Below are 54,223 nucleotides of genomic sequence, written 5' to 3'. Positions count from 1 at the left end.
GAAAACCAAAATAGACCTTGGTGAAGGACAGATCAAAAAAGTAAAAACAATTGGTGACAGATGGAGTTTATTCCAACAGGTTAACTTTAACAATAACTCTCAACCTCACTATGTTTTAATAACTCCGGACGGAAAAGTCATCAATACTCCTGTTTCAGGATATATGCCAAAAGAGGATTTCAAAAAATTCCTTGAATGTGGTGTTAATTTCTACAAGAAGAATAAATAATTTATTGACATATCATTGAAAACTCACGCTTTACTGTGTGAGTTTTTTTATTTAAATCTTTAGACAAAAATTATTCTGAAATTCAAAAATCACGAATCCAAGAAGGTCATGGTGTTTCATTTTTAAAGAGAGGTTAAGAAAGAGTGGAATTTTTAAATATTTTTCACAAAAACAATCAATAAATTCATGAATCTATTGATTATTCAACAAACAAGGCATGTGTTTTGTAAGAATTTTTCAACAAACACCGTTTAACATTTAAAAATTTTTAATCATGGCAGAAGTAATCGCACAAGAGAAACAAGGTGGCAGACAAAAGAAAAAAATGATCAGAGTAGACATGACTCCAATGGTAGATCTGGGATTCTTACTCATCACATTCTTTATGTTCACCACTAATTTTACCAAACCAAATGTAATGGATCTGGGACTACCGGCAAAAGACCATAATCCCAACCCTCTCCCAACTGATAATGTAATTGGAGATCAAAACCAGATTACCTTTATCTTAGGAAAAGAAAACCGTGTATTTTATCATCAGAGCAATGCAAAAGATTTGAATACAGGAAATCTTAAAGAAACAGATTTCAGTGGAATAAAAATTTCAAAAATCATTGCTGATGCTTATCAAAAAGCTCCGGATCAGGAAAAATTCACAGTTATTGTAAAACCAACGGACGATGCCAATTACAAGAATTTTGTAGACATGCTGGACAACCTTGCTATTTCTAAAAAGGAAAGATATGGAGTAACTGATATCAAGCCTTGGGAAACAAAGATTTACAAGGAATTAACTCAATAAAAGGCAAAGAGCATTTTAAAAATGCTCTTTTTTGTTTACATTTGAAAGGAGAAACAGATTTGCAGCGCGTAGCTGCCTGCATTATTTTTAACCTTCTATAATTTTGGAATCATGCTGAACTTTGAAAGAAAAGGAAACGGAAAAGAAACTTTGGTACTCCTTCACGGGTTTATGGAAAATCTATCCATCTGGAGCGATATGGAACATCACCTTTCTAAAGATTTTTCATTGCTCAAAATTGATCTTCCCGGTCATGGGCAGTCTGAAATTCTTGCAGAGGTACACACCATGGAACTTATGGCTGAGGAAGTAAAGAAAGTTTTAGATCATCAGCATTTAGAAAAAATTCACCTTCTGGGACATTCAATGGGAGGATATACTTCGCTTGCTTTTGCTGAAAAATATCCAGATTCTTTAAAAAGTCTGACTTTATTTTTCTCCACTTACTTTCCGGATGACGAAGAAAAAAAACAGCAGCGTATCAAAAGTTACAGAATTATAAAAGACGCTTTTGCCCATTATGCAAGAGCCGGAGTTCCCAATTTATTCAATCCGAATGAAAGGGATATTCTGGAAGGCAAAATAGAGATGGCTCTCGAGACCGCTCTTTCTACCAACAATCTGGGGGCACTAGCCTGCGTAAAAGGAATGGTAGAAAGAACCGATAAAAAACATGTTCTCGAAAATCTGGAGGCAAAAATCCTGGTATTGGCAGGTAAACATGATAATGCTGTAAAAACGGATATAATGATTAAACATCTTCCGGACAGAACAAATATCAAATCTTATATTCTGGACTGTGGACACAATGGCCATTGGGAAAAACCTGGCATCTGTGCTGAAATCATCAATACGGAACTTCTTCACAACCTTCCTAAAAACTTGGTTCTATAGCTGGACTTGAAAAGCCAACAATGAAAACCTTGTTGAACGGAAGTTCGGTAGCTTTTTCTACTGTTATGGGTTTATCATAAATTTTTTAGAGAATATCTTAAGACAACAGGCCATTCTCTTTTTTGTTAGTAGTTTTACAAAGAAATTAAAATATACGCTCGGGAGCTACCGGAGGTTTAGTTCAACAGCCGGTAATCAGAATTACCGAGTTTTTCGTAGCCAAAAGTTGTCGTTTTACGAAGAAACATTATCTTCGGCAGAGAGAACTCATCTCACTTGGGTCGGTAACTTCGCTTACTGGCGAAACGATAAGTATAAGTAAAAATAATATGAAACAGAGAGTACATTTTTGGGCTTTAATATTAATTATCTGTCTAAATAGTTGCGGAGAACTAAGAACTATTAAAAAATATGGACTTAAACCTCCTACAATAGAAGTTAAAGGTAAAAAGGCATTCATTAATGGCACAATAGGTGAAACATTTTATCATTTATTTGTAAAAACCCTTAATAAAAATCCCCAGTTGGAAACCATTGTAATGTTGGAAATCCCAGGTTCTGTAAATGATGAATGGAATATTAAATCCTGTTTATTGCTATCTGAAAAAGGACTAAACACAGAGCTATTAAATAATTCTATTGTAGAATCAGGTGGAACTGACCTGTTTGTTTCTGGTAAGAAGCTAATTATTGCTGATGGGGCAAAAATAGGTGTTCATTCTTGGGGTGGAGACAAAATAGTTGCAGCAGAATTACCTAAAAACCATCCTGAACACAAAATGTTTCTAGATTTTTATGATAAAGTTAAGGTAGACTCTTCTTTCTATTGGTATACGTTGAATGCTGCACCTGCCGAAGGAATGCATTTTATGACCAAAAGTGAAATAGAAAAATACTTGGGAAATAAGATTAAATAAACCTATGCCTAATATTGTTTTCATAATAGATGAGAGTCTTATCTAACAAAAAATCCTGTATATTAGTAGAGGATAATTTTCGTAATGGCTTTATTTTCATTCAAAAAAAAGAAACCACCGGCACCCAGGGTTATCGGACTTACACTTTCAGGCGGAGGAATGCGTGGGATTGCTCATATTGCTGTACTGAAAGCTTTAGAAGAATACAACCTGAAACCACAAATTATCTCCGGAACAAGTGCCGGCTCTATCATTGGCGCTTTTTATTCTTTTGGCAAAACACCGGACGAGATGATGGAAATTGTAAGACAGACCTCATTTTTCTCAAGATCATCTTTAAAATTATCAAAAAACGGAATTTTCAGCTCCAATTTTATTTTAAAACTGTTCAAAGATTATTTCCCTGAAGACAATTTCAGTATTTTGGAGATCCCTGTGTATGTTGCTGCCACAGAAATGACCCATGGTATTGTGGATTTTTTTTCTGAAGGAGAACTTTTCGGGCCATTGCTGGCTTCATCAAGCGTTCCTTTTATTCTTCCTCCGGTAAGGATTGGCGAGAAAATCTATGTGGATGGTGGTGTTCTGGACAACCTTCCCATTGAACCTATTATGGACAAATGCAACTTCCTTATTGCTTCCCATGTCAACTCAATCAGTTTTGATGAATTAAAGAAAATGAGCCTGATGAAAGAATTCGACAGAATCCTCCATCTAGCCATCGCAAAATCCGTGTATTCAAAAGCGAAATACTGTAATATATTCTTAGATCCTCCAAAAATGACGAAATACAGTCTTTTCAACAAAAGATATATAGACGAAATGTTTCAGCAGGTCTACGAATACACCTGCCAGGAACTTGAAGAAAAAGGATTTCGTAAAAGTGTTTAGAAATTTGAGATATGGAAAATTTATAGTTCTTTCATCTCCTCAGCTCCTACAAACCTTCCTCTTTTACTTTCTCTTTAAAATTGGTAATAGTTCCGGCTAAAGTATCTAAAGATTTTCCTCCAGCTGCATTGATGTGCCCTCCACCATTGAAATATTTTCGGGAGAACTGATTCACATCAACATCATCTTTACTTCTGAAAGAAATTTTAACGAAGTCTTCATACAGATCCTCCATGAAAAATGCAGACATTTTCACTCCGGCAATACTTAAACCATAATTAACAAAACCTTCCGTATCTCCTTTCTGGAAGCCAAACTCTTTCAATTCGTTTCTTGTAAGGCTTAAAACTGCTACTGTTCCATCATTTACAACTTCTATTCTTCCCAGAACCAAAGCGAGCAAATGCAGACGGGAAACAGTATTGGTATCCCATGTATTGGATGTGATCATGGCAGGATCTGCACCATGCTCAATAAGATTAGCAATAATTCTGTGCGTAGTAGCACTGGTGGAACGAAAACGGAAACCACCTGTATCAGTCATTATTCCGGTATAAAGGCATTCTGCCATATCCTGATTCACCAATTGTTCATCATTCATTGCTTCAATAAAATGATAGATCATCTGTGAAGTGGCAGGGATTACGGTATCTGAATAAACGAAATCAAATTTTTCTGGCTGTTGGTGGTGGTCAATCAGAATTTTTTTTCCTGGAGCTTTTACCAACCAGTCTCCCAATAATCCGATTCTTGACGGAGAATTAAAATCCAGACAAAAAATCACATCTGCACCAGCAATCATATCAGAAGCAAACTTTCTTTTATATTCGGCAATAATAACTTTTTTAGCCTCCGGCATCCATTTCAGAAATTTTGGAAAATCATTGGGCACGATCACCTCTGTATGAATTCCTTTTGCTTTCAGATAATGTTTCAACCCCAAGCTTGAACCAATAGCATCTCCATCCGGATTATAATGGGTAAGGATAACTATTTTGCTATCTTGGGTAAGTAGTGTATTGATATCTAAAAGTTCTTCTGGTGTAAACATCCGGTGTTTTTTTTCGTTAAAATTAAAGTTTTCAAAGATAGAGCTTTTATATAAATCATTTAAATATTATTTTTGCTCCGGAAAATGGTTTTGTCATGAGGGTTTATAAAAGCCCGGGTTAAAAACATTACATTTAATTTTAAAAAAAGATATATAAAGTTTGTAACTTATAAAAATTTATATATCTTTGCAACCTGAAAATTAATAGATTAATTACGATTTAAACATATAGTAATGAGTAAAAGAACATTCCAGCCATCAGAAAGAAAAAAGAGAAACAAACACGGTTTCAGAGAAAGAATGTCTACGCCAAATGGAAGAAGAGTTTTGGCTGCGAGAAGAGCTAAAGGCAGAAAGAGTTTAACTGTAAGTGCATCACGCGCTAAGAGATAATCTTTTTATTATCATATACAAATCATGCTTGAGAAGTTATTTTTCAAGCATTTTTTGTTGTTAAAATTTACTAAAATTTAGGCTGGATCAACATCTTTTTTCTATTTTTAAAAGTTGAAATATTTTTGTTCAAAACAGTCTTTAAAATTAAATTATGCCACATACCAATATCGCCGGAGACAATATTATAAGTTTACAAAACGCAAAGATTGCGCAAAAAAACTTTACTGTACTTTCTGATGTAAATCTTAACATTAAAAAAGGTAGATTCTGCTATCTTATCGGAAAAACAGGTTCCGGAAAAAGCTCACTTCTGAAAACACTTTACGGACACATTCCATTAGCATCAGGACACGGAGCTGTAGTAGGATTTGATCTGGCAAAATTAAAGCCTTCTGACATCCCTAACCTAAGAAGAAAACTAGGTATTGTATTTCAGGATTTCCAGTTACTTTCAGACAGAACCGTTGAGAAAAACTTAAAATTCGTTCTTGAAGCAACAGGATGGAATGATAAAGTAAAAATGGAAGACCGTATCAACGAGGTTTTGGGAAGTGTGAACATGAAGAGCAAAAAGCACAAAATGCCTCACGAGCTTTCCGGAGGAGAACAGCAGCGTATTGCCATTGCAAGAGCCCTTCTTAACCACCCGGATCTTATCTTAGCGGATGAGCCTACAGGAAACCTTGACCCTGAAACTTCCAACGAAATTATGACGCTATTAAAGCAGGTTGCCCTTGAAAATGGCGCTGCCGTAGTAATGGCAACACACGATTACCATATGATCCAAAACTTCCCTGGTGAAGCCATCAGATGTGAAGACGGAAAAGTTTCTGTTTTGGATACGTCTGAGTTATTCGAATAAGAATAAAAAAATAAGAAGGTCAGAAATAACTAACTTCTAAAATCTAATTTCTAACTTCTTTACTTAAAAACATGAAACTCTTTGGTGAGTTCAAGATATTGGTCCGAGTATTGTCTCGGACTTTTTTCTATAATAAAATCAGATTCTTCGATTTCTTTTTCTTTTGAGGAAAATTCCAGAACTAATCTTTTAGTTTTTGAATTTTCAATTCCTTTGATATTCACTCTGCGTTTCAGGAACAATCCATTTTCTTTTCCAATTGAAACAAAAACATCTCCTGCCTCTACAGGAATAATGACTGAAAAAATACCACCTTCGGATAAAAGTCGTGATGCTTTGGATATCAACTGTATAAAGTTTAATTCTACAGTCTGACGGGCAATCTTATCCTTCTCAGAGCCAGATTCTTCAAAGTAAGGAGGATTGGAAACGATAAGATCAAACCGTTCTTCCGTCCCAAAAGTTTTAAAATCCTGTAGCTTATTTTTCAGTCTTGCATGAAAAGGAGAGTTTTCAAAATTAAGCTGAGTAATTGCAGCAGCCTCCTCATTAATATCCAGTCCTAAAAAATGAGCATTTGCATTTCTTTGTGCCAGCATTAAAGAAATCAGTCCAGTGCCCGTTCCTACCTCTAAAACAATAGTAGCATGCTCAACATCAGCTAAAGCACCAAGCAAAACACCGTCTGTTCCTACACGAAAGACGTTTTTAGACTGTTGAATTTGAAATTGTTTAAATGTAAAAGGCTTCACTATAAATTGGTAGGCAGTGTAATAATGAATGTAGATCCCTTCCCTACTTCTGATTTCACAGAGATCTCTCCTTTATAATCCTCAATCATCTTTCTTACCATGGACAGGCCAAGTCCCATTCCACTGCTTTTAGAAGTAAAATTCGGTTCAAAGATTCTTTCGTACATATTTTCAGGAATTCCGACTCCGTTGTCCTGAACAGAAATGATTACTCTTCTCTGATGCTGTTCTACATCTACGTTGATGATCAGTTTTCTTTCATCACTCTCCGCCTGTTTTGCATTGGTAACAAGGTTGGTTATAATCCTGGAAAGATAAATCCTGTCCATATTGATCATAATATTATTCTTATTGGCATGCATAAAGATACTGTCGTCATTGAATACGCGAAGGATATCTTCAACCTCTGTATTCAGATTGATTACTTCATTATTTTTTTCAGGAAGTTTTGCAAATTCCGAGAAAGCTGAAGCTACCGTTGCAATCAGGTCAATTTGATCAACGATAGTTTTACTCATCTGTTTTACTCTCTCTTTGATATTCGGATCTTCCGGATCAAATTTTCTTTCAAAATTCTGAATCGTCAGCTTCATAGGAGTCAGCGGATTCTTTACCTCATGCGCAACCTGTTTCGCCATTTCCCTCCAGGCTTCTTCAGATGCTTTAAACCTAAGTCTCTCTTTCTGATCCTGAATCTGTAGAATCATTCTGTTATAAGCTCTTGCCAGAGCATTAAGCTCATCATTTTTATAATATCTGATAGGACGCATTTCATTTTCAAACAATGTAATACGGGTAATCATATCAGAGAATTTCGTAATAGTCTTCGCAAGGCTGTTAGAAGTCACCCAGCTGATCCATACACTAAACAGAATAAGGAAAATATCAACTAAAAGAATATATTTTACGTACTGATGAAGGACATCCAGATAAGCAGATTCATTATGGTATAAAGGAATATAAACAATCCCGACAGGTTCCAGCTCATTGTTTTTCAACAAAAGATAGGAAGAGGTAAGTTTAGCGTCTTTAGCAGCATCATACCTTACCATATCTACCCTTGCATCGGTCGCCAGAATTCTGTTCACTATTTCTATAGGAATAGTTTTCTGATCGATCAAAGCTTCATCTTTATTGGAAAGCAGATAACCTCCTTTCAGATCATAAATAACAATATCATGCTGATTGATATCAGCAATCTCAAAGATTTTGTTTCCTAAAACTTTCGGAAGATCATGGGTTTCTACAAGAGTCTGACTTACTGCATAATCCAAATACCGCATGACCGCATTGGTTTTCTCCTGCATGTCAATATTACTTTGCTGCATGGAGTTGTTCCTCAACACAAAGTACGGCACAAGTGAAGTAGCTACCACACTTAAAAAACATACCAGGAGGAAACCAAAAAACCCGGTTCCTTAAGCTATATCCTTTATACTTATTAATTGACATTCTACTTTTTAATTAACCTAGCAATATACTTACCAATGATATCAAATTCCAGGTTTACTTTGTCTCCAATTTTCAAATGTTTCATATTGGTAAATTCCCATGTATAAGGAATAATGGCTACAGAAAACTGAGCATCCTCACTTTTAGCAACAGTAAGACTGATTCCGTTTACCGTGATTGAACCCTGTGGCACGGTCACAAAACTTCCGTCATTATCATATTTCATCGTAATAAAATAACTTCCGTCTTTATTTTCAATTCCCACCACTTCACCGGTTTTATCAACATGCCCCTGAACGATGTGACCATCCAGTCTACCATCCATCTTCATGCATCGCTCAAGATTCACAACGGTACCCAATTCCCATTTTCCAAGGTTGGTTTTTTCAAGAGTTTCGTTGATCGCAGTTACTACATATTGATTGTCTTTTATTTCAACAACTGTAAGGCAGCATCCGTTATGAGCAAGGCTCTGATCAATTTTCAGCTCGTTTGTAAAAGGACAAGTCAGGGTAAAATCTATATTACTTCCTTTTTCTTCAATCTTCTCAATAACACCAACTGCTTCAATAATTCCTGTGAACATATTATTTTTTGCTAAATTTGTAAATTATAATCTTCAAAGATAATCAAAATGAGCCCAAAAAACCATAAAGTACGAGTAGGAATTTCAATCGGTGATTTCAACGGCATCGGCCCGGAGATCATTATGAAGTCTCTGAAAGACAAAACCATTACGGATTTTTTCACTCCTGTAATTTTTGGTTCGGGAAAATTATTCACTTATCAGAAAAATATTTTCAAGCTGAATCTTAATTTCAACTATGTTAACGAAGCTTCACAGGCTCAGGCAGGAAAACTGAATATGGTGAATCTTACTAAAGAAAACGTCAATGTAGAATTGGGAGTTCCTACAGAAGAATCCACTAAAATGGCGATAGATTCTCTGGAGGCCGCAACTGAAGCTTTGATGAAAGGAGATATTGATGTTCTGGTAACTGCTCCCATCAACAAAGATGAAATGGTAAAAATGGGCTTTAAACATGCCGGACATACGGGATATTTTGAAGAGAAATTCAACAAAAAGGGGTTAATGTTCCTTGTTACTGAAGACCTTAAAGTAGCCGTTTCTACGCATCATATCCCTATTGCACAGATCGCTGAAAATATCTCCAAGGAAAAAATAAAGAAACAGATCAGAGTATTAAACCAAACATTAATAGAAGATTTCTGTATTCAAAAACCTAAAATTGCGGTGTTAGGGTTAAATCCTCATGCAGGAGATGGCGGTGTCATCGGCAATGAAGAAATTGAAATCATCAGCCCGGCCATCAAAGAACTTTCTGATAATGGAATACTGGCATTCGGTCCTTTCCCTGCAGACAGCTTCTTTCAGCCGAGTAAATACAAAAATTTCGATGCTGTTTTAGCGATGTATCATGACCAGGGGCTGGCACCATTCAAAACGCTTGCGTATGAAGAGGGCGTAAACTATACTGCAGGACTTCCTTTTATCAGAACATCTCCGGACCATGGAGTTGCATATGATATTGCGGGGAAAAATGTAGCGGATGAGCAGAGTTTTACAGAAGCTATCTTCACAGCGATTAAGGTTTTCAAGAACAGAAGTGAATACAGCGAACTGATGAACGACCGCCTTCAACCAAGAAAAATGGTTGTAGACAACGGAATAGATGAAGATCTACCGGAGGAAACTGAAGCATAAATCTTTAAAACAAATTTTAAATTAATTTGTTTCAGATTTTATTTGTTATTATAAAAAAATGCATATTTTTGCACACTCATTTTATGGACAAGTTAAGAAACTATGACGTAAGCTTTTCTGGACTAAAAACCGGAAAACACGAGTTCAGGTTTGAGATAGATAATACGTTCTTTCAATTATTTGACACTGAACAGGAATTTACAAATCCTAGAATAGAAGTACATGTATCCCTTGATAAGCATACTACTTTTTTAGAATTTGAGATTAAAATTAAAGGATTGGTAGAGTTGGTTTGTGACATCACAAATGAAGATTTCGACTATCCTATTGAGAATGAGATCAAGATTTTGGTGAATTTCGGGGAAGAATATGATGACAGTAATGAAGATGTCATTACCATTCCGACCACAGAGCATGCTTTCAACGTAGCACATTTGATTTATGAAAATGTAATGCTTTCTATCCCGATGAAAAAGATATCACCGAACGTCAATGATGAAGATCTTAAAATTCTTGATCAGTTCAGTCCGAAAGATATTGAGGAAAATGAGGAGGAAGAACATGAAAGTGATCCCCGATGGGATGCTTTAAGAAAGTTAAAAGACAATAATTAAATAGAATAATTTAAATATGATGAGATGATGAATCTCATCGCTCATCAATTAAAAAAGTTATTAGAAAATGGCACATCCAAAGAGAAGACAATCGTCCACAAGAAGAGATAAAAGAAGAACTCACTACAAAGCTGTAGTTCCTCAATTAGCTAAAGATGCAACAACAGGAGAGCTTCACCTATACCACAGAGCTCACTGGCATGAAGGAAAACTTTACTACAGAGGTAAAGTAGTATTGGAAAAAGAAGTAGCAGCTACTGAAGAAAACTAAGAGACGCTTTTCACTGAAAAAGCCTCATTTTAATACAAAAACCGCCCAATTTTGATAAAATTTGGCGGTTTTTTGTTGTTTTTTACGTTTTTTTGGTATCTTTGAACCAAAATCAAATATCAAATTTATGGACATTAAAGACATACAAAATCTTATCAAGTTTGTATCTAAAGCTGAGGTTTCAGAAGTGAAATACAAAACTAAAGATTTCGAAATCACTATTAAAACTCCATTAGCTGGAAGCGATGCTGTTTATGCACAACCTGCAGTATACCACACTGCACCTCAAGCAGTAGCTGCTCCGGCACCTGTTGCAACTCCTGCTGCTCCTGCTGCCGAGAAAGCTGAAGCTGCATCTGATGACAGTAAATATGTAACGATCAAGTCTCCAATGATCGGTACTTTCTATAGAAAGCCATCTCCTGATAAAGACGTATTTGTAAATGTAGGTGACGAAGTTTCTGTTGGTAAAGTAGTTTGCGTTATTGAAGCGATGAAATTATTCAACCAGATTGAATCTGAAATCAGCGGAAAAATCGTTAAAATTCTAGTGGACGATGCTACTCCTGTAGAGTATGACCAACCTTTATTCTTAGTAGATCCATCTTAATTTAGAAGTTAGATGTTAGACATTAGATGTTAGATTAAATTCTACATTAAAATAACATTATCTAATTTTCAAATTATCTAATTTTCAAATTGAAGAAGATGTTCAAAAAAATATTAATAGCCAATCGTGGCGAAATTGCAATGCGTATTTTACGTACTTGTAAAGAAATGGGGATCAAAACCGTTGCAGTATACTCTACTGCTGATAAAGACAGTCTTCACGTAAGATTTGCTGATGAAGCGGTATGTATTGGCCCTGCAATGAGTAAAGACTCATATCTTAAAATTCCTAACATTATTGCTGCAGCGGAAATTACCAACGCAGATGCCATTCACCCTGGTTACGGATTCTTATCTGAAAATGCTAACTTCTCAAGAATCTGCGAAAAGAATGGTATCAAATTTATTGGTGCTTCTCCTGAACAGATTGAAAAAATGGGAGATAAAGCTAACGCTAAGGCTACCATGAAAGCTGCAGGTGTACCATGTGTACCTGGTTCTGACGGTTTGATTGAATCTTACGAACACGCTGTAAAAGTAGCTGAAGAAACAGGATATCCTGTAATGATCAAAGCTACTGCCGGTGGTGGTGGAAAAGGAATGAGAGCTGTTTGGAAAGCTGAAGACCTTAAAGATCACTGGGAATCTGCCATTCAGGAAGCTGTAGCGGCCTTTGGAAACGGAGGAATGTATATGGAAAAACTGATTGAAGAGCCTAGACACATTGAAATTCAGGTTGCTGGTGACCAATTCGGTAAAGCTTGCCACCTTTCTGAAAGAGACTGTTCTGTACAGAGAAGAAATCAGAAATTGACTGAAGAAACTCCTTCTCCTTTCATGACAGATGAACTTCGTGAGAAAATGGGTGAGGCTGCGGTTAAAGCTGCTGAATTTATTGGATATGAGGGAGTAGGAACTATCGAATTCCTTGTAGACAAGCACAGAAATTTCTATTTCATGGAGATGAATACAAGAATCCAGGTAGAGCACCCTATTACTGAGCAGGTAATTGATTATGACCTGATCAGAGAGCAAATTCTTCTTGCTGCAGGAACTCCTATCTCAGGAATCAACTATTATCCTAAATTACACTCCATCGAGTGTAGAATCAACGCAGAAGATCCTTATACAGACTTCAGACCTTCTCCAGGGAAAATCACAGGATTAAACATCCCTGGCGGACACGGAATCAGAGTAGACACTCACGTTTATTCCGGATATTCTATTCCTTCTAACTACGACTCTATGATTGCGAAGCTTATCACTACGGCTCAGACCCGTGAAGAAGCTATTGCTAAAATGAGACGTGCCCTTGAAGAGTTCTATATTGAGGGAGTAAAAACAACTATTCCTTTCCACAGACAACTGATGGATAATGAAGATTATCTTGCAGGAAACTATACTACAAAATTCATGGAAGATTTTGTAATGGATAGGAAATATGATAATCACTAAGATTATTTAAAATATACTATAAAACTGCCTCTTTTTGAGGCAGTTTTTGTTTTATATCAGAAAAGCCATTCTATGGCCAACGATGAATAAAAATTAACAAAGAAGCAGAAAATAAAAATCCTGCTATAAGAAAGATATAATACCTAAAACTATCTGCCTACAAAGAAATTATTTTCTAATACGACATTCTTCCAGCTTAAAATCTACTTCAATTATATCCCAAAACCATACTGAGCATTTGTTCATCCATATCATTAATATTGTGTAATTTTGTTGAAAACCAAAATATATGTCAACAGCAGAACAAACAAAAAACTCACAGTATTTTATTGACCTTGAAGACAAACACGGAGCACACAACTATCACCCTCTTCCAGTAGTTCTGGATCGTGGAGAAGGGGTCTTCGTTTGGGATGTAGAGGGCAAAAGATATTATGATTTTCTTTCAGCATATTCTGCAGTGAATCAAGGACACTCTCACCCTAAAATTGTAAATGCATTAGTAGAACAGGCAAAAAAGCTGGCTTTAACTTCAAGAGCGTTCTACAATTCTAAATTAGGAGAATACGAACAGAAAATAACTACTCTTTTCGGGTTTGATAAAGTTTTACCCATGAACTCCGGAGCTGAAGCTGTGGAAACAGCAGTAAAGCTTGCCAGAAAATGGAGTTATGAAGTAAAAGGGATTTCGGAAAACGCAGCGAAAATTATCGTTTGCGAAAATAACTTCCATGGAAGAACAACAACCATCGTTTCTTTCTCTAATGATCCTGACGCTAATCAAAACTACGGGCCTTTTACACCCGGATTTATCAAAATTCCTTACAACGATATTGCAGCGCTTGAAGAAGTTCTTAGCAGAGAAGCAGACAATATTGCGGCATTCCTTGTAGAACCTATTCAGGGAGAGGCAGGAGTATATGTTCCGGATGAAAACTTCCTTAAAAATGCTTCTGAACTATGTAAAAAACACAACGTTCTTTTCATTGCAGATGAAGTTCAGACAGGAATTGCAAGAACAGGAAAACTAATCGCCTGTCATCATGAAGAGGTGCAGCCGGATATCCTAATTTTAGGAAAAGCTCTTTCCGGAGGAATGTACCCGGTTTCAGCTGTTTTAGCAAATGACAACATCATGAATGTTATTAAACCCGGACAGCATGGTTCCACATTCGGAGGAAATCCAATTGCGTGTGCAGTAGCTATAGCAGCATTGGATGTTGTAGCTGACGAAAAATTATCTGAAAGAGCTGAAGAACTAGGAAAGCTATTCAGAGCTGAAATTGACAAGCTAATTGAAAAAACAGACCTTATAACCAAGGTAAGAGGAAAAGGCCTTTTAAATGCTATTCTGATCAATGATACCCCTGAAAGCTCCACTGCATGGAATCTTTGCCTAAAGCTAAAAGAAAACGGATTACTGGCAAAACCTACGCATGGTAACATTATCAGGTTGGCACCACCTTTGATAATTACTGAAGAGCAGTTGTTGGATTGCGTCAGAATTATTGAGAAAACCATATTAGAATTTTAAATATAAATGCCAATCTCCCTTGCAATCATCACTTATAATGAAGAAGAGAACATCGTAAGACTTTTAAATTCTCTTGCAGATACAGCAGATGAAATTATTATTGTTGATAGCTTTTCTACAGATAAGACCAAAGAGATTTGCACCCAGCAATATCCTCAGATAAAATTCTTTGAGAAAAAATTTAATGGGTATGGTGAACAAAAAAACCATGCCCTTAATTTATGTTCTCATGAATGGGTTCTGTTTCTGGATGCTGATGAAGTTCCTGATGAAGACATGAAAAAATCCATAAAAAAGATCGTTTCTTCAGAAAATCCGGAATTCAATGTTTATATGGCCAAATTCAACAACCATCTCGGGATACACCTGATTAAATATGGAGGATGGGGAAATGTCTACCGTGACAGGCTTTTCAAAAAAAAATGTGCCCGATATTCTGATGACAAGGTACATGAATTTTTAATTACCGATCAAAAATCCGGACTTCTGGATGGAAGGCTGGATCATTACACGTACAAAAGTATCCACCATCATGTCTCAAAAATCAATAAATATTCTGATATGATGGCGGAAAAAATGTTTGAAAGAGGAAAAAAAATCAATAGATTTAAAATCATTGTAAGCCCTATTTTTGAATTTATCAAGGTATTTATTTTCAAACGAGGTTTTCTGGATGGATTTCCTGGATTTTACATTGCCAAAACAATGTCTTATTACACTTTTTTGAAATACATTAAATTACGTGAAAAAATAAGACTGTCAGAAAATGAACAAAATACAGTAAAGTAATATGATTCTGTATAGTATTTCTGTTGTACTGACGGTATTTATCGTTGTCTATTTCCGTCTCTATCTCTTTGCTTTTCCGTGCAACAGACTCATCATTCTCATGTACCATCAGGTTGAAAAGGAAAGCCATGAAGATCTTACAGTCAATTTAAAAAACCTTGAACAGCAGTTTTCATATTTAAACCGTAAGAAATACACCTGCCATTTTTTTCCGAACTTCATATTTCAACAAAAAAAAATATTATTATTACCTTTGATGACGGATATAGAAATAACCTTGAATATCTGCCGTCTTTATTGAAGAAATACAATCTGAAGGCTACCATTTTTATCCCAACAGGATTTATAGAAAACGGATATAAAAATTATCAGATGATGACCTTTGATGAGATCCGGAATCTGGATAAAAAATATTTTGAGATTGCTCTTCACACTCATACCCATGAAAACCTCAAAAACAGATCTTTTGATCTTATAGAAAAAGATCTGGAAAAGAACATGCAAATTCTTGATGCTCACGGCATAGCATATTCAAAGGTTTTAGCATATCCATATGGTAAATACCCTAATAAAGGAAAGGAAAAAACTGTATTCTTTTCTATTTTAAAAAAATAGGAATTGATTTTGCAGTAAGAATTGGAAATAGAGTTAATTACTACCCAACCCGGCATCCTTATGAACTATGCAGAGTTGATATAAAAGGCAAAGATTCGATAATAAAGTTCAAATTAAAACTTATCTTTGGCAGATTAAAACTATTTTAAAAAACAATTTTAAGGAAGCGTTTTAGGTACTTCCTTATATAATAAACCGTTGTGATGAATATAAGTGGTTTGATCATAACATATAACGAAGAAAAAAACATACGGGAAGTACTGGAGTCTTTTGATATTTGTGATGAAATAATAGTAGTAGACTCTTTTAGTACAGATAAAACTGTAGAAATTGCGAAAGAATTCCCTAATGTAAAGGTGATTCAACATAAATTTGAAGACTTTACAAAGCAAAGGAACCTGGCTTTGGGTGCAGCAAAAAATGACTGGGTTTTATTTTTGGATGGTGACGAAAGAATTACTCCGGCCCTGAAAGAGGAAATTATTGATGAGCTGAATAAACCAAGGCAAAAAGATGCCTACTATTTTTACAGGAAGTTCTTTTTTGCCCAGAAACCCATTCACTTTTCAGGAACACAATCTGATAAAAACTTCAGACTGTTCAGAAAATCGAAGGCCAGATATATGGCAGACAAAAAAGTACATGAAACTCTGGAAGTAGACGGAAGTATTGGGGTTTTAAAAAATAAATTACTACATTACTCCGTTTCAGATTATGAGTCATACAGAGAAAAGATGATTCATTACGGAGTTTTAAAGGGGAAAGAACTGGCTGCAAAAGGGAAAAAGTACAGTGTTTTAGTTCAATATCTTAAAACAGCTTTTAAATTCTTTAAAGCCTACATAATGAAATTAGGTATTTTAGACGGAAAAGAAGGGTATCAGTTATCTTACCTGCAGTCTTTAAGCGTTTATGAAACCTATGAATCATTAAAAAAAGAGCAAAATTAGTTGAATGAAGATTTGTATCATTAGTTATGATTTTTGGGATTATGATAAGTATATTGTTGAAACATTATGCAAAAGAGGTATTGATGCCCATCATATAAAGATCAGTACCGTTACTCATTCCAACTTCAATGAAAGAGCTGTAAATGCTTTAAGCAAAACTTTTTTAAATAAAAACCTTAAGACTGAAAAAAGACAAAAGTATGTTCTTGATTCTCTGGAAAAACTAGGACATCAGGATCAGATACTGGTGATGAATCCAGATACATTTGATCTTTCTACGCTTCAAAAAATCCGCAAGTATACAGACCGTCTGGTTACTTATCTTTATGACAATCTTGAAAGAGTTCCTGTAGAAGATAAACTGTACCTTTTTGACAAAGTATTTTCCTTTGATCATATAGATGTCAAAAAACATGGGTTTGAAAAATTAACGAATTACATTTATCTGCCTCACTGCATAAAAGAAAACCAGCATCCGGAAATGGATCTTTTCTATATCACATCTTATGATAACAGAAGGGTGACGCTGATCAAATTACTTGCTAAAAAACTGATTGAGCAGGGACTAAAATTTCAGATTATGATTATTGGTAAAAAATCATGGAAACATCAGTTAGCGAATATCTTCATGACGGTACCTAAAAACCTTTTCCTGATTTTCAGTATCAAAAAGATTCCTCACGATGATCTTCCTAAATACTATAAGAATTCAAGGGTTTTATTAGACCTTATGCGCGAAGGGCAATATGGGCTTAGTTTCAGGATATTTGAAGCCATGTCTCTGGAGAAAAAAATCATTACTGATAATGAAGCCATTAAAACCTATGATTTTTACAACCCCAATAATATTTTGATTTTAAACAAAAATATTAGTAATCTTGACAAATCTTTCTTTGAGAAACCCTATGAAAAAATTCCGGAGGAAATCTACTCCCGATACACTCTGGACAGTTGGGTAGATAGAGTTTTCCAATTATCCTAAATATATTGTTTATTTAAAATCATGCTTACATATACAGATCAATCTAAAATCATCATATTTTGTCCTCCAAACAGTGTTACAGGAGGTCCCGAAGCATTGCATCAACTTGCTGATAAGCTATATCACTTAGGAGTTAAAAATGTATTTATGCATTATATTCCCCAGAGAAAAAATGCAAAACCTGTCAATTATAATGTTTATACTACAAGAGAAATTGAAATTGTAGAAGATAAGCCTGAAAATATACTGATTATACCGGAATCTATGACTTTTCTGGTAAAGAAATACCCTGAAAGCCAAAAGGTAATTTGGTGGTTAAGTGTAGATTTTTATAAAATCTTAATGGATCATAGAATACGGAGACAGAGTTTCCTCACCAAATTATTTTACAAGCAAAACGATAAAGAATATCATTTTGAACATTTACCAAAAGTTTTTCAATGGGCTCAGTCTTACAGATCTTCAATTTATATAAAAGATCATGGCATTCCTGCCAACCAGATAGATTTTGTTTGTGATTATATCAATCCCAGCTTTTTAAAGAATACAAATCGAATCGAAAAAGACCTTTCTAACAAAACCATTTTATACAATCCAAGAAAAGGGAAAAAAGAGGTTTCCGAATTAATTAAAAATTCTCCTGACTTATGCTGGATTCCTGTACAGAATATGAATGCGGATCAAATTAAAGATTTGATGGCAAAGTCATTATTGTACGTTGATTTTGGGGAAAACCCGGGAAGAGATAAAATGTTGAGAGAATCTGTATCTCAGGATTGTTGTATTATTTCCGGAAAAAACGGGTCTTCTGCATTTTATGAAGATTTGATGATTCCTGATGAGTACAAATTCAATTTCAGTGAAAAGACAATACCTGAAATTATTGCAAAAATAAAAGAGGTTTTAGACAACTATTCTGATCATATTTCACAATTTAGCACCTATAAAAATATGGTTTTGAATGAAGAAATTGCTTTTGAAAACAAGTTGAAAGAAATATTTACAAAATGACACCAAAGAAAATTACTTTAATCTACCCTTTTGCGTATGGTTATCTTGATTTTGTTGTTCAGGAGCTCAAATCTCATCACATTATAGTTACTGATATTAAAACAGACACTATAAAATACAAGTACCCCAATATTTTTCTGAAAGTCTGGAACGGAATTACCAAATTATTTGGGAGTAACATTAAAAAAAAATATTTCAATCAACAGGTTTTACATCAGATAAAGGAGAAGCAGGATATTATTTTTGTGATCAGACCTGATATGCTGGATGATTCTTTATTAAAACAATTAAAGAGCAATACGAAGACATTTACAGCTTACTTATATGACAGTTGTAAAAAATTTCCGAGACAACTTGAAATAGCTCATTTTTTTGACGAAATTTACTCCTATGAAAAAGAGGACATCAAAAAATATAATTTTATTGAAACTTCCAATTTCATCTATGATAAAACTTTAGAACCCGAAGAAATTCAATATGATATTTTCAATGTTTCTTCTTATGACTCCAGAATTGATGAGATTAATTCTATTTCAAAGATCTTGGCAGAAAACGGATTAAACATTTATTTTGTATTATTTTGGTATGACAAGTTAGAATATCCTCATTTGATTTCAACCACAAGATATCTTTCCCTTGATGAAACTAAGAAATTGATTGCCCAATCTAAAGCAATGATTGACATTCAGAGACAGGATCAGAAAGGATTATCTTTCAGAACGTTTGAAAGTTTAGGTTATCGGAAAAAATTGATCACCACCAATACAGCGGTAAAAGAATACGAATTTTATCACCCCAATAATATATTAATTATAGATAGCAGCAGCTTAAATCCTGATGAGATCAAAAATTTTCTGGAACTTGATTATCAACCAATTTCTCAAGATATTATTGATAAATACAGTGTCAAAAATTTTACAAAGACAATATTCAAATTATAAAGATCATGGGTATCAAAAGAAAAATAAAAAATTATATATACTTAAAGAGACATTATCCTTTATCTATAAAGAACATTACTCACGATCCTAATAAAAAGAATGTTCTCATCGTGGACAGTCAGATTCCTACATTTGATAAAGATTCTGCATCTAATAGAATTACCGAAATTGCAAAGTTTTTGGGTAAGCACTATAATGTATATCTGATGGATTGGAGAAAGGCTATTCCCAAACTGGAATCAAAGAAATACATTCAGAACTTAAACGACCATAATGTAATGGTTTACACTCCTTTTATAGGTAAATATGGTATTATGAAAGGTAAAAAGCACTTTATCAATAGCCTTCTTCCAAAATTGGACTTTGTATGGTGCCACAGACCTGAACTTTTCGAACATTATTTAGATTTTTCAGAAAAAAGCCCCACAGGCTAAGATTGTTTATGATATGGTGGATATCCATTATCTTAGAATGGAAAGAGGTCTTGAAATAAAATATGATAAAAACAGAGCCAAAGAACTGGTATATTATAAGCATATAGAAACTGAACTTTGCAAGCAGGCTGATAAGATAGCAGTAATCAGTGATAAAGAAAAAGAGTTTATGACTTCTTTTGTAGATCAATCGAAACTTTTTACGGTAAGTAACGTTCATAATTTAAAAGTAAAACCTGAAGATATGCCTCCATTCGAAAAACGAAATGGTATTTTCTTTATCGGAACTTTTTTACACGATCCTAATGTAGATGCTGTGGAAATTCTTTATCATCAGATTATGCCTTTGGTATGGAAAGTTTTACCAGATCTAAAGATCACTATTATTGGACCGGAAGCTCCGGAAGCTATTGAAAAAATGAATTCAGATAGATTTGAAATTGCAGGTTTTGTAGAAGACATTATCCCCTACTACGAAAAATGTTTTGCTTCTGTTTCACCATTGAGATTTGGAGCAGGGGTAAAAGGTAAAATCGGCCAGGCTTTAGAATACACTCTTCCAGTATTAACTACTGAAATTGGAGCAGAAGGTATGTTTTTAGAAAATGGAGTTACTGCATTAATTTCAGGAAATGAAGATTATCAAAAGTTTGCAGATAATATCATTGAAATCTGCAGCAATAAATCGACCTGGAATACCCTGCATAATAATTCCGAGAAAGCTATTTATCCTTTTTCTATTGAAGCTCAGAGAGAAGAAATTTTTGAACTACTGAAATAATTTTCTAAATAAAAGAACTGATTAATGTTTCCCATTTTTGGGAAACATTTTTAATTTAGTATGCATAAAAGATTTTTTAAAACTTAACCAATGTACAATTCTCTGCTTAAAGAAATAAAAAAAATCCTAATTTTGCACCATTAAAATTTTAAATAAATTTGTATTTTATGGTAAAAAAAATTGTTTGTTCATTATTTCTGAGCATTACTCTTGTAAATTGCTCCAGTGAAATAATTTCTTCAGATGAAGCTGAACCATTTCAAGATAAGGAAAAAATAAACAGATCAGTCGCAAAAGTTGTATTATCTAACAACTTTAATGCTTTGGGATTTGGATATGATGCAACAGGGAGATATGCAAATATTGAATCCACAAGGCTACAAGTTATTGATACTGAAAAATTCAACAACTTAGATCCTGGCCACATGGATATTAAAGTAGGTACTGAAGAAAACTTTGAGTATACTTTCGGCACAAATTCTGTTGAGTATTCAAATGAATTAACTCTTAAAGCGGGGTTCTCTGCAAGTTTATTTAAACTATTTACAGCTGAAGTTAAGAGTTCTTTTGGTAGTACAGAAGCTTATAAAGGAAGTATGTCACTTGCAAATGCAACTAAATACATTATCCAGAAAAGGCTTAAGCTTGTCTCTAATAATGAAAATCTAAGAAATAATTATTTATCTCAAAACTTCATTGATGATGTAAATACATTATCTCCTGAAGCATTAGTAAATTATTACGGAACACATGTTGTAACTAGTGCTGTATTAGGTGCTAAATTCTCGATTTCATATCAAACACAAACCCGTAGTGATAAAAAAACAGAAGCTCTTGCAGCAGGATTCGCAGCAAATGCTTTATCAAAATTATGGTCTGCAAATATTGATTATTCTTACAATTCTAGTGAAGCAAAATATAATTACAATCAAAAAGTAAATTACAGATCTGTTGGAGGAGATGGGACTCAGGCATTAATCGGAGAAATTGTTCTTGACAATACGACTCCTGTTAAACTTAATATTAATCAATGGCAAAGTACTTGTACATTACAAAATGCAACGTTAATTGATTTTGGAGATACAGGGTTGATTCCTTTATATGAATTTATTAGTGATGCTAATAAAAGAGCACAAGTACAGAGTTACATTACTCAGTATTTGCAAAATAATTCTACACAAATTTCTCTGGATAAAGTTCCGATTTACAGATATTTTAGTGCAAATATGAATGATCATATTTATGATCCTCAAGCAAATGTCATTTCATATGATAATACTTGGGTTAAAGAAAAGGTAGCATTTTATGGTTATAATTATCCTGCTCCAAATACTGTAGCAGTGTATAAATATTTTATTCCTAGCTTAAATGATCACGTATACTATACAGATCCTTATTTACAGTTTTCTGATGCAAATGTAAGAAATGAAGGAATCATTTTCTATGTTCCAAATCAGTCTGTTACAGGAGCAAAACCAGTATATAAATATTATAATAGTCAAATGAAAGATCATATTTTTGAACTTAATCCTAATATTACTCAAATAGATAATACATGGATTAGAGAAAATATAGTTTTTAATGCATTTGAAAATTAAGTATTATAATATTTAATTTGAGTCGTCCTAAAATAGGTTGTCAGTTAATCAACTTATATTAGGAAAAGATCAAGAATAAAAAAGGGGACATTTTAACAAAATCCCCTTTTTTATTAAACTGATTAAGAAATATATTCTTCTATAAGTAACCTCCATTCTTGAAGCATTTTCTCATGAGTAAACCTGTTCATTTCAAAATGAGAATTTGTTCCCAACTTTGAGCGTAAAATTGGATCGGCCATTATTTTTTTAAGAAAAAATATTAATTCTTCTGTATTCTGAGCAAGAAAACCCGTAATATTATGTTTGATTAATTCATTGACACCAGAACAATTCATAAATCCTAAGACAGGAAGCCCTATTGACATGGCTTCAGCAAGAGCTAATCCAAAACCTTCATATTTGCTTGGGAAAATAAAAATATCAGCTTCTTTTAATTTTGATATGGGATTATTCGTAAAACCATTTAAAAAAATTTTAGTCTGCAAATTGTACTCCTTAATTTTTTTATTCAAAAAGTCAAAATCATTTCCAACACCCCAGAAATGAAGCTCCCAGTTTGGAAATTCTTTTACAATCTCAGCAAACACTTCAATGGCAATGTGTTGTTGTTTACAATCGGTTGATAAAGTACCTATATGTATGATTTTATATTTTTCTTTTTCAATAGTAAGATTTACAATTTCACTTTCATCAAATTGCGGAACTGGATTGGGAATAACAAAGGTCTTACCTTGGAAAGTTTCCGGTAAGAAATCTTTATAACTGTCAAAAAGGATTTGAATAGCAGAAAGATGTCTATAAGATTCTTTTAAGAGATATATTTCTTTTTCACTTCTAAACCAAAGAATATCTGAATAATCATAATCTGGTCTTCCATTGACAGAATTGATAATAGGAATTGTATATTCATTCTCATAAGTGATTTCCAGTAAAGAACTGATAGACATGGTAATAATTACATCTGGTTTTACTGAATCAATATATTTTTTCCACGCCTGAGATCTGTTTTTAAGATTAAATTCATACAAACCATCCGATCCTTCCATTCTCTTAAGGAGTTGCCTGTTAAAAAATTTCGCCTGCTTTTTCTTGACTTTAGAATGTAGCCATAGAAAAGGATTTTTTCCTTTATAATTATGTAATTTTTGTAAATTCTCCTGGATTACATTAGGATCAAATATATTGGTAATCCTAATTGCTTTATCCAAAGGAAAAATAGCGGTTCCCGAAATATTTTGATTTGTAGCTATTTCAACCTCATAACCAGACCCCGCAAAATGATTAGCTAAAAAGCTGCATATTTTTTCAGTTCCTCCTGAACCGTTGATAAAATCTTTATGTTGTATTAATAAAATTTTCATTTCTTACAAACTTTCACTGATCCTTTTCCTTAAACTTCTTCTTAATTTCTTCAATGGAATTAACTTTATTAAAAATAAGTAAAGTTTTTTCTTTGCTAAACGTTCTTTGGAATACTTAGTATAAAACTTATCAAAATCAGAAACACTATCGGCCTTGATAAAATAACGAAAAGGTTTACTAAGCAATCTTTTTTCTTCTACTGAAAGATAAGGCAAAATTTTCAACATATAGTTTTTGATAAGACTATGTAAAAAAATTTTTGCTGACTATCCAAAGGCATCTCCAAATATCTGAATTCAAATGGTTCATGCTCTATAAATAAAGCTAAGTGAAGTGCTTTTGTTTTATAAAGTTGATATCGTTCATAAAAATTATCCAAAATTTGCAACCAAGCAGGAATCTGCTGAATAACTTTATCTGAATTTTTATTAATTGTTAAATGATTTTGATCTTCATGATGTCTGTAATGATAAATTCCTTTAGTGTTGGTACCGATATTTTCAGTTAATGCAATTAACTGATGAGAAAACAATCCGTCTTCACAAGGTTGAATACCTGCAGGAAATTTTATATCAGAATATTTTTCCAAAAAGCCAAGACGCAAAAGTTGTGCCCAAGTGGGGAGCGCCGGAGCATGAGGCAGTCTTTTACAAAACTCTTCTCCTATAATCGTAATATCATTATTTTGCTCTTTAGCAGCAACATAGGATGTCTTCAAAAATTCCCGATCAATAGTATCATCAGAATCCATAAAAAAGATATACTCTCCAATGGCTTTAGATAACCCAAGATTTCTAGCTATCGAAACTCCCGAGTTGGCCTGACTAAAATATTGTATTCTAGAATCATTATTTTGGTATTCTTCACAGATTGAAGCAGAATCATCTACACTTCCATCATTTATTAAAATAAGCTCAAATTCTTTCAAACTTTGATTAAGAACACTTTCAATTGTTTCAACTAAAAATTTTTCTGCATTGTAAACCGGTATAATTACAGTTACAAATATTTTATTTTTCTCTACAATCATCAAACGAAGTTAACTAATTTGAAAGAAAGTCATCTAATTTTTGCTTACTGAGTTGAAACTCTCTATATTTAAACACTCCTGTTTTATATGCAATAACCGCCCCGAAATTAATTACCTCATTCGTAGTTATCATTGGAAAAATACAAGATCTGTATGCATTATTTTTCACTAATAATTTAGGAAACACTTTAAAATTAAGACCATCTTTGGAAACGGCCAAATAAAGACTATCTGCAGTATATTTTCTCACATCGCCTGCTGCTATACACAAGAAATAATATCCGTCTACATAAGTAGCCTGAATATGCCATGGCGCATCAGAAGAATTCACATCTGTCCAGGGTTTATTGATAAAATTTACAACTTTGCTCTTTTTAAAAATTGAAAAATCTAAACCATTATCAGAAGTTCTTCTTATAACATAAGAAGCTTCATTTCCAGGAAAATTGTGACTTATATTGTTCTCGACTTCAAAACTTACATAATTTTTTCCTGTATAGACAAAACTAGGAGAAATCATATGATTATTATTTGGAGAGTAGGGATAGCTGCTTTTATAAACAACTTCAAGCGGACTCCAGGAAACTCCATCTGTAGAAGTTTGTCTTACAATCGTTCTTTGTGAATTTGTAAGAAGCTTTTTAAAATTATTTGTGCTTTTTGCTCCTCTTGCTTTTAGGGCTTTGGCTTTTATCATGCTACCTCTATAATATAATGAAAATCTACCATTTTCGTAAATCCAATCTACATCAGACCAAAATCCCTGTATAGGATCTTGTTTATTTTCAGCAAAACTTTCAGCTTTGGAAACTGTTCTCTGAAGTGGTGATTGAACTCCATTGGGTGGCCTCCAGTTTAATCCGTCATTTGATACAACAATTGTTGGGTTTTCATATCTCTTAGAGTCAGGTTCTATACCAACTGTTCCAAAATATGGAGTAAAAACCATCCAGTATTTATATCCATTAAACCCATTGGGAAAATACTGAACGTCAGGATGACAGTATCCGAAGTTCGGTGCGTTGATGTCTTTTCTAAACGCTGCTTTGCTTTGTCCAGGATAATTTCCATTAGCTATTACATCAATATTTATAGTTCCAATATCGGTCAAATAAGCATCTGTTAACCCTGAATAATTTTTGTTATTATTAGTTATCGGATCTACATTTTCAGCAAATAAATTATCTTCTTGTGTGGAACAAGAAAATAAAAAAGCAAAAAAAATAACCAGAAATATATTTTGCTTACTCATATGTATTAACATCCTTGCAGGAAATAGATATATTGACATTAATCATTTTCTTATCTGCTATATATACATGAGAAAATAACAGTTGGCCATCAGGATAAATTACACTTTGAACAGCATAATTTGGAATGAAAACACACTCATTACAAGGCAGTTTTAACATATTCAGCTAATTTTTGCGAATATAGACAAAATACTTTTTCAAAACTAAAGCAACATAAAAATTTCAAAATTTCAGTTATTATATCATTACTTTTCAGTTTTAATTGTTATACGTAATCTTATCAACGAAAATATTTTATAGATATCTATCTTCTTTTTATTGTAAAAACCGCCTCAAAACTGAGACGGTTTTTTTGTTGTAAAATATCAATATTTTTTAATTAATAGGCATAGAATTCAATTCCTTCCTTAACATACCCTGATGGTGTTGCACTGGATCTTGAATAGTAATGATCTTTACCATTCCAATATTGATAGATTGGAACTGTATTAGGCTGCTGAGTAGAAAAAGCATTGAACTCAATTCCTTCGTCTACATACCCCGAATAATATCCCGGAGTTTTTGTGTAATAATGATCTTTACCGTTCCAATATCTATAAATAGGAACCGTGTTTGGAGCTTTATATAAAAATGCATTGAATTCTGTTCCCTCATAAGAATATCCGCCGTAGCTTCCCGGAGTTTTTGTATAATAATGATCTACTCCGTTATAATATCTGTAAATCGGGATGGTATTGAATTCCATATACACTTTATTATCGATCAGATATTGATCTACATATGCCTTAAGCTGAGCTTTCTTAGTTGCATCTTTCACTAAATCATAGATGATAACCAATCCGTTGCTTCCAAAATCTACCAAAACTGAGTTGCTTGTATTAGAGCTGTTCTGCCAATTGGAAATGTTGATTTTAGGATTTGTCTGATCAAGATTAAGATCTCCAATCAAACCTTTTGAAGGATCTCCTCCTCTTGTTTTATACGCTAGTTTTTTAGAATAGTTCATAGAAGATTCTGAAGTATTCACATCGTTTGTTACATCTACATCAAAAATGTCTTTCATTCCAACTTTCACTCCAATTCTTGCTGCACGGTCACGGCTTTGGCTTCTTGTTTCTGCCTGGAATAAAACATCAAGTTTTGCTCCTGTATAAATATCAAGCGTTACGTGAGTTCCATAGTCCTGTACGATTTGTTGTGGTGTTTTTGTCTGTAGATCCTGAACAAATTCAGGAGTAAGATAGTCTCCCAACATATCTGTAGTGGCATTGAATCTTACTCTTTTTTGCTTAATAGTAAGATTATAACTTCCGTAGATATACTTCCCTTCAAACTTATTGTTGGTAGTTACGGCAGAATTGAATCCTACAGAAAGTGTTTTCTTGAATAATGGAATACCGGCAGTAGCATTTACTTTGGTAGAAACCATTTTAGAATAAGATTCAGCATTTTCACCATATTCTTCAGTATATTCCTGCGAGAATGTGTTTTCGCTGATCAATCTGTTGCTCTGTTCAACTTTAAAACGATCAATATCGATCACTTTAAAACCGGCTGCTGTTGCGTTAGCATATTCTCCGGCCACATTATAACCATGTCCTAAGACATCATAAATTCCGTCTCCTGCAAATTTGGATGCAGCCAATCTGTTATTAGCCTTTGCCGCCGGGCTTTCAGGTATTACCTCACTGTTGAGTTCTTCTGTAGAACAAGAACTCATAAAAAGCATCAGCAGAGAGCTGAAGCAAAATAAAATCTGTTTTTTCATGATTATTTAATAAGTTTCCGCAAATATAATATTCATCAATGAGTGAAAAAATTATTAAATAATGATATATATCATTATTTAGTGAATTTAATGATTAATTAAAATACAGTTCATTAACCAATACAGCATAGCTGAAAATAAAAGGTGAAGCCAGAAAGTCTGACTTCACCTAAATGTATAACCAAATTGATTTAATATAAATCCAAAAATTAGTTAGCAGGAATATAGAAAGCGATTCCTTCTTTTACCCAGTAACTTGTTGGCCCAAGGTTAGGATTCACTGTCAGATAATGATCTGATTGATTTCTTGCTTTATAGTTGTAAACCGGAACTCTGTCTGCTCCCGGATCTTTATACGCATAAAATGCTACCCCCATATACACATCCCAATAAGAAGAGGGCTGCAATGTGCTTGATTGTGTAAAGTAATGGTGCGCTCCAGAATTACTTTTGAAACAGTAAATAGGAACTGTATTAGGCGCTTTATATTCAAAAACTTTGAATGTTGGCCCTTCATTCGTCCAATAACTTGATGGACCAAGATTAGTGTTAAAACTAAAATAATGGTTACTATCCGGCTGGTTTTGGTAACCATATAACATTTTGGTATTATACTCTAATGAAATCTGGTTATCCGTTAAATACTGATCTACATATGCTTTAAGCTGAGCCTTTTTAACAGGATCTTTTACCAGATTGTAAATAACAACCAATCCATTATTTCCAAACTCTACCAACACAGAATTATTGACCGTAGAGCTGCTTTGCCAGTTTGCAATATTAATTTTTGAGGTAGTTTCATCTAAATTCAACTCTCCAACCAGACTTTTCGAAGGGTCTCCACCTCTAGTTCTATAAGATAGCTTATTATTAATATTTTTACTATACTCTGCTGTATTTACATCATTGGCTCCTTCTACATTAAATATTTTAGACATTCCAACCTTAATTCCAATTCTTGCAGCACGGTCGCGGCTTTCGTTAGTTGTTTCAGACTGGAACATGATGTCCATTTTAGCTCCAGTATAAATATCAACCATTACATGAGTACCGTAATCCTGTACAATCTGCTGAGGAGATTTAGTTTGCAAATCCTGCGTAAACTCAGGAGTTACATAGTCAGCAAGCATATCTGTTGTAGCGTTAAATCTTAGTCTTTTCTGCTTAATTAAAAGGTTATAACTCCCGTAGATATATTTTGCATCAAATTTATGGTTGGTAGTAACTGCTGAGTTAAACCCTACTGATAAGGTCTTTTTGAATAAAGGAATTCCTGCAGTAACATCTACTTTCGTAGAAACCATTTTGGAATAACCTTCTGCATTCTCTCCATATTCTTCCACATACTGCTGCGTATTTGCATTTTCCGAAACCAGTCTGGCCGCCTGCTCTGTTTTGAATCTGTCGATATCAATTACTTTAAAACCAGCAGAATTTGCGTTAGCATACTCACCAGCTGCATCAAAACCGTGTCCTAAAACATCATAAACACCGTCTCCTGCAAATTTAGCTGCAGATAAACGATTAGCTTTTGCCGGGCTATCAGGAGTCGCAGTTTCATTGTTCAGATCTTCTGAAGAACAAGACCCCATGAAAAGCATCAGCGCAGTGCTGAAGCAAAATAAAATTTGTTTTTTCATAGTATTATTTTAAAATTCCTCACAAATATAAACTTCAAAACTGAGTGAAGTACATATTTACAACTGACATATATCATCAATATGTGATTTTAATAATTGCTTAACCATCCATTAATAAAGGGCTTTATAATCACAAATAAGTGATTTAATAAACAAATCCAGTTATCGCAACAAACTTGAACAGATCATAAAAAGAATACTAAAATTAATTCAATAATTCTTGTTTACAGATTCAACTTCTACAACATGATTTTCATGAATTGTAATATTTAGATTAAAAATTACCCGAAAATATAGCGTGAGACAGTTAAAACAACATTTGAAGAAAATTTAAAGAAATAAATACAAAAGTTAGAATCAAAAAGCGAATACCTGGTCAGAAATCAGTCCGTAAACGCATAATTTTAAGTAAATTTGCAAAAATTAAAATTGAAATGGAGAAAGTAAGAGTACGTTTTGCTCCAAGTCCTACAGGACCGTTACATTTGGGAGGCGTAAGAACTGCATTATATGATTATCTTTTTGCTAAAAATCAAGGAGGAGAATTTGTATTGAGAATTGAAGATACCGATACTGCCAGATATGTAGAAGGAGCTGAAGAATATATTGAAGAAGCATTAGAATGGTGTGGAATCATCCCTGATGAGAGTCCTAAAAAAGGAGGAAAATATGCTCCTTACAGACAATCTGAAAGAAGAGACATCTACGATCGATATACAGAACAGATCTTAAAGACAGACTATGCTTATATCGCTTTTGATACCGCAGAAGAATTAGATGCTATTCGTTCAGAGTACGAAGCGAAAGGTGATGTTTTCTCCTATGATAATAAAACCAGAAACGGTCTTAGAAACAGCCTTACCCTTTCCGAAGAAGAGGTTAAAAGATTGCTGGATGAAAAAACTCCTTATGTCGTACGATTTAAAATGCCTGTTGACAGAATATTAAATCTTGAAGATATTATCCGTGGAAAATTTTCTGTTAATACCAATACTTTAGATGATAAAGTGTTAGTAAAGAATGACGGAATGCCAACTTATCATTTCGCTAACATTATTGATGACCACGAAATGGAAATTTCTCACGTAATCCGTGGAGAAGAATGGCTGCCGTCTTTAGGCCTTCATACTTTATTATATGAAGCAATGCAATGGCAAGCACCACAATTTGCACACCTATCTCTAATTTTAAAGCCCGAAGGAAAAGGGAAATTAAGTAAAAGAGACGGAGACAAATTCGGGTTTCCTGTATTCCCTCTTGATTTCAAAGACCCTGCTACAGGGATAGTTTCTAAAGGATACAGAGAAAATGGTTATCTTCCTGATGCTTTCATCAATATGGTAGCATTATTGGGATGGTCTCCTGCTGATGATAAAGAAATTCTTCCATTAGAAGAGATGATCAAAGAATTTGATCTTCATAAAGTGCATAAAGCGGGCGCAAGATTCAGTAAAGAAAAATCTGAATGGTTCAACCATCAGTATATTCAAATGAAATCTGATGAAGAGCTTCTTCAGATCCTAAAAAATACAGATCTTAATCTTTCCGGTGCTTCTGATGAAAAGCTATTGAAAGTAATTCAGCTAATGAAAGAAAGAGCTACTTTCCCGAAAGACATCTATGAAAACGGAAAATTTTTCTTCGAAGCTCCTCTTTCTTATGATGAAAAAGCATCGAAAAAAGCTTGGAATGATGATACATCTGGTATTTTAGGAGAATTAGCCTCTGCTTTTGAATCTACAGACTTTGCCGCTGAAACATTAAAGCAAAAGATGCATGATTTCGCTGAAAGTAAAGGATTAGGCATGGGGAAAGTAATGATGCCTTTACGTTTGTCTTTAGTAGGAGAACTGAAAGGACCAGATGTACCGGACATTCTGGAAACTCTTGGTAAAGAGGAAAGTATCGCCAGAATAAAGAATGCTATAAATAATTTTAACTAAAATAACCATAATTTTTCATACATTTGAAAGATTTAATTTACTTCAAGAAATGGAATATTTAAGTTTCGAACTTCCTATCAAAGAATTGATGGATCAATACCAGACGTGTTCTTTAGTAGGAGAAGAAAGTGGTGTTGATGTAAAATTAGCATGCAGCCAGATTGAGGATAAGATTTTAGAAAAGAAAAAAGAAATCTATTCAAATCTTACACCTTGGCAGAGAGTACAACTGTCCCGTCACCCGGATCGTCCTTATACACTGGACTACATCAACGGAATGGCAGACAAAGGCAGTTTCTTAGAACTTCATGGAGACAGAAATTTCGCTGATGATCCGGCAATGATTGGAGGATTGATTACCCTTGATGGTCAAAAAGTAATGATCATAGGGACTCAAAAAGGAAGAACAACTAAAGAAAGACAGCACAGAAGATTTGGAATGCCAAATCCGGAGGGATACAGAAAGGCTTTAAGACTAATGAAGCTTGCTGAAAAATTCAATATCCCTGTAGTAACTTTAGTAGATACACCGGGAGCTTACCCAGGATTGGAAGCTGAAGAGAGAGGACAAGGTGAAGCTATTGCAAGAAATATTTTTGAAATGGTACAGCTGAAAACCCCGATTTTCACTTACATCATCGGAGAAGGAGCCAGTGGTGGAGCATTAGGAATAGGTGTAGGAAATAAGGTATATATGTTGGAAAATACATGGTATACAGTAATTGCTCCGGAAAGCTGTTCTTCTATCTTATGGAGAAACTGGGATCACAAAGAAGATGCTGCTAATGCATTGAATCTTACCCCGGCAGATGCCTTAAGAGAGAAGTTCATCGACGGGATCATTGAAGAGCCGCTTGGAGGTGCTCATTATGATCAGGAGACTACTTATTTGAACCTGAAAAATTCAATTTTACAAAATATCAAAGCTTTCTCCAAATTTACAGGACAGGAGCTTGAAACCCAAAGACAGGACAAATTCATTGCAATGGGTCAGTTTAAAGGATAAAAAAATAAAAGGTTAAGAATTTCTTCTTAACCTTTTTTCTTTAGCTTTCTTCTATCTTATTTGATTCTATTCTGCAACGTTGAGTGCAATTTCAATATCCTGAGTAATTTTCTTCAAAGCAGAATACTTGGCATCACATACTGAGGTTGTCATTACATATTCTCCTTTATCAACAAGAATGAAATTCTCTCCTTTTGCAGGAACTGTCAGATTATAATATTTTTTACCACTTATCTTTACAATAAGATTACAGGCAGATCTATTTTTAATATTCACATATGCTTCATTCTTATTCAAATCATTATTAAAAAGATGGGTAAGCATAGCTGCTGTTTTTTTATTTTCTTCACTAGGTCCAGCTTTAGAAGTTCCTGCACTTTTTGCTGAGCCTGTAGAACCTGCCGATGCAAAACTAGTTGTTCGTCTTTCTTCTTTTAAAGCTTCAATAGCGGCAGCTGTATTATCAGAGACAGGCTTACCATTAACGGTCTTTGCACCATTCGCAGCAATCGTTTTGCCATTGTTAAGCTCATTATTTTTTACGATATTTTCAATCTTTTCTTTACTGATTGGCCTGATGGTTGGCTTCGCTTCAGGAGAATTACCCGCCATAATAATATCAATAAGTTTTCTTTTAAAATAATCTGTTTTAGCATGCCCGGGGTTCTGTTTCAGAAAACCGGCAATCACTCTGGCTTCTTTTGAAATCTCAGCTTCCTGCTCTGTATAAATGATGACTGTTTCTTTTTCAACAACAGCTTTAGATTTTGTTTTTTTCTTTTTTTGGGAAAATCCAAGAGAGAAAATGCATATAAATAGGAGGAATAAGATTTTTTTCATTAATCAAATCTTTAAAATAGTATTAAATATATTAATAACGTGAAAAGTCATTTTTTAGTTTATCATTAAAATCATTATCTTTGCACTGCTCTAAATTTAAGCTAAAAATTAATACTAATCTTAAATAAAAAAAATAATAGATATTATGTCTTATACACCAGCTGCTGCAGACGTAGCAAAATTGAGAAACCAAACAGGTGCAGGTATGATGGACTGCAAGAAAGCTCTAGTTGAAGCTGAAGGAGACTTCGAAAAAGCGGTAGATATCCTTAGAAAAAAAGGACAAAAAGTTGCTGCTAACAGAGCTGACAGAGAATCTGCTGAAGGTGCTGTAATCGCAAGAGTAAACGAGGACAACACTTTAGGTGTAGTAATCTCTCTAAACTGCGAAACTGACTTCGTTGCTAAAAATGAAGCGTTCATCGAACTAGCTTACGAAATTGCTGAAATGGCTATCTTCGCTGCTACTAAAGAAGAGCTTTTAGCTACTGACTTCCACGGAATGACTGTTGCTGAAAAATTAATTGAGCAAACAGGAGTTATCGGTGAGAAAATCGAAATCGGATCTTTCGAAAGAATCCAGGGAGATTTCTTAGGAGCTTATATCCACGCTGGAAACAAAATTGCTGCAATCTCTTCTCTTTCTGCTAAAGTAGACGGAGCTGACGAAGCTGCTAAAGCTGTTTCTATGCAGGTTGCTGCTATGAACCCAATCGCTTTGGACGAAACCAGAGTTTCTCAGGAAACTATCGATAAAGAATTAGAAATCGAAAGACACAAACTTACTGAAGAAGGTAAGCCTGCAAACATTATCGATAACATTCTTAAAGGTAAAATGCAGAGATTCTACAAAGACAACACTTTGGTACACCAGGATTTCATTAAAGACGGAAGTATCTCAGTTGCTGATTACGTAAAATCTGTAAACGCAGACCTAAAAGTAACAGGATTTGTAAGAGTAAGCCTATAAGCTAACCCTTTTCAAAAAATATAGAATCCCGGTGAAATTCACCGGGATTTTTTTATTCCAGAAAAGCATGTGATTATTAACGCAATATGACGGGAATTTTAAATATTCAGCAAATACAGAATAAACGTTATTTCAAAACTTTTTTTGCATAAAAAATTGATTATTAATGTTTAAATTTGCGGCCCCTTATAATAACGCATGAAAAAACTTCTACTAGCTTTTTGCACTTTTCTTTGTTTATTTGTAAATGCCCAATTGGATTCTGAGCATTGGATTGCTCCTATGTCTGCAAGCAGTCTTCTCGGAACTCCGAAAGGTTACCTTTATCTTTCAACCAATGAAACAACACCTTTCTCTGTACAGGTATTTAACAATAACAATGTATTTTCTACCGTTCAGGTGAGCAAAGGAAATCCGGTTCAGGTAACCATCCCGAACAATATGATGATCTCCTCTACTCCATCCGGACTGTTTACTTCCTCTTCAATGGGATTATATGTAAAAGGAAGCAAAAAATTCTTTGCCAGCTACAGATTTTCTGTGCAGGATCAGGCTGAATTTATTACTTCAAAAGGATTAGCAGGACTTGGGAAAACATTTTTTGTTGGAATGGCTCCCAATACAACTGCCAAACCCTACGTAAACTCAACGATTGGAGTTACAGCAACAGAAGATAATACCACGGTAACTTTATCAGGATACAACCCTGCTGTTGTTTTCTCTGATGGTATTTCAGCTCCATCAAGAACTTTTACCATCAATAAAGGAAAATCATATATCCTCGAGGCGCAGAGCAATCTCAATCCTAATAATTTAACAGGATTGGTAGGTGCAAAAATTGTTGCCAACAAACCTATTTCTGTCACGAACGGAAATTTCAATAGTATCTATACCACTCAAAACAATACCAATGTAGATGTATTGATGGATCAGGCTGTTCCTGTAGAAAGATTGGGTAAAGATTTTGTGATGATGAAAGGAAACGGTCCTGCCAATTCCGGAATGGAAGTAGCTGTAGTGATTGCTACGGTAAATAATACAAAGCTTACGGTAAACGGAACGCTTTTGAACAGTGTTACTCTGAATGCGGGACAATATTATGTTGTTCAGGGAACAAATTACATCAACCAAGGAAACGGAAATTATAATATGAGTATTTCCGCAAATAACAATGTCTATGTATATCAGCTTCTGGCAGGAACTTCTACAGGTACTGTTTATGCTACAGGAGGAATGAATTTTATTCCGCCTTTAAGCTGTTTCTTACCTAAAGAAATCAACGAGATAGGATTTATTAATAAAATCGGGAATGACACCTTCAATACCAGACTTAATATCATTACTCAGGCAGGTGCTGCAGTAACGATCAATGGAAACCCTATTGCAGCAGGTACCGGTCCTGCTCCAGTGACAGGAAATCCGAACTGGGTTACTTATACTATTCCAAGTGTGACGGGAAATATTACTGTAGGTTCTACAAAACCAGTTACGGCAGGTATTGCTGCAGGAAACGGAGCGGTAGGATATGGAGGATATTTCGCCGGATTTTCTTCTGTTCCAGTGATTACAAAAACCGGAGACTGCTATAATGGAGTTCAGCTTTCCGTAGAATCTGGTTATGATGCCTACCAATGGTATCTGAACGGAAACCCGATTACAGGAGCTACTACCCCAATCATCAATCCTGATCTATACGGCTCCGGAATATACACCTGCTATATCACCAGAACAAACTGTGAATCCAGGCTTACTGCAGAGTTTGATTATACAGCATGTCCTCCGATCACCACAACTACTTATGAGATCGGATCTTGTAATACCAAAATGATCAATCCTGTATTTAGTAATTCAACCCAAACGATTGATCCTTCTTATACAAATATTATTGTATCACCCACGAACGGAAACGTAAGCATAAATCCGACAACAGGACAACTGATATATACTCCCAATGCTGGTATTACAGCCAATACGACGGATACATTCACTTATTATATCCAGGGGACCGGAAATCCGGCAGCATTTGAATATTTTAAAATAGTAATTAATACCCACGTTTTTCAGGTAAATAATGCTTCATTAAATTCTTGTGCAGCAGCTAACGGAAACGGAACCTTTAATCTTACTACAGCTAATGTAACTTCAGAACCTGGTGCTACAGTAACGTACTTTACCAATGCCAACTTAACAGGGCAGATTACTAGCCCTGCAAACTATTCTGGGCAGGCCGGAACGATATATGCCAATGTAACTTCTATATATGGATGTTCCAAGCTAGCAACCATCACATTAAGTACTTATCCTACTCCTAATATCAATACAAATAACTTCAATGCTGCTATCTGTGATGACAATTTTGATGGGGTTGTAAGTGTTAATTTCACGAATGTAACGCCACAAATTGTAACCAATCCTGCAAGCTTCACCGTAAAATATTATCTTAACCAGGCTGATGCCAATGCCGGAAACAATAATACACTTCCAGCCAACTGGACGTTCACCGCTAATACCACTGTTTATGTAAGAGTATCAGGGGTTGTTGGGGAATGCCCTCCTGCTTTCGGGCAGATCAATTTTACTATCGGAAATAAAATTCCTTTGATTATCAATAATGCACAGACTGATATCTGCGACAATGATCTCAATGGTTCCGAAGCAGTGAATCTTAATGATTATAAAGCTCTATTTACCGCAGATCCAGGAGTTATCTTATCATTCTACACTTCCCTGGCAAATGCTCAGGCTGGCTTAAACCCCATTTCTGCATCACAGACTCTTACTTCATTGACGGGTATTTTCTATGTAAGATTCCAAAGCAGCACTGCATGCCCGAATACAGCTGTTTTAACTCTTACTCTGAAAACTCCAAAAAAATCAGACAAACTGCGTGATCAGGTGATTTGTTCTGATGAAAAAATAATGCTGGATGCAGGTCCCGGCTTCACTTCCTATTTATGGAGTACAGGTGCTACGTCCCCGAGTATTTCTGCAGGACCCGGAACCTATTATGTAGATCTTGGATTCAACGGATGTGTATACCGTCAGTATGTCAATATAACAGCTTCCCAGGCACCTACTATTACTAAAATAGAGGTAACAGGGACTACAGCAACGGTTTTTGTAACGGGAGGAACTGCTCCTTATAAGTATTCATTAAATGGTTTCGACTATCAGAATTCTAATGTTTTCACAGGATTATCACGAGGTCTTCATACAGTATATGTATTGGGTTCTGACAGATGCAGCCATGTAACCAAAGAATTTCTGGTGCTTAACCTCATCAATACCATTACTCCGAACGGAGACGGAATTAATGATGTTCTGAATTATTCAGAATTAAAAATCAAAAAAATGTCACAATTGAAGTGGCAGACCGTTATGGAGCCTCTGTTTATAAGTCTTCTGACAAAAATTATATATGGGATGGAACAGCCAATGGAAGAAATCTTCCTACGGGAACTTATTGGTATATTATCAGATGGACTGAGCCTGACACTCAATTACCAGTTTCGTATTCAGGATGGCTTTTAATTAAAAATCGGGAATAATTTTTTAACATTTATTTAAATTTTATTAAAAGTATTTCATTTTTTATTTTAATTTTGTAGAAATCCTAATTCCATACACATGAAAAGATTTCTACTCAGTTTGGTATTAATTTTTTTGACAATTAATCCACTCTTTGCACAAAGGGATACCGAGCATTGGATTGCTCCTTATTATGACAGTGTTGGAGGGTATAACAATATGCTATACCTTTCCACTGATTCATTAACTCCCATTGATGTAACCGTTTATAACAATAATGCTGTAGTTACTACGGTTACCATCAGTAAAGGTAGCCCGCAAACTTACAAGGTTACCAATAGCCTTATTTCTACAGGTACCACTACTGAAGCGTTCAATGTTGGTAATAAAGGACTGTATTTAAAAGCAGCCAAACCTTTTTACTGTAGCTTAAGACTTGCCCAAAGTGTTCACGGGGAAGTCATTACCAGTAAAGGAAGAGCCGGAATTGGAAAAACATTTTTTGTGGCTACTGCTCCTAATACCAATACCAGCAGCATTCAAAACTTTACAGCAGGTGTCCTGGCTACTGAAGACAACACCAATGTAACAGTATCTTGGAATGCAACTGCCGGAGTGGTTTTTATTAACGGAACACCAACAGGTAATACCCAATCTTTCACATTACAAAAAGGCCAGTCTTTTATTCTTGCAGGATCAGGATCTCAGTCTGCAAACAAGACAGGTTTTATCGGTGCAAAAATAGTTGCTGATAAGCCAATCACACTTACCAACGGAAGCTGTAATGCCAATTTCTCTACTGCCCCATCGGGAAGTGACCCGGTTCTGGATCAGTCGGTTCCGGTTGACAGACTTGGAAATACTTTTGCCATGGTAAAAACAAGATCTACAGCTCCTAACTTAAATATGGAGGGAGGTCTTATTGTTGCTACTGAAGATAACACTCAGGTATTTTTAAATGGCGGAGGTAATTCTGTTGCAACGCTTGCTGCAGGAGAATGGTACAGAATCAATGAAACCAGCTATGTAGCTCAGGGTACTTCAGGACATTCAAATATGTTCATCTCGACTACTAAAAATGTATATTTATATCAATTTATTGGAATTATGGGAAGTGATGCTACCAATGGATTCAACTATATTCCGCCATTGAACTGTTTCCTTCCAAGAAAAATTGACGAAATCGGAAAGATTAACGAGATGCCTATTGGTACCGGAGGAGCGAGTGCAGTTCAGGATATCATTGTAAAACTAAATATCCTAACAGAAACAGGATCTACTGTATTACTAAATGGTATGCCTATAGCTGCAACAGACGGGCCATATCCGGTGGCAGGAAACACTAACTGGGTTACCTATGGAATTACCGGGGTAACTGGAAACATTAATATTACTTCTACAAAAGCTGTAACAGCTGGTATCAACGGAGGATTTAGTTCTGCCGGATACGGAGGTTATTTTGCAGGATTCTCTTCTATCCCTGTAATTGCTAAAAAACAGGAGAATGTGTACCTGGAATTATTCTTGAATTAGATGACGGATACGAAACCTATCAGTGGTACCGTGACGGAGTAGCTATTGCAGGGGCAACAACTTATACGTATACACCTACACAGTCCGGAAATTATACGGTTAAAGTAACAATGGGAACTTGTCCACCTGTTACAACACCTATCTATAAAGTACAAACGTGTTTAAAAGAAACAACACAGGCTCTTAATGCTTGCTCAACTAAAATTATTACGCCTACATTTACTTCTTCCACTCAGACTGTGGTTCCAAGTACAGTAGTAATTTTAACTCCTCCTACAAAAGGAACAGCAGTAGTGAATCCAAACGGAACCATCACTTATACTCCCAATGCAGGATATTTAGGGGCAGACAAAATTGTTTATAAATTCTGTGGAAATTCAGTTGAATTCACAGATTGTGAACAGGTAACATTAAACCTTACTGTAGTACCATTTATCGTAACGGATACTTCTATTAAAGCATGTTGGTATGATGTAGATCCTTATGCTTATTTTGACCTTACAAAAGCTAAGGTAACAGACTATAACGCAGTTACGAAAAAATACTACCGTACTCTGAACGATCTTACAGCAGGGATCAACGAAATTACAACACCTACTAACTTCCCATCAACTGGAGGATTCGTATATGTGAAAGTAACCACTGCTGAAGGATGTACAGCGAATGCAAAAATTGAATTAATTGTACTTCCAATCAAGAAATCTCCAATCCTGGTAGATCAATATATCTGTATGGATGCAAAAACTAATCTTGATGCAGGTTCCGGATATGATTCATACCAATGGAGCACAGGTGCTACTACTTCAGGTATCAGAGATGTAGGAGTTGGAGAATACACTGTAGTTTTAGGTAAAAACGGATGTTTCCTTACTCAGACCGTAAAAGTGAAAAAAGTTGAAGATCCGGTAATCCAAACGATTGAGGTCAACAACAATACAGCAACAGTAATTGTAAGCGGTGGTAAAGCACCTTTCAAATATGCGGTTGACGGAACTGCCAACTGGCAGGATTCAAATACCTTCACAGGTTTGACAAGAGGGCAGCATACTTTCTATGTAAAAGATTTCTATAATTGTACTCCTACTTCTGTAGAAATTACCATCCCTAATCTATTAAATGCCATTACACCTAATGGAGATAACGTAAATGATTATATAGATTACAGTGAGCTTGCTTACAAAGAAAACCTAAGTTTCGTAGTATATGACAGATACGGAAATATGGTATTTACCGGAAATAAGTTCAACAACTACAGATGGGACGGAAAACACTTTGATAAGAAACTGGGAACAGGAACATACTGGTATCATATCACATGGAATGAATCCAACAAAGAAAAGACTCCAATAAAATATACAGGTTGGATTCTTGTTAAAAACAGAGAGTAATAATTAGTTTAAAACTATATTTTATAAGCCACGATTGTATTATCGTGGCTTATTTTGTTAATTCAACACCATATGTCTTAAAATATTTTCATACCCAATGAATTATTCTGTTATTTTTGTAAAAAAACCAATCAACTATACATGAAGAAGACTCTATTAATTTTTCTGCTCTTATTGATACCCATTCACATGCTTTTTGCCCAAAGAGATACAGAACACTGGTTTGCCCCCATGGCAGCCAGATCTCCAAAAGTAGTTACTCCCATGCAGGCACTGTATTTCTCTACAGACTCTACTACGCCTTTACTGTAGATATCTACAGCAATAATACGGTATTGGGAACAGTTACCATAAGTAAAGGCTCACCACAGACATTCAATATTCCATTGAACAGAATGGTTGCCACTATCAATGGTGAACTTTTCACGGTGGGCAATAAAGGGCTTTACACAAAAGGCTCAAAACCTTACTTTGTTACTTACAGATTCTCAGTGAGCCAGCATGGAGAAATATTAACTTCAAAAGGAAAAGCAGGAATTGGCACAAAATTCTATGCCGTCACCGCTCCCATTGAAGAACTTAACAGCGAGTATAATTTCACTGCCGGAATTCTGGCAACGGAAGATAATACTACGGTTACCGTTTCAAACTATTCTCCCAATGTGGTATTTACCAACGGATGGACCGGAGTTACCAATCCAACCCTTACATTTACATTGAATAAAGGACAATCTTATGTTATTGAAGGTATAGGTGACAAAACCGGAAATAAAGAAGCTTTTATTGGTGCTAAAATAGAGGCTGACAAACCTATTTCCGTGACCAATGGAAATTTTAACGGTCAGTTTGCCATGGCAGCAGGCGGTACTTATCAAGGTTCCGATATTATTATGGACCAGTCTGTACCGGTAGACAGATTAGGAAATGAATTTGTAGTGGTAAAAGGAAACGGAGATATCAGCAGAAATATGGAAGACGCCTTAATTGTTGCTACAGAAGGCGGAACTCAGGTATATATAAACAATGCAACTACACCGGCAGCAACATTGGCTGAAGGCGAAAGCTACAGAGTCAACAAAATCAATAATACCAACTATATCAACCAAGGGAATAATCACTACAACATGTACATAAGAACTACAAAAAATGTATATGTATATCAACTTATGGCTGGTGTAGGAGCCAGCAATGCAACACTTGGATTCAATTATATCCCACCGTTGAACTGCTATCTTCCAAGAAAAATTGATGAGATTGGAAAAATTAAAGATCTCCCCTATTCTACAACCCTTTCAGGACATATTGTAAAACTGAACATCCTGACAGAAGCAGGCGCTGTTGTTACTGTAAACGGAGCTCAATTACCAGCTTCGCAAGGTCCTTATCAGGTAACAGGAACACCCAACTGGGTATCTTATTCTGTTCCTGATATTTCAGGAAATGTTACCATTAATTCAACAAAAGCAGTTACAGCCGGTATTTCCGGAGGAAGTGGTGTAGTGGGATATGGTGGCTATTTTGCCGGATTTTCTTCCATTCCCGTTATTGCAAAACAAAATGGCGAATGTATTCCGGGGATTGTTCTTGAAGTAGACGACAGCTTTGACACCTACCAATGGTATAAAGAAAACAATCCTATACCAGGTGCTACAAGTCATTCTTATACACCTACACAATCAGGAAACTATACAGTGAAAATTACGGTAGGTTCATGTCCGCCAGTGATCACTCCGGTATATAAAGTGTATACCTGTCTTAAGAAAACGATTATTAATGATACAGTATGTGATGGAGTAAAACAGATTGTACCTACGTTTTCAAGTTCTACTCAGACAGTAGTACCGGGAACTGTAACAATCATCACAGCCCCTACTAATGGAAATGCAGTGATAGATCCAGCTACGGGTGTAATAAGCTACGCTCCTGCTTATAATTATATTGGTCCTGATAAGATCGTTTACAAGTTCTGTGGAAACAATCCTGATTTTACAGATTGTGAAGAAGTCACTTTAAATCTAACTGTATCTGAAAGCCCTATCGTAAATGACGCTTTAATAAGAACCTGCTTCCTTGAAGCCAATCCGGCTACCGGATTATTTAACCTTACCAATGTGAGCGTAACAGTTGCAACCGGAATTACCAAGAAATACTATCCTTCCCTTGCGGATGCACATGCAGGAACCAACGAAATTTTAACGCCTAATAATTACATCGCACCCAATGGTGTTGTGTATATCAAAGTGATCAACGCAAACGGATGTTACAGAGTAGCCATGGTAACTCTTGTTGTTTTAGCGCCGGTAAAATCATCTGTATTGGTGGATAAAATCATCTGTATGGAAGGGAAAACCACATTGGATGCAGGACCAGGGTTCAAAAGCTATGAATGGAGCACGGGAGCAACTACTCAGACAATAAAAAATGTAGGAGTAGGAGTATATTGGGTAAAACTAAAAACCGGAGAATGTGTAACCATGCAGACTGTAAAAGTATATGCATCGGAACAACCGGTTATTACCAATATTGATATCTCCAATAATACCGTAACCGTAAATGTTGCAGGAGGAACTCCTCCTTACCAATACTCTATGGATAACATCAACTGGCAGGATTCTAATGTATTCACTAATATCAGCAGAGGAAATGCCATCATCTATGTAAAAGATGATTATAATTGTGAGCCCATCCAGGTGAATATCACCATTCCTAATCTGATTAATGTGATCACACCTAATAATGATGGAGTAAACGATGCTATAGATTATTCTTCACTAGCTGTTAAAAACAATCTTGTCATTAACATTTTTGATCGATATGGCAGTAAAATCTTTCAGGCAGACAAAACCAACGGATACAAATGGAACGGAACTACAGATGGCAGCAAAAGAGTTCCTACAGGAAATTATTGGTATGAAATAGGCTGGAATGAGCCTAATACAAAGCAAACACCGATAAAATTCACAGGCTGGATTATGGTTAAAAACAGAGAGTAATACTACAGACATAAAATTTTTAAAAGCCTCGATTTTGAAATCGAGGCTTTTTTATTATGTTTTCAAGTATTTAATACTTTTTATTGTTAAATTTGTGATAAATACTAATACTGAATGAAGAAAATTCTATCTTTTCTATTTATATTTTATATTTTCACCTCTGCCTTCGCCCAATTGGACCGAGAGCATTGGTTTGCTCCGATGGTAGACAGAACAGGTGCTCCCAATCCTTACCAGAAACTTTATTTATCTACCAGCAGAACAACCCCTTTTCCGGTCAATATTTATAACAATAATGTTCTGATCGGAACGGTGAATATCAGCAAAAACAATCCACAAAAATTCGATGTTTTAAGGAATTACATTATTACCACACAGCAGACGGATCTATTTACTCCAACTACCAAAGGGCTATATCTTAAAGCTGAATTTCCTTTTTATGCTAACCTAAGGTTCTCGGTATTCAATCATGCGGAAATCATTACATCCAAAGGGATTCCTTCCACAGGAAAGACATTCTATGCGGCCTCTGCTCCTATTACGGTAAGCAATAATATCCTTAACTTCATGACCAGCGTACTGGCAACAGAAGATAACACTACCGTTACCATCTCTGGATATAGCCCCACCGTTCAGTTTTCCAATGGGATGACGGGAGCTACCAATCCGACAATGACTTTCACTTTAAACAAAGGACAGTCTTATATTCTTGACGGGATTGGAGATATTACAGGAAATTTTGACGGATTTATTGGTTCGAAAATCATTTCAAATAAACCCATCAATGTCACCAATGGAAACTTCAACGGGCAATATGCCGGAAATTTCCCTTCCAGTTCGGATATTTTGATGGATCAGGCAGTACCGGTCAACAGACTGGGAAATGAATTTGCCTTAGTAAAAGGCAACGGACCTATTGGCTCCAATATGGAAGGAGCTGTAGTTATTGCCACTGAAGACAACACTCAGATCTTCGTCAACAATGAAATCCCTCCAATAGCGACTATCAATGCAGGAAAATATTATGTGATTCCTGATTCAAAATACATCCTTCAAGGGAACGGACATTATAATTTATATGTCAAAACATCAAAAAATGCTTATGTCTATCAGATTCTGGCCGGAGATTCCAACTCCGGAAATGAAACAGCCACAGGAGGATTCAACTTTATTCCTGCATTAAACTGTTATCTTCCGAAGCAGATTAACGAGCTGGGATTGATTAATGAAAACTTTGTTCATTCCAATGGAAATGTCGGAGGAGTTCTGAACATCCCAACGAAGCTGAACCTCATTACAGAAAGAGGAGCCAACGTTACAGTAAACAGTGCAACTCCTCTCGCTATAACAGGACCTTACAATATGACAGGAACGACCAATTGGGTTACCTATGGAATTCCTAATGTGACAGGAACCATCACCGTTGTTTCCGATAAAGCTATCATGGCAGGAATTACCGCAGGAAGTGATGCTGTAGGATATGGAGGATTCTTTGCAGGTTTTCCTACACAGCCTGTTATTTTACAATCCGGAAGTGGCTGTATTCCTGGGATTGTTCTTACAGTAGACCCTCTTATCTATGATACCTATCAATGGTACAGAAACGGAACAATTGTTCCAGGAGCCACAACATCTACAATCACACCTACACTACCCGGATATTATACCTGTTCTGTTACAATGGGAAGCTGTGCCCCTTTAGTCACCGAACAAATTAAAATACTGAACTGTACAAAACTAAGCAATACGTCTTACAATGTATGTACTTCGCAAACCATAAACCCTGCATTAAGCAGCTCAACACAGACAACAGCTCCCAATACAGTTGCGATTACCACAGCACCTACACTGGGAACGGCAGTGGTAAATGCAACAACCGGAGTGATTACCTATACTGTAAATACTCCCGGAACATCAGGAACAGATACATTTACTTATACTTTTTGCGGGAATGACCCGGATTTTCCCGATTGTGAAACGGTAACGGTTACCATCAATATTCAGGCTCTTACGATAATGAATACCACATTATTTGCCTGTGATATCAATGGGCAGGGTACATTCAATCTGACAACCGCTAACATAACCAATAATTCACCTGTCACCATTACTTATTACCCTACCCTTTTGGATGCTCAGAATGAAAATGCAGCAGCACTGATCACCAATACAACAGCTTACACCGCTCCAACCGGAACTATCGTTTATGCAGTTGTAAAAAACAGTATCGGCTGTAAAAGTATTGCACAGATCACATTATCTCTTTTCAATAAAGCGATTGTTCTGGATAATTACAATGGGGTTTTCTGTGATGATAATCTGGATGGAACAGTCACTGTCGTTCTTTCCAATATCACTCCTATTGTGCTTAATAACCCCAATTATTTTACCAACGTAAGATATTATGCAAACCTGGCAGATGCCAATGCAGGAAATAACAATACACTCCCTAACAACTGGAGCTACACTGCTGCAACAACTATTTACATCAGGGTAGATTCTCCGGATGGATGTGCTGCTGTGATTAAACCTTTACAGTTCAGTATCGGGGCCAGAGTAACACTGATTACCAAGACCGTTACGGAAAGTGTTTGTGACGACAATCTTGATGGAATAAAAAGTGTCAACTTAGCACAGTTTATACCTCAGTTTACACTGGATCCTAATGTGACATACACTTTTCATGCAACATTAGCAGATGCTCAGAACAATGTGAACATTGTTTCATCACCTGTTAATATTACAACTTCACAGACCTATTATATTCGTTTTGAAAAAAATGGAGTATGCCCTGAAGTAGGTACCCTTATCATCAATATTAAAGTTCCCAAAAAATCTGATATATTAGTAGATAAAGCTATTTGTCCAAAAACTACCACTACATTGGATGCCGGACCTGGCTTTGAGAGATATTTATGGAGTACGGGAGCAACAACTCCTTCCATCACTAACGTCGCACCAGGAAGTTATTGGGTAGAACTTACCTTCAACGGCTGTGTTTACAGACAGTATGTGAACGTTACGGAACTTCCCCTTCCTATGATTACTTCTATTGAAATAGATGGAACAACGGTAAAAGTCGGCGTAAGCGGTGGTACCCCTCCTTATGAATATTCTTTGGACGGCGTGTTATGGCAAAGTTCGAATGTCTTTACCAATGTACCAAGAGGAGCACATAATGTGTTTGTGAGAGACTCCAAAATGTGTGAAGAAGTGAAAAAACCATTTGCGATCATCAATCTGATCAATACCATTACTCCGAATGGAGATGGCTATAATGAAGGAATAAACTATTCTGCTTTGATGGCGAACGATAATCTTGTATTCAGAATCTTTGACAGATATGGTGCCGAAGTATTCAGAGGAACTCCGGAAAACAGATTTACCTGGGATGGAAGAATAGGAGGAAGATATGTTCCTACAGCAACCTACTGGTATTTTATCACCTGGACAGAATATGGTTCTACGCTCACTGTAAAATATTCAAGCTGGCTCCTTGTAAAGCATAGATAAAACAAAGAAAGCCGGAAGAAAGAACACTTTAAATTAAGCACCTCTTTCTTCCGGCTTCTTTATTTATATTCACTCTTTTTTAAGTTGTTGATAAATTTCTAACACTCCTTAACAATTAAATCTTAAAGTTTAATATAACTTTAACCACTATTCATCATCTAATTAGGCAGAATTGCTTTATTTCTACGTAATTTTGTGCATTATATGAAGAAACTGTTTACTCTACTGCTATTGATTTTTCTGGCAAAAATTAATGCACAAATATATTCCGGAGAGGTATTTCTGAGAGACAACTCTATTTTATATCTTAACCAGGTATATGTTACGAACCTGAATACTCAAAAGACCGTTCTTACAGATTACAATGGTAATTTTAATATCCCGGCCAATCCCGGAGATGTTATCCGATTCACCTCTATTGTTACTGAAAGAAAAGATATTAAGCTAACTCCTCAATCCATGCAGCAAAAAGGTCTGGTTGAGCTTAAGATTGCTTATTATGAAATTCAGGAAATTGTACTCAGCAGGTTCAAGCCTACCGGAAATCTTCGGTATGATGTAAATTCTTTAAGAAAAGAAGATAAAGCATATGCCCTTAAGAAAGTAATTGGCCTTCCGGAACCAAAAGGTGATGGGACTCCACCGGAACTACCTGTTGCCGGATTACGGGATGGCGGACTTACCTTCAGCCTCGAAAGTATTTATGACATCCTTTCGGGTGACAGAAAGAAAAAACAGCGTTATCAGGCTTATGAAAGAATGAATACTTCCGTTGCACAAATCAAAAATTATTTGGGAAAAGATTATTTTACGAAGTTTAAAATTCCTGAAAATTTGATTGATAACTTCCTTCAGTTCGTTTATACTTCTGAGAACATTCAGGCTTATGTATTGGCCGGAAATTTTGAAGCAATAAAGGTTCCTATTGAAAAATATATGCCTATCTATCAAAAAAGATTGAGAAGCTCTCATCTTCAGGAAGTAGTAAGCAATAACTAGACAAATAGATAATCCATGTGAAGCACATGGATTTTTTTTGTCCAACACCCATCAGTTTTATCTTTTCATAATGTATTCAATACAAATTATTCAATTTTAACAATAGATTATTACCTAATATTCAAAAATATGTTTATTTTTATCTCACAAACAAGTGTTTAAAAATAAAAATACTTGTATTTCGTTATTCAAATAAAAACTAACCCAGAAAACCAATTAAAAGAGAAGCACCAAATTTTTAATTTAATAGTAATTAATGAAAAAAGTACTTTTACTTCTTTGTTGTATATTTTTCGTTGCTGTGTCTGCTCAAAAAAAGGGAAAGACTACAGTGAAATTTTGAAAAGTAAGAGCATCTACGAGATTAATGCCTTTTTAAGAGATGCCCATCCTGATGATCCCCGAAGATCTGTCCTGAAGCCAAGGGTAATGGAAATGATGAAAGAATACATCAAAAATGCGCATCCTGCCGATCAGAAAGTAAAAGATATGCAGGAAATGCTAGCCATGCTGAGAAGAAGACCTTCTACAAAGATCACTTTTGATGAAATGAACGCGATCATCAAGCAGAAACAGATTGCAAAATATAAGGCTGAACTGGCAGCAAAACAATCTACCACTGTGTATACCCCAAGTACTGCCCAGAATACATATGTTGTGAATGCCAATGCCAATGCTGCCATTCCGAATGCCGAAGCAGAAGAATTCAACATGTTGATGGCTGTTTCCCCTGTAGAGCATAAAAACAGAACTGTAAAAATCCTTAACTCCCTATTTGATAATGATCCTAATACTAAAGAAGCTATTATTTTGATTCAAAATAAATCAGACTGTAATATCATTGTAAGAATGGAAGGCGTAGGCACTACGAAGTACAGGCTGGCTGTTCCTGCTCATGGTGAAGGTTCAATTGTCATAGAAAAAGGGCAATATCTTTTCACCAGCCTTGTTTGCGGAGCTCAATATGCTTCACAAAAAACAATTGAAAAGGCAATTATGGTAGCTTTAGGAGGCCAATAATATCAATCAAAAACGAATTATCTCTATGTCTTTTACCCTCAAAAGGCAAAGATACTCCATAAATTTTCACTATTTTTGCACTCATTTTATAACTCAATGGGCAAGAATAAATTAGCAAGATTCGCAGAAAACAAAATATTACCTAATGTAATCCAACCAACAAGGGAAGATGCTTTAAAAGGTTTCAAACTTAAAGGAAAATGGAGAGAAAACTTCTTTAAAAATGACAATCCAATTGTATTGGAGTTAGGTTGCGGAAAAGGAGAATATTCTGTAGGGCTCGCCAAAACATTTCCTGAAAAAAACTTTATCGGAGTGGATATTAAAGGAGCGAGATTCTGGTTTGGTGCTAAAGAAGCTGTGGATAGCAACATGACTAATGTAGCTTTTCTAAGAACTCAGATCGAACTTGTAGATTATTTCTTTGCTGAAAATGAAGTAGATGAAATATGGATTACGTTCCCGGATCCACAAATAAAATACAAAAGAACAAAACACAGATTAACACATCCGGATTTTTAGACCGTTATAAAAAGTTCCTGAAGCCAGGAGGAATTATCCACCTGAAAACCGATTCAGAATTTCTGCATGGGTATACCCTTGGGTATTTACAAGGAGCGGGCTATGAAATCATTTCTGCCCACCATGATATCTATGGCGCACCAGAATACGATCCTAATACGGAGCATTTGAGAGACATCAAAACGTATTATGAAGAGCTATTCTCGGCAAAAGGAAAAACGATAACTTACATTAAATTCCGGATCAGCTGATGAAATAAAAAAGCTTGATGAAAAAAAAATTTTTAACGATTCTATTCTTCACATTTCTTATTCCCAACTTTACACAGGCTCAGAAAGGCAGTAAAGACATTTTAAAAAGCACAAACATTAAAGAAATTGAAGAATACCTAAAGAACGCACACCCTGACGATCCTAAGAAAATTGTGCTCAAACCAAAACTTATTGCTTTAAAAAACGCTGAATGGACAAAGGGAGCCCGTAATGCGAAGCCAATGGAAGCAAGACCTATTATTACGGATATTCCTAAAAGTGTTATGAGAAATCCTAATTCAGATGATGCTGAGGAATTCAAAAAGCTTATTGCAGAAACTTCTGTTCAGCACAAGGAAAAAACGGCGAAGGTTCTGAATGCCATGTTTAATGAGGATATTAACCATAATGAGGCTATTCTTTTATTCAAAAATAATTCAGACTGTAATATTGTCCTGCGAATCGAAGGAAAGGAGTTTTATAATCTTGCGGTTCCTGCCCGTGCAGAAAACTTTATTGTCCTTAAAAAGGATTCCTACACCCTCAACAGCAATATCTGCGATATGAAATATTCCTCACAGAAAGACATTAAAAAAAGTATATTTGTAACGATAGACAATCCGAAACAGACTGGTAAAGAAGTGAAATCTGCCCAAAAGGAACCAATACCGGATAAGTCTTCCAAAAAAGAAAAATCAAAAAATAAAATAGGATGAAAAAACTATTCGTTTTTACCGGAATTTCATTGATCCTAGCCAGCTGCAATGTAAATTATGGCAGCTATCCGGGAAGAACCTCCTACCCTTCTCCTTCCAACAATACAGGGAACAGAGCTAATACAGAAAGAGAGTATAATGAACTTATAAAGACCTATAAACCGGAAACAGCCGATGTTCTTAATGATCTTCTTAACAGTGATGATCCTAAGAACCCAAGAACTTCTATTTCAGTAGAAAACAAATCTCCATGCAATATGGTACTTACAGTAAGCGGAGGGAATTTTTTCAAGAAAATACCTATTGGTGCCGGAAAAATAGGATATACCATGGTTCCCAAAAACCAGAACTATAGATTATCAGGAGTTGTTTGTAACTCGCCATACCAGTCTACAAAGTTTGTCACAACTTCTTATTCTATAAAACTTTCAAATTAAAATATAACCTACAGAATTCTGTGGGTTTTTATTTTTTCAGCAATTGTATAAAAGCTAAATTCCACAAAATCAAAATATTACTTTATAAATCTCATCCGTAATAGATATTTCCCTATATTTAGAACTTAATAATCGCGGAATCCGAAAAGCGTTAAGAGTAGGAAAAAAACTAAAACTAAAACCATGAAAAATTTAAAAAAAGTCTCAAGAAGTGAGCTAAGAACAATCAAAGGAGGATACAGAAGCTGCATTGACGGCTGTAATTTCGAAATGGGAGAAATGTGCTGCAGCGGTGTATGCAGAATAGGAGTAGTGATCCCAACTACAGATCCTGATTTCCCTGAATTTACAGTATGCCCTAAGAAACCTTAGCATATAAACAATAAAAAAACGCTGGACCGAAATCCAGCGTTTTTCCTATATAAAAGAAAATCTTCAATTATTCTGCATCGAAATCAGCATCTGTATCAGCAGATACTTTTTCTCCTTCTTCTTTAGATTTTTCTTTATCAGCTTTTCTTTGAGACTGACCTTCTTTGATAGATTCAGAAACTACGCTAAGGATCATATCAATAGACTTAGAAGCATCATCGTTTCCTGGGATAACGAAGTCAACTTTTCTAGGGTCAGAGTTTGTATCAACGATACCGAAAACTGGAATACCTAGTTTCTTAGCTTCAGTTACCGCGATGTGCTCTCTTAAGATATCAACTACAAATACAGCAGATGGAAGTCTCACCATGTCAGCGATAGAACCTAAGTTCTTCTCAAGGTTAGCTCTTTGTCTGTCAACTTGTAATCTTTCTTTTTTAGATAAAGTTTCGAACGTACCGTCTTTTTTCATTTTGTCGATAGAGTTCATTTTCTTTACCGCCTTTCTGATAGTAACGAAGTTCGTTAACATACCACCTGGCCATCTTTCTGTAATATAAGGCATATTAAGTTCAGAAGCGTGTTTTGCAACCACTTCTTTCGCTTGCTTCTTAGTAGCTACGAAAAGAACTTTTTTACCTGCAGAAGTTAATTTTTCTAAAGCGCTGCAAGCTTCATCTAATTTAACTGCTGTTTTATGTAAGTCTACAATGTGAATACCGTTTTTCTCCATAAAAATGTATGGAGCCATATTTGGGTTCCACTTTCTAGTCATGTGACCGAAGTGTACGCCAGCCTCTAAAAGGTCTTTTACATTTGCTTTTGCCATGTTTTCTGTTTTTGTTAGTTTACTTTCCGTCTTTTAAACAATCAACAACTTCTTTAGATGGGAGAAGCGTTTGGATGCTAAACGTAACGGGCAATTGGCGGTCTGCTTTTTGCTTTTGGCAATGGGCTTTTCGCCGAGATTAAGTTTAAAAAAAATTTAATACATTTCTGTAGCCAATAGCCAATAGCCATCTGCCAACGAGAAATCTTAACGTTTTGAGAATTGGAATCTCTTTCTTGCTTTTTTCTGACCTGGCTTCTTTCTTTCCACCATTCTTGCGTCTCTTGTAAGTAAACCAGCTGGCTTCAATGCTAATCTGAACTCAGCGTTGATTTCGCATAAAGCTCTTGAAATACCTAATCTGATAGCCTCTGCCTGACCTGTATTTCCACCACCGAATACGTTTACGGTAACGTCATACTGACCAACAGTCTCAGAAAGGATAAACGGTTGGTTTAATTTGTAAACCATCACGTCTGTAGAGAAATATTCTTTAGCATCTTTACCGTTTACTGTAATAACACCAGAACCTGGTCTTACATAAACTCTTGCTACAGAAGTCTTTCTTCTTCCGATTTTGTGAACTATAGACATAATTAATTATTTAAATTCGTTAACATTAATTGTTTTTGGCTGTTGAGCTTCATGTTTGTGCTCAGTTCCTTCATATAAATAAAGGTTCTTAAGGATAGCAGATCCTAATCTGTTTTTAGGTAACATACCTTTTACAGACTTCTCTAATACCTTTAAAGAATCTTTCTTTTGAAGTTCAGCCGCAGTCATAGACTTCTGTCCTCCAGGATATCCTGTATGCCAGATATAAGTCTTATCAGCCCACTTGTTTCCGGAAAGTGTAATTTTCCCAGCATTCAAAACGATCACGTTATCACCACAATCTACGTGAGGTGTAAAGTTCGTTTTGTGCTTACCTCTCAAAATCTTTGCAACCGTAGAAGCTAATCTACCTAACGGCTGTCCTTCAGCGTCTACCACAACCCATTCTTTATTAGCAGTAGCTTTGTTCGCTGAAACAGTTTTGTAACTTAATGTATTCACACGTTTTAGTTAAAGATTAAACATAATTTACCCCTAAAAGGGTGTGCAAAGGTACAAATTATTTTTGTAACCCAAAAACATATTTTATTTAATCTATATAATCTTGGTTCTACACCCCTCTATCAATAGATTTTAACACTAATTACAATTTGGCATACATCTTGCGAACAAATGTTCCGATAAAAAAAAACACTTCGAAGATTCTAAAAACACCAATGAAACAGCAAAGAGTTTTTCCCTCAACTCTTTCCTTTTATTAAATTTACTTTAAAGATTTCCGTAAAATACATAGATATAATTATATTTTCACTGAAATAATTATATTTGCGCTAATTATACTTTATAATTTATGAGCCACGGAAAAATACGAGAAGATAAAAACTGCCTAAACTGTGGGTACCACGTTGAAGAGAGGTTTTGCCCACACTGCGGACAGGAAAACATTGAAAGCAGACAGCCTTTCCATTTTCTTTTTACTCATTTCATTGAAGATTTCACCCACTATGATGGCCAGTTCTGGGGCACTTTAAAAAACCTGCTGATTAGCCCGGGAAAGCTTACCAATGTCTATCTGGAAGGCAAAAGACAGAAATTTGTACCTCCTGTTAAACTCTACATTTTTGTGAGTTTTGTTACTTTTTTTATGTTTGCTCTTTTTCCTATTGTTAAGATTAGCTCAGATAAACCAAATAACA

49 protein-coding genes and 3 pseudogenes (1 of these 52 running past the window's edge) are annotated in these 54,223 nt (G+C 35.3%); 39 read left to right on the top strand and 13 right to left on the bottom strand.

What is annotated here, in order from left to right:
- The 5 genes and pseudogenes from BOQ62_RS05025 to BOQ62_RS05005 form a co-directional block, all read left to right on the top strand.
- Positions 1 to 229 (top strand): annotated as a pseudogene (locus tag BOQ62_RS05025) (protein-disulfide reductase); the annotation flags it as partial.
- A gap of 274 nt (positions 230 to 503) precedes the next feature.
- Entirely contained in the window at positions 504 to 1,031 is a 528-nt protein-coding gene (locus BOQ62_RS05020; protein ID WP_129037621.1) for a biopolymer transporter ExbD, read from the top strand.
- Between the two features lie 111 nt (positions 1,032 to 1,142).
- Complete coding sequence (locus tag BOQ62_RS05015) at positions 1,143 to 1,925, top strand: alpha/beta fold hydrolase (protein ID WP_129037619.1); 783 nt, start codon at positions 1,143 to 1,145, stop codon at positions 1,923 to 1,925.
- 329 nt (positions 1,926 to 2,254) lie between these two features.
- Positions 2,255 to 2,842 (top strand): alpha/beta hydrolase, encoded by a 588-nt coding sequence (locus BOQ62_RS05010; protein ID WP_129037617.1) that lies wholly within the window; start codon positions 2,255 to 2,257, stop codon positions 2,840 to 2,842.
- A gap of 84 nt (positions 2,843 to 2,926) precedes the next feature.
- Entirely contained in the window at positions 2,927 to 3,733 is an 807-nt protein-coding gene (locus tag BOQ62_RS05005) for a patatin-like phospholipase family protein (RefSeq protein ID WP_129037615.1), read from the top strand.
- 46 nt (positions 3,734 to 3,779) lie between these two features.
- On the opposite strand, the gene BOQ62_RS05000 is transcribed toward BOQ62_RS05005, so the two are convergent.
- Positions 3,780 to 4,784: a DHH family phosphoesterase gene (locus tag BOQ62_RS05000; protein ID WP_129037613.1), complete on the bottom strand. Its 1,005-nt coding sequence runs from the start codon at positions 4,782 to 4,784 to the stop codon at positions 3,780 to 3,782.
- A gap of 234 nt (positions 4,785 to 5,018) precedes the next feature.
- Here BOQ62_RS05000 and rpmH point away from each other — a divergent pair, with 234 nt between their 5' ends.
- Entirely contained in the window at positions 5,019 to 5,177 is a 159-nt protein-coding gene (rpmH, locus tag BOQ62_RS04995; RefSeq protein WP_040997588.1) for a 50S ribosomal protein L34, read from the top strand.
- Positions 5,178 to 5,331: 154 nt separating this feature from the next.
- Complete coding sequence (locus tag BOQ62_RS04990) at positions 5,332 to 6,042, top strand: cell division ATP-binding protein FtsE (RefSeq protein ID WP_062675736.1); 711 nt, start codon at positions 5,332 to 5,334, stop codon at positions 6,040 to 6,042.
- 59 nt (positions 6,043 to 6,101) lie between these two features.
- Here the strand turns inward: BOQ62_RS04990 and BOQ62_RS04985 are convergent, their stop codons facing one another.
- The 3 genes from BOQ62_RS04985 to BOQ62_RS04975 form a co-directional block, all read right to left on the bottom strand.
- On the bottom strand, positions 6,102 to 6,794 hold the full coding sequence (locus BOQ62_RS04985; RefSeq protein ID WP_129037611.1) for a tRNA1(Val) (adenine(37)-N6)-methyltransferase: 693 nt from the start codon (positions 6,792 to 6,794) through the stop codon (positions 6,102 to 6,104).
- Positions 6,794 to 8,122 (bottom strand): sensor histidine kinase, encoded by a 1,329-nt coding sequence (locus BOQ62_RS04980; protein ID WP_129037610.1) that lies wholly within the window; start codon positions 8,120 to 8,122, stop codon positions 6,794 to 6,796. Before BOQ62_RS04980 ends, BOQ62_RS04985 begins: the two co-directional genes overlap by 1 nt.
- 125 nt (positions 8,123 to 8,247) lie before the next feature.
- Positions 8,248 to 8,832, bottom strand: a complete 585-nt coding sequence (locus BOQ62_RS04975; protein ID WP_047425023.1) for a riboflavin synthase — start codon at positions 8,830 to 8,832, stop codon at positions 8,248 to 8,250.
- Positions 8,833 to 8,880: 48 nt separating this feature from the next.
- Between BOQ62_RS04975 and pdxA the strand changes: the two genes are divergently transcribed.
- The 15 genes from pdxA to BOQ62_RS04905 all read left to right on the top strand — a co-directional run bounded on the left by pdxA (position 8,881) and on the right by BOQ62_RS04905 (position 22,556).
- A complete protein-coding gene (gene pdxA, locus BOQ62_RS04970; RefSeq protein WP_129037608.1) occupies positions 8,881 to 9,972 on the top strand; it encodes a 4-hydroxythreonine-4-phosphate dehydrogenase PdxA in 1,092 nt (363 codons plus the stop codon).
- Positions 9,973 to 10,055: 83 nt separating this feature from the next.
- A complete protein-coding gene (locus BOQ62_RS04965; RefSeq protein ID WP_164976682.1) occupies positions 10,056 to 10,586 on the top strand; it encodes a YceD family protein in 531 nt (176 codons plus the stop codon).
- Positions 10,587 to 10,653: 67 nt separating this feature from the next.
- A complete protein-coding gene (gene rpmF / locus BOQ62_RS04960; RefSeq protein ID WP_002976251.1) occupies positions 10,654 to 10,857 on the top strand; it encodes a 50S ribosomal protein L32 in 204 nt (67 codons plus the stop codon).
- 127 nt (positions 10,858 to 10,984) lie between these two features.
- Complete coding sequence (accB, locus tag BOQ62_RS04955; protein ID WP_047385964.1) at positions 10,985 to 11,467, top strand: acetyl-CoA carboxylase biotin carboxyl carrier protein; 483 nt, start codon at positions 10,985 to 10,987, stop codon at positions 11,465 to 11,467.
- A gap of 98 nt (positions 11,468 to 11,565) precedes the next feature.
- Positions 11,566 to 12,921 (top strand): acetyl-CoA carboxylase biotin carboxylase subunit, encoded by a 1,356-nt coding sequence (gene accC, locus BOQ62_RS04950; protein WP_129037604.1) that lies wholly within the window; start codon positions 11,566 to 11,568, stop codon positions 12,919 to 12,921.
- Positions 12,922 to 13,210: 289 nt separating this feature from the next.
- Positions 13,211 to 14,455, top strand: a complete 1,245-nt coding sequence (rocD, locus tag BOQ62_RS04945; RefSeq protein ID WP_129037602.1) for an ornithine--oxo-acid transaminase — start codon at positions 13,211 to 13,213, stop codon at positions 14,453 to 14,455.
- A 6-nt stretch (positions 14,456 to 14,461) separates the two neighbouring features.
- Complete coding sequence (locus tag BOQ62_RS04940) at positions 14,462 to 15,244, top strand: glycosyltransferase family 2 protein (RefSeq protein WP_129037600.1); 783 nt, start codon at positions 14,462 to 14,464, stop codon at positions 15,242 to 15,244.
- A gap of 192 nt (positions 15,245 to 15,436) precedes the next feature.
- Positions 15,437 to 15,859 carry a polysaccharide deacetylase family protein gene (locus BOQ62_RS04935; protein ID WP_129037598.1) on the top strand — a complete coding sequence of 141 codons (423 nt, stop codon included), beginning with the start codon at positions 15,437 to 15,439 and terminating at the stop codon, positions 15,857 to 15,859.
- 203 nt (positions 15,860 to 16,062) lie between these two features.
- Positions 16,063 to 16,809: a glycosyltransferase family 2 protein gene (locus tag BOQ62_RS04930; RefSeq protein ID WP_129037596.1), complete on the top strand. Its 747-nt coding sequence runs from the start codon at positions 16,063 to 16,065 to the stop codon at positions 16,807 to 16,809.
- Between the two features lie 4 nt (positions 16,810 to 16,813).
- Complete coding sequence (locus BOQ62_RS04925) at positions 16,814 to 17,791, top strand: hypothetical protein (protein ID WP_129037594.1); 978 nt, start codon at positions 16,814 to 16,816, stop codon at positions 17,789 to 17,791.
- Between the two features lie 21 nt (positions 17,792 to 17,812).
- Positions 17,813 to 18,802: a hypothetical protein gene (locus tag BOQ62_RS04920; RefSeq protein WP_129037592.1), complete on the top strand. Its 990-nt coding sequence runs from the start codon at positions 17,813 to 17,815 to the stop codon at positions 18,800 to 18,802.
- Positions 18,799 to 19,743 (top strand): hypothetical protein, encoded by a 945-nt coding sequence (locus BOQ62_RS04915; protein ID WP_129037590.1) that lies wholly within the window; start codon positions 18,799 to 18,801, stop codon positions 19,741 to 19,743. The genes BOQ62_RS04920 and BOQ62_RS04915 overlap by 4 nt, the downstream gene beginning before the upstream one ends.
- Positions 19,744 to 19,748: 5 nt before the next feature.
- Positions 19,749 to 20,177: a hypothetical protein gene (locus BOQ62_RS22970; RefSeq protein ID WP_228413718.1), complete on the top strand. Its 429-nt coding sequence runs from the start codon at positions 19,749 to 19,751 to the stop codon at positions 20,175 to 20,177.
- Between the two features lie 13 nt (positions 20,178 to 20,190).
- A complete protein-coding gene (locus BOQ62_RS22965) occupies positions 20,191 to 20,958 on the top strand; it encodes a glycosyltransferase family 4 protein (RefSeq protein ID WP_228413716.1) in 768 nt (255 codons plus the stop codon).
- Positions 20,959 to 21,125: 167 nt separating this feature from the next.
- A complete protein-coding gene (locus BOQ62_RS04905; RefSeq protein WP_129037588.1) occupies positions 21,126 to 22,556 on the top strand; it encodes an MAC/perforin domain-containing protein in 1,431 nt (476 codons plus the stop codon).
- Between the two features lie 122 nt (positions 22,557 to 22,678).
- On the opposite strand, the gene BOQ62_RS04900 is transcribed toward BOQ62_RS04905, so the two are convergent.
- The 5 genes from BOQ62_RS04900 to BOQ62_RS04880 form a co-directional block, all read right to left on the bottom strand.
- Positions 22,679 to 23,506 carry a glycosyltransferase gene (locus BOQ62_RS04900; RefSeq protein ID WP_228413714.1) on the bottom strand — a complete coding sequence of 276 codons (828 nt, stop codon included), beginning with the start codon at positions 23,504 to 23,506 and terminating at the stop codon, positions 22,679 to 22,681.
- Between the two features lie 635 nt (positions 23,507 to 24,141).
- Positions 24,142 to 24,951: a glycosyltransferase family 2 protein gene (locus BOQ62_RS04895; protein WP_228413712.1), complete on the bottom strand. Its 810-nt coding sequence runs from the start codon at positions 24,949 to 24,951 to the stop codon at positions 24,142 to 24,144.
- Between the two features lie 13 nt (positions 24,952 to 24,964).
- Positions 24,965 to 26,242 (bottom strand): hypothetical protein, encoded by a 1,278-nt coding sequence (locus BOQ62_RS04890; RefSeq protein WP_228413710.1) that lies wholly within the window; start codon positions 26,240 to 26,242, stop codon positions 24,965 to 24,967.
- Between the two features lie 341 nt (positions 26,243 to 26,583).
- Positions 26,584 to 27,972 carry an MAC/perforin domain-containing protein gene (locus BOQ62_RS04885; protein WP_129037584.1) on the bottom strand — a complete coding sequence of 463 codons (1,389 nt, stop codon included), beginning with the start codon at positions 27,970 to 27,972 and terminating at the stop codon, positions 26,584 to 26,586.
- A 209-nt stretch (positions 27,973 to 28,181) separates the two neighbouring features.
- Positions 28,182 to 29,612: an MAC/perforin domain-containing protein gene (locus tag BOQ62_RS04880; RefSeq protein WP_129037582.1), complete on the bottom strand. Its 1,431-nt coding sequence runs from the start codon at positions 29,610 to 29,612 to the stop codon at positions 28,182 to 28,184.
- A gap of 434 nt (positions 29,613 to 30,046) precedes the next feature.
- Here BOQ62_RS04880 and gltX point away from each other — a divergent pair, with 434 nt between their 5' ends.
- Both gltX and BOQ62_RS04870 read left to right on the top strand, forming a co-directional pair.
- A complete protein-coding gene (gltX, locus tag BOQ62_RS04875; RefSeq protein ID WP_129037580.1) occupies positions 30,047 to 31,555 on the top strand; it encodes a glutamate--tRNA ligase in 1,509 nt (502 codons plus the stop codon).
- Between the two features lie 49 nt (positions 31,556 to 31,604).
- Positions 31,605 to 32,561 carry an acetyl-CoA carboxylase carboxyltransferase subunit alpha gene (locus tag BOQ62_RS04870; RefSeq protein ID WP_047435651.1) on the top strand — a complete coding sequence of 319 codons (957 nt, stop codon included), beginning with the start codon at positions 31,605 to 31,607 and terminating at the stop codon, positions 32,559 to 32,561.
- A gap of 66 nt (positions 32,562 to 32,627) precedes the next feature.
- Here BOQ62_RS04870 and BOQ62_RS04865 read toward each other — a convergent pair whose 3' ends face one another.
- Positions 32,628 to 33,401, bottom strand: coding sequence for a DUF6759 domain-containing protein (locus BOQ62_RS04865; protein WP_129037578.1), 774 nt, complete (start codon positions 33,399 to 33,401; stop codon positions 32,628 to 32,630).
- A 145-nt stretch (positions 33,402 to 33,546) separates the two neighbouring features.
- On the opposite strand from BOQ62_RS04865, the gene tsf reads away from it, so the two are divergent.
- From tsf to BOQ62_RS04810, 14 genes and pseudogenes are all read left to right on the top strand, one after another.
- Positions 33,547 to 34,371 carry a translation elongation factor Ts gene (tsf, locus tag BOQ62_RS04860; protein WP_129037576.1) on the top strand — a complete coding sequence of 275 codons (825 nt, stop codon included), beginning with the start codon at positions 33,547 to 33,549 and terminating at the stop codon, positions 34,369 to 34,371.
- Positions 34,372 to 34,569: 198 nt separating this feature from the next.
- Positions 34,570 to 35,856: pseudogene (locus BOQ62_RS24240) on the top strand (IgGFc-binding protein); the annotation flags it as partial.
- A 1,880-nt stretch (positions 35,857 to 37,736) separates the two neighbouring features.
- A complete protein-coding gene (locus BOQ62_RS24235) occupies positions 37,737 to 37,919 on the top strand; it encodes a T9SS type B sorting domain-containing protein (protein WP_410494180.1) in 183 nt (60 codons plus the stop codon).
- Between the two features lie 79 nt (positions 37,920 to 37,998).
- Complete coding sequence (locus BOQ62_RS22960; protein WP_228413706.1) at positions 37,999 to 39,432, top strand: IgGFc-binding protein; 1,434 nt, start codon at positions 37,999 to 38,001, stop codon at positions 39,430 to 39,432.
- Positions 39,433 to 39,542: 110 nt separating this feature from the next.
- Positions 39,543 to 40,820, top strand: coding sequence for a gliding motility-associated C-terminal domain-containing protein (locus BOQ62_RS22955; protein ID WP_228413702.1), 1,278 nt, complete (start codon positions 39,543 to 39,545; stop codon positions 40,818 to 40,820).
- A 141-nt stretch (positions 40,821 to 40,961) separates the two neighbouring features.
- Positions 40,962 to 41,132 carry a hypothetical protein gene (locus BOQ62_RS24050; RefSeq protein WP_164976680.1) on the top strand — a complete coding sequence of 57 codons (171 nt, stop codon included), beginning with the start codon at positions 40,962 to 40,964 and terminating at the stop codon, positions 41,130 to 41,132.
- 23 nt (positions 41,133 to 41,155) lie between these two features.
- On the top strand, positions 41,156 to 43,813 hold the full coding sequence (locus tag BOQ62_RS04845; protein WP_317127358.1) for a T9SS type B sorting domain-containing protein: 2,658 nt from the start codon (positions 41,156 to 41,158) through the stop codon (positions 43,811 to 43,813).
- Between the two features lie 114 nt (positions 43,814 to 43,927).
- Positions 43,928 to 47,326: a T9SS type B sorting domain-containing protein gene (locus tag BOQ62_RS04840; protein ID WP_164976679.1), complete on the top strand. Its 3,399-nt coding sequence runs from the start codon at positions 43,928 to 43,930 to the stop codon at positions 47,324 to 47,326.
- Positions 47,327 to 47,530: 204 nt separating this feature from the next.
- Positions 47,531 to 48,325, top strand: coding sequence for a hypothetical protein (locus tag BOQ62_RS04835; protein WP_129037574.1), 795 nt, complete (start codon positions 47,531 to 47,533; stop codon positions 48,323 to 48,325).
- Between the two features lie 339 nt (positions 48,326 to 48,664).
- A complete protein-coding gene (locus BOQ62_RS04830; RefSeq protein ID WP_228413700.1) occupies positions 48,665 to 49,345 on the top strand; it encodes a DUF6759 domain-containing protein in 681 nt (226 codons plus the stop codon).
- Between the two features lie 96 nt (positions 49,346 to 49,441).
- A pseudogene (trmB, locus tag BOQ62_RS04825) lies at positions 49,442 to 50,118 on the top strand (tRNA (guanosine(46)-N7)-methyltransferase TrmB).
- Between the two features lie 17 nt (positions 50,119 to 50,135).
- On the top strand, positions 50,136 to 50,834 hold the full coding sequence (locus BOQ62_RS04820; protein ID WP_228413698.1) for a DUF6759 domain-containing protein: 699 nt from the start codon (positions 50,136 to 50,138) through the stop codon (positions 50,832 to 50,834).
- The gene (locus BOQ62_RS04815) at positions 50,831 to 51,271 is read left to right on the top strand and encodes a DUF6759 domain-containing protein (protein ID WP_129037570.1); all 441 of its coding nucleotides are present in this window, start codon (positions 50,831 to 50,833) and stop codon (positions 51,269 to 51,271) included. The genes BOQ62_RS04820 and BOQ62_RS04815 overlap by 4 nt, the downstream gene beginning before the upstream one ends.
- 183 nt (positions 51,272 to 51,454) lie before the next feature.
- Entirely contained in the window at positions 51,455 to 51,643 is a 189-nt protein-coding gene (locus tag BOQ62_RS04810; RefSeq protein WP_129037568.1) for a bacteriocin-like protein, read from the top strand.
- A 67-nt stretch (positions 51,644 to 51,710) separates the two neighbouring features.
- On the opposite strand, the gene rpsB is transcribed toward BOQ62_RS04810, so the two are convergent.
- The 3 genes from rpsB to rplM form a co-directional block, all read right to left on the bottom strand.
- Positions 51,711 to 52,472, bottom strand: coding sequence for a 30S ribosomal protein S2 (rpsB, locus tag BOQ62_RS04805; RefSeq protein ID WP_034692922.1), 762 nt, complete (start codon positions 52,470 to 52,472; stop codon positions 51,711 to 51,713).
- Positions 52,473 to 52,679: 207 nt separating this feature from the next.
- Positions 52,680 to 53,066: a 30S ribosomal protein S9 gene (gene rpsI / locus BOQ62_RS04800; protein ID WP_047385930.1), complete on the bottom strand. Its 387-nt coding sequence runs from the start codon at positions 53,064 to 53,066 to the stop codon at positions 52,680 to 52,682.
- 6 nt (positions 53,067 to 53,072) lie between these two features.
- Positions 53,073 to 53,528: a 50S ribosomal protein L13 gene (gene rplM, locus BOQ62_RS04795; RefSeq protein ID WP_047385928.1), complete on the bottom strand. Its 456-nt coding sequence runs from the start codon at positions 53,526 to 53,528 to the stop codon at positions 53,073 to 53,075.
- A gap of 349 nt (positions 53,529 to 53,877) precedes the next feature.
- Between rplM and BOQ62_RS04790 the strand changes: the two genes are divergently transcribed.
- On the top strand, positions 53,878 to 54,223 hold the start of the coding sequence (locus tag BOQ62_RS04790; protein ID WP_129037566.1) for a DUF3667 domain-containing protein. The gene runs 758 nt beyond the window's last position; only the first 346 of its 1,104 coding nucleotides appear in the window; its start codon is at positions 53,878 to 53,880; its stop codon lies off the right edge, out of view.

Source organism: Chryseobacterium sp. CH21, from assembly GCF_004119445.1.
GTDB lineage: Bacteria > Bacteroidota > Bacteroidia > Flavobacteriales > Weeksellaceae > Chryseobacterium.
This window is presented reverse-complemented; position numbering and strand designations above follow the sequence as displayed.

Excerpts from the sequence above, each read along its gene's own strand:
- accC (WP_129037604.1), top strand. The coding sequence starts at position 11,566 with ATGTTCAAAAAAATATTAATAGCCAATCGTGGCGAAATTGCAATGCGT.
- BOQ62_RS22970 (WP_228413718.1), top strand. The coding sequence starts at position 19,749 with ATGGGTATCAAAAGAAAAATAAAAAATTATATATACTTAAAGAGACAT.
- pdxA (WP_129037608.1), top strand. The coding sequence starts at position 8,881 with ATGAGCCCAAAAAACCATAAAGTACGAGTAGGAATTTCAATCGGTGAT.
- BOQ62_RS04940 (WP_129037600.1), top strand. The coding sequence starts at position 14,462 with ATGCCAATCTCCCTTGCAATCATCACTTATAATGAAGAAGAGAACATC.
- BOQ62_RS05015 (WP_129037619.1), top strand. The coding sequence starts at position 1,143 with ATGCTGAACTTTGAAAGAAAAGGAAACGGAAAAGAAACTTTGGTACTC.
- BOQ62_RS04900 (WP_228413714.1), bottom strand. The coding sequence starts at position 23,506 with ATGTCTATCAGTTCTTTACTGGAAATCACTTATGAGAATGAATATACA.
- BOQ62_RS04930 (WP_129037596.1), top strand. The coding sequence starts at position 16,063 with ATGAATATAAGTGGTTTGATCATAACATATAACGAAGAAAAAAACATA.
- BOQ62_RS22955 (WP_228413702.1), top strand. The coding sequence starts at position 39,543 with ATGGGAACTTGTCCACCTGTTACAACACCTATCTATAAAGTACAAACG.
- BOQ62_RS04965 (WP_164976682.1), top strand. The coding sequence starts at position 10,056 with ATGGACAAGTTAAGAAACTATGACGTAAGCTTTTCTGGACTAAAAACC.
- BOQ62_RS05005 (WP_129037615.1), top strand. The coding sequence starts at position 2,927 with ATGGCTTTATTTTCATTCAAAAAAAAGAAACCACCGGCACCCAGGGTT.
- BOQ62_RS04835 (WP_129037574.1), top strand. The coding sequence starts at position 47,531 with ATGAAGAAACTGTTTACTCTACTGCTATTGATTTTTCTGGCAAAAATT.
- BOQ62_RS24050 (WP_164976680.1), top strand. The coding sequence starts at position 40,962 with ATGAAGAAGACTCTATTAATTTTTCTGCTCTTATTGATACCCATTCAC.
- BOQ62_RS05000 (WP_129037613.1), bottom strand. The coding sequence starts at position 4,784 with ATGTTTACACCAGAAGAACTTTTAGATATCAATACACTACTTACCCAA.
- BOQ62_RS04810 (WP_129037568.1), top strand. The coding sequence starts at position 51,455 with ATGAAAAATTTAAAAAAAGTCTCAAGAAGTGAGCTAAGAACAATCAAA.
- rocD (WP_129037602.1), top strand. The coding sequence starts at position 13,211 with ATGTCAACAGCAGAACAAACAAAAAACTCACAGTATTTTATTGACCTT.
- BOQ62_RS04865 (WP_129037578.1), bottom strand. The coding sequence starts at position 33,401 with ATGAAAAAAATCTTATTCCTCCTATTTATATGCATTTTCTCTCTTGGA.
- BOQ62_RS05020 (WP_129037621.1), top strand. The coding sequence starts at position 504 with ATGGCAGAAGTAATCGCACAAGAGAAACAAGGTGGCAGACAAAAGAAA.
- BOQ62_RS04980 (WP_129037610.1), bottom strand. The coding sequence starts at position 8,122 with ATGCAGCAAAGTAATATTGACATGCAGGAGAAAACCAATGCGGTCATG.
- gltX (WP_129037580.1), top strand. The coding sequence starts at position 30,047 with ATGGAGAAAGTAAGAGTACGTTTTGCTCCAAGTCCTACAGGACCGTTA.
- BOQ62_RS04820 (WP_228413698.1), top strand. The coding sequence starts at position 50,136 with ATGAAAAAAAAATTTTTAACGATTCTATTCTTCACATTTCTTATTCCC.
- BOQ62_RS04920 (WP_129037592.1), top strand. The coding sequence starts at position 17,813 with ATGCTTACATATACAGATCAATCTAAAATCATCATATTTTGTCCTCCA.
- BOQ62_RS05010 (WP_129037617.1), top strand. The coding sequence starts at position 2,255 with ATGAAACAGAGAGTACATTTTTGGGCTTTAATATTAATTATCTGTCTA.
- BOQ62_RS04840 (WP_164976679.1), top strand. The coding sequence starts at position 43,928 with ATGAAGAAAATTCTATCTTTTCTATTTATATTTTATATTTTCACCTCT.
- rpsI (WP_047385930.1), bottom strand. The coding sequence starts at position 53,066 with ATGTCTATAGTTCACAAAATCGGAAGAAGAAAGACTTCTGTAGCAAGA.
- tsf (WP_129037576.1), top strand. The coding sequence starts at position 33,547 with ATGTCTTATACACCAGCTGCTGCAGACGTAGCAAAATTGAGAAACCAA.
- BOQ62_RS04890 (WP_228413710.1), bottom strand. The coding sequence starts at position 26,242 with ATGTCAATATATCTATTTCCTGCAAGGATGTTAATACATATGAGTAAG.
- BOQ62_RS22965 (WP_228413716.1), top strand. The coding sequence starts at position 20,191 with ATGGTGGATATCCATTATCTTAGAATGGAAAGAGGTCTTGAAATAAAA.
- BOQ62_RS04880 (WP_129037582.1), bottom strand. The coding sequence starts at position 29,612 with ATGAAAAAACAAATTTTATTTTGCTTCAGCACTGCGCTGATGCTTTTC.
- rpmH (WP_040997588.1), top strand. The coding sequence starts at position 5,019 with ATGAGTAAAAGAACATTCCAGCCATCAGAAAGAAAAAAGAGAAACAAA.
- accB (WP_047385964.1), top strand. The coding sequence starts at position 10,985 with ATGGACATTAAAGACATACAAAATCTTATCAAGTTTGTATCTAAAGCT.
- BOQ62_RS04895 (WP_228413712.1), bottom strand. The coding sequence starts at position 24,951 with ATGATTGTAGAGAAAAATAAAATATTTGTAACTGTAATTATACCGGTT.
- BOQ62_RS04925 (WP_129037594.1), top strand. The coding sequence starts at position 16,814 with ATGAAGATTTGTATCATTAGTTATGATTTTTGGGATTATGATAAGTAT.
- BOQ62_RS04815 (WP_129037570.1), top strand. The coding sequence starts at position 50,831 with ATGAAAAAACTATTCGTTTTTACCGGAATTTCATTGATCCTAGCCAGC.
- BOQ62_RS22960 (WP_228413706.1), top strand. The coding sequence starts at position 37,999 with ATGAAAAGATTTCTACTCAGTTTGGTATTAATTTTTTTGACAATTAAT.
- BOQ62_RS04905 (WP_129037588.1), top strand. The coding sequence starts at position 21,126 with ATGGTAAAAAAAATTGTTTGTTCATTATTTCTGAGCATTACTCTTGTA.
- BOQ62_RS04870 (WP_047435651.1), top strand. The coding sequence starts at position 31,605 with ATGGAATATTTAAGTTTCGAACTTCCTATCAAAGAATTGATGGATCAA.
- BOQ62_RS04975 (WP_047425023.1), bottom strand. The coding sequence starts at position 8,832 with ATGTTCACAGGAATTATTGAAGCAGTTGGTGTTATTGAGAAGATTGAA.
- BOQ62_RS04915 (WP_129037590.1), top strand. The coding sequence starts at position 18,799 with ATGACACCAAAGAAAATTACTTTAATCTACCCTTTTGCGTATGGTTAT.
- BOQ62_RS04885 (WP_129037584.1), bottom strand. The coding sequence starts at position 27,972 with ATGAAAAAACAGATTTTATTTTGCTTCAGCTCTCTGCTGATGCTTTTT.
- BOQ62_RS04990 (WP_062675736.1), top strand. The coding sequence starts at position 5,332 with ATGCCACATACCAATATCGCCGGAGACAATATTATAAGTTTACAAAAC.
- rpsB (WP_034692922.1), bottom strand. The coding sequence starts at position 52,472 with ATGGCAAAAGCAAATGTAAAAGACCTTTTAGAGGCTGGCGTACACTTC.
- rpmF (WP_002976251.1), top strand. The coding sequence starts at position 10,654 with ATGGCACATCCAAAGAGAAGACAATCGTCCACAAGAAGAGATAAAAGA.